General features: G+C 30.0%; 56 protein-coding genes (1 of these 56 running past the window's edge). 7 read left to right on the top strand and 49 right to left on the bottom strand.

Going from position 1 to position 57,671, the window contains the following annotated elements:
* The 3 genes in view from L8W69_RS05315 to L8W69_RS05305 are tightly spaced (at most 17 nt apart) and all read left to right on the top strand, a layout consistent with a single transcriptional unit that may run on beyond the window.
* Positions 1-976, top strand: partial view of a prohibitin family protein gene (locus L8W69_RS05315; RefSeq protein WP_133319506.1) — the 3' portion only. The gene continues 95 nt to the left of window position 1, outside the view; the window shows 976 of its 1,071 coding nt (coding positions 96-1,071); the start codon falls outside the window, past its left edge; the stop codon is at positions 974-976.
* 17 nt (positions 977-993) lie between these two features.
* A complete protein-coding gene (locus L8W69_RS05310; RefSeq protein WP_263666598.1) occupies positions 994-1,530 on the top strand; it encodes a DUF2393 domain-containing protein in 537 nt (178 codons plus the stop codon).
* Complete coding sequence (locus tag L8W69_RS05305) at positions 1,530-2,060, top strand: DUF2393 family protein (RefSeq protein ID WP_318529602.1); 531 nt, start codon at positions 1,530-1,532, stop codon at positions 2,058-2,060. Before L8W69_RS05310 ends, L8W69_RS05305 begins: the two co-directional genes overlap by 1 nt.
* Before the next feature lie 3 nt (positions 2,061-2,063).
* Here L8W69_RS05305 and purF read toward each other — a convergent pair whose 3' ends face one another.
* Both purF and dapB read right to left on the bottom strand, forming a co-directional pair.
* Positions 2,064-3,404 (bottom strand): amidophosphoribosyltransferase, encoded by a 1,341-nt coding sequence (gene purF, locus L8W69_RS05300; protein WP_133319503.1) that lies wholly within the window; start codon positions 3,402-3,404, stop codon positions 2,064-2,066.
* Positions 3,405-4,133: a 4-hydroxy-tetrahydrodipicolinate reductase gene (gene dapB / locus L8W69_RS05295; RefSeq protein WP_133319502.1), complete on the bottom strand. Its 729-nt coding sequence runs from the start codon at positions 4,131-4,133 to the stop codon at positions 3,405-3,407.
* 135 nt (positions 4,134-4,268) lie between these two features.
* On the opposite strand from dapB, the gene L8W69_RS05290 reads away from it, so the two are divergent.
* A complete protein-coding gene (locus tag L8W69_RS05290; RefSeq protein WP_263666597.1) occupies positions 4,269-6,050 on the top strand; it encodes a PhoX family protein in 1,782 nt (593 codons plus the stop codon).
* Between the two features lie 19 nt (positions 6,051-6,069).
* On the opposite strand, the gene trxB is transcribed toward L8W69_RS05290, so the two are convergent.
* From trxB to mqnP, 19 genes are all read right to left on the bottom strand, one after another.
* Complete coding sequence (trxB, locus tag L8W69_RS05285) at positions 6,070-7,008, bottom strand: thioredoxin-disulfide reductase (RefSeq protein ID WP_258107683.1); 939 nt, start codon at positions 7,006-7,008, stop codon at positions 6,070-6,072.
* Between the two features lie 117 nt (positions 7,009-7,125).
* Positions 7,126-7,440 (bottom strand): thioredoxin, encoded by a 315-nt coding sequence (trxA, locus tag L8W69_RS05280; RefSeq protein WP_039619298.1) that lies wholly within the window; start codon positions 7,438-7,440, stop codon positions 7,126-7,128.
* A 50-nt stretch (positions 7,441-7,490) separates the two neighbouring features.
* The gene (locus tag L8W69_RS05275; protein ID WP_133319499.1) at positions 7,491-7,829 is read right to left on the bottom strand and encodes a YraN family protein; all 339 of its coding nucleotides are present in this window, start codon (positions 7,827-7,829) and stop codon (positions 7,491-7,493) included.
* Complete coding sequence (locus tag L8W69_RS05270) at positions 7,829-9,082, bottom strand: homoserine dehydrogenase (protein ID WP_220566551.1); 1,254 nt, start codon at positions 9,080-9,082, stop codon at positions 7,829-7,831. The genes L8W69_RS05275 and L8W69_RS05270 overlap by 1 nt, the downstream gene beginning before the upstream one ends.
* A gap of 1 nt (position 9,083) precedes the next feature.
* Positions 9,084-10,286: an LL-diaminopimelate aminotransferase gene (locus L8W69_RS05265; protein WP_220566550.1), complete on the bottom strand. Its 1,203-nt coding sequence runs from the start codon at positions 10,284-10,286 to the stop codon at positions 9,084-9,086.
* 12 nt (positions 10,287-10,298) lie between these two features.
* Complete coding sequence (locus L8W69_RS05260; RefSeq protein ID WP_263659525.1) at positions 10,299-11,105, bottom strand: hypothetical protein; 807 nt, start codon at positions 11,103-11,105, stop codon at positions 10,299-10,301.
* The gene (locus L8W69_RS05255; RefSeq protein WP_133319495.1) at positions 11,099-11,971 is read right to left on the bottom strand and encodes a hypothetical protein; all 873 of its coding nucleotides are present in this window, start codon (positions 11,969-11,971) and stop codon (positions 11,099-11,101) included. The genes L8W69_RS05260 and L8W69_RS05255 overlap by 7 nt, the downstream gene beginning before the upstream one ends.
* Positions 11,964-12,644, bottom strand: coding sequence for a 23S rRNA (guanosine(2251)-2'-O)-methyltransferase RlmB (gene rlmB, locus L8W69_RS05250; RefSeq protein WP_263666596.1), 681 nt, complete (start codon positions 12,642-12,644; stop codon positions 11,964-11,966). The genes L8W69_RS05255 and rlmB overlap by 8 nt, the downstream gene beginning before the upstream one ends.
* Before the next feature lie 19 nt (positions 12,645-12,663).
* Positions 12,664-13,482: a 16S rRNA (cytidine(1402)-2'-O)-methyltransferase gene (gene rsmI, locus L8W69_RS05245; RefSeq protein WP_133319493.1), complete on the bottom strand. Its 819-nt coding sequence runs from the start codon at positions 13,480-13,482 to the stop codon at positions 12,664-12,666.
* Complete coding sequence (gene rpmE, locus L8W69_RS05240; protein ID WP_039664588.1) at positions 13,482-13,682, bottom strand: 50S ribosomal protein L31; 201 nt, start codon at positions 13,680-13,682, stop codon at positions 13,482-13,484. The genes rsmI and rpmE overlap by 1 nt, the downstream gene beginning before the upstream one ends.
* Positions 13,683-13,759: 77 nt before the next feature.
* A complete protein-coding gene (locus L8W69_RS05235) occupies positions 13,760-14,422 on the bottom strand; it encodes a 16S rRNA (uracil(1498)-N(3))-methyltransferase (RefSeq protein WP_263666595.1) in 663 nt (220 codons plus the stop codon).
* The gene (locus L8W69_RS05230; protein WP_220566545.1) at positions 14,422-14,832 is read right to left on the bottom strand and encodes a hypothetical protein; all 411 of its coding nucleotides are present in this window, start codon (positions 14,830-14,832) and stop codon (positions 14,422-14,424) included. Before L8W69_RS05230 ends, L8W69_RS05235 begins: the two co-directional genes overlap by 1 nt.
* A complete protein-coding gene (locus L8W69_RS05225; protein ID WP_133319490.1) occupies positions 14,832-15,032 on the bottom strand; it encodes a cytochrome C in 201 nt (66 codons plus the stop codon). The genes L8W69_RS05230 and L8W69_RS05225 overlap by 1 nt, the downstream gene beginning before the upstream one ends.
* A complete protein-coding gene (locus tag L8W69_RS05220) occupies positions 15,032-15,616 on the bottom strand; it encodes a 6-pyruvoyl trahydropterin synthase family protein (RefSeq protein ID WP_263664558.1) in 585 nt (194 codons plus the stop codon). Before L8W69_RS05220 ends, L8W69_RS05225 begins: the two co-directional genes overlap by 1 nt.
* On the bottom strand, positions 15,613-16,362 hold the full coding sequence (locus L8W69_RS05215; RefSeq protein ID WP_263665503.1) for a 7-carboxy-7-deazaguanine synthase QueE: 750 nt from the start codon (positions 16,360-16,362) through the stop codon (positions 15,613-15,615). Before L8W69_RS05215 ends, L8W69_RS05220 begins: the two co-directional genes overlap by 4 nt.
* Entirely contained in the window at positions 16,362-17,330 is a 969-nt protein-coding gene (gene moaA / locus L8W69_RS05210) for a GTP 3',8-cyclase MoaA (protein ID WP_263661507.1), read from the bottom strand. Before moaA ends, L8W69_RS05215 begins: the two co-directional genes overlap by 1 nt.
* Positions 17,331-17,339: 9 nt before the next feature.
* Positions 17,340-17,861 (bottom strand): DUF6115 domain-containing protein, encoded by a 522-nt coding sequence (locus L8W69_RS05205; protein WP_263666594.1) that lies wholly within the window; start codon positions 17,859-17,861, stop codon positions 17,340-17,342.
* Positions 17,854-18,351, bottom strand: coding sequence for a hypothetical protein (locus L8W69_RS05200; RefSeq protein WP_220566541.1), 498 nt, complete (start codon positions 18,349-18,351; stop codon positions 17,854-17,856). The genes L8W69_RS05205 and L8W69_RS05200 overlap by 8 nt, the downstream gene beginning before the upstream one ends.
* The gene (gene mqnP, locus L8W69_RS05195; protein ID WP_263660452.1) at positions 18,348-19,223 is read right to left on the bottom strand and encodes a menaquinone biosynthesis prenyltransferase MqnP; all 876 of its coding nucleotides are present in this window, start codon (positions 19,221-19,223) and stop codon (positions 18,348-18,350) included. Before mqnP ends, L8W69_RS05200 begins: the two co-directional genes overlap by 4 nt.
* A gap of 69 nt (positions 19,224-19,292) precedes the next feature.
* Between mqnP and miaA the strand changes: the two genes are divergently transcribed.
* Positions 19,293-20,168, top strand: a complete 876-nt coding sequence (gene miaA / locus L8W69_RS05190; RefSeq protein WP_263666593.1) for a tRNA (adenosine(37)-N6)-dimethylallyltransferase MiaA — start codon at positions 19,293-19,295, stop codon at positions 20,166-20,168.
* Here miaA and L8W69_RS05185 read toward each other — a convergent pair.
* From L8W69_RS05185 to L8W69_RS05050, 28 genes are all read right to left on the bottom strand, one after another.
* The gene (locus tag L8W69_RS05185; protein WP_220566538.1) at positions 20,159-22,522 is read right to left on the bottom strand and encodes a tetratricopeptide repeat protein; all 2,364 of its coding nucleotides are present in this window, start codon (positions 22,520-22,522) and stop codon (positions 20,159-20,161) included. The two genes, miaA and L8W69_RS05185, sit on opposite strands and share 10 nt — an antisense overlap.
* Before the next feature lie 24 nt (positions 22,523-22,546).
* On the bottom strand, positions 22,547-23,944 hold the full coding sequence (locus tag L8W69_RS05180) for an NADH-quinone oxidoreductase subunit N (RefSeq protein ID WP_263666592.1): 1,398 nt from the start codon (positions 23,942-23,944) through the stop codon (positions 22,547-22,549).
* Complete coding sequence (locus L8W69_RS05175) at positions 23,944-25,416, bottom strand: complex I subunit 4 family protein (RefSeq protein WP_263666591.1); 1,473 nt, start codon at positions 25,414-25,416, stop codon at positions 23,944-23,946. The genes L8W69_RS05180 and L8W69_RS05175 overlap by 1 nt, the downstream gene beginning before the upstream one ends.
* A gap of 1 nt (position 25,417) precedes the next feature.
* The gene (gene nuoL / locus L8W69_RS05170; RefSeq protein WP_263660449.1) at positions 25,418-27,220 is read right to left on the bottom strand and encodes an NADH-quinone oxidoreductase subunit L; all 1,803 of its coding nucleotides are present in this window, start codon (positions 27,218-27,220) and stop codon (positions 25,418-25,420) included.
* Positions 27,208-27,519 carry an NADH-quinone oxidoreductase subunit NuoK gene (nuoK, locus tag L8W69_RS05165; RefSeq protein WP_087699810.1) on the bottom strand — a complete coding sequence of 104 codons (312 nt, stop codon included), beginning with the start codon at positions 27,517-27,519 and terminating at the stop codon, positions 27,208-27,210. The genes nuoL and nuoK overlap by 13 nt, the downstream gene beginning before the upstream one ends.
* Positions 27,519-28,025, bottom strand: coding sequence for an NADH-quinone oxidoreductase subunit J (locus L8W69_RS05160; RefSeq protein ID WP_263666590.1), 507 nt, complete (start codon positions 28,023-28,025; stop codon positions 27,519-27,521). Before L8W69_RS05160 ends, nuoK begins: the two co-directional genes overlap by 1 nt.
* On the bottom strand, positions 28,018-28,650 hold the full coding sequence (gene nuoI, locus L8W69_RS05155) for an NADH-quinone oxidoreductase subunit NuoI (RefSeq protein WP_257928396.1): 633 nt from the start codon (positions 28,648-28,650) through the stop codon (positions 28,018-28,020). Before nuoI ends, L8W69_RS05160 begins: the two co-directional genes overlap by 8 nt.
* Before the next feature lie 9 nt (positions 28,651-28,659).
* On the bottom strand, positions 28,660-29,658 hold the full coding sequence (nuoH, locus tag L8W69_RS05150) for an NADH-quinone oxidoreductase subunit NuoH (RefSeq protein WP_133319476.1): 999 nt from the start codon (positions 29,656-29,658) through the stop codon (positions 28,660-28,662).
* Complete coding sequence (locus tag L8W69_RS05145; RefSeq protein WP_263666589.1) at positions 29,655-32,108, bottom strand: NADH-quinone oxidoreductase subunit G; 2,454 nt, start codon at positions 32,106-32,108, stop codon at positions 29,655-29,657. Before L8W69_RS05145 ends, nuoH begins: the two co-directional genes overlap by 4 nt.
* Positions 32,105-32,821, bottom strand: a complete 717-nt coding sequence (locus L8W69_RS05140; RefSeq protein ID WP_263666588.1) for a hypothetical protein — start codon at positions 32,819-32,821, stop codon at positions 32,105-32,107. The genes L8W69_RS05145 and L8W69_RS05140 overlap by 4 nt, the downstream gene beginning before the upstream one ends.
* Positions 32,818-33,045: an NADH-ubiquinone oxidoreductase subunit E family protein gene (locus tag L8W69_RS05135; RefSeq protein ID WP_263662748.1), complete on the bottom strand. Its 228-nt coding sequence runs from the start codon at positions 33,043-33,045 to the stop codon at positions 32,818-32,820. The genes L8W69_RS05140 and L8W69_RS05135 overlap by 4 nt, the downstream gene beginning before the upstream one ends.
* A complete protein-coding gene (gene nuoD, locus L8W69_RS05130) occupies positions 33,042-34,268 on the bottom strand; it encodes an NADH dehydrogenase (quinone) subunit D (RefSeq protein ID WP_263666587.1) in 1,227 nt (408 codons plus the stop codon). The genes L8W69_RS05135 and nuoD overlap by 4 nt, the downstream gene beginning before the upstream one ends.
* Position 34,269: 1 nt before the next feature.
* The gene (locus L8W69_RS05125; protein ID WP_257928400.1) at positions 34,270-35,061 is read right to left on the bottom strand and encodes an NADH-quinone oxidoreductase subunit C; all 792 of its coding nucleotides are present in this window, start codon (positions 35,059-35,061) and stop codon (positions 34,270-34,272) included.
* Positions 35,061-35,558 (bottom strand): NuoB/complex I 20 kDa subunit family protein, encoded by a 498-nt coding sequence (locus tag L8W69_RS05120; protein ID WP_039619352.1) that lies wholly within the window; start codon positions 35,556-35,558, stop codon positions 35,061-35,063. Before L8W69_RS05120 ends, L8W69_RS05125 begins: the two co-directional genes overlap by 1 nt.
* A complete protein-coding gene (locus L8W69_RS05115) occupies positions 35,537-35,956 on the bottom strand; it encodes an NAD(P)H-quinone oxidoreductase subunit 3 (protein ID WP_220566531.1) in 420 nt (139 codons plus the stop codon). The genes L8W69_RS05120 and L8W69_RS05115 overlap by 22 nt, the downstream gene beginning before the upstream one ends.
* Positions 35,957-36,074: 118 nt before the next feature.
* On the bottom strand, positions 36,075-36,743 hold the full coding sequence (locus tag L8W69_RS05110) for an ATP-binding cassette domain-containing protein (RefSeq protein ID WP_263666586.1): 669 nt from the start codon (positions 36,741-36,743) through the stop codon (positions 36,075-36,077).
* Complete coding sequence (locus L8W69_RS05105) at positions 36,727-37,500, bottom strand: ATP-binding cassette domain-containing protein (RefSeq protein WP_263666585.1); 774 nt, start codon at positions 37,498-37,500, stop codon at positions 36,727-36,729. The genes L8W69_RS05110 and L8W69_RS05105 overlap by 17 nt, the downstream gene beginning before the upstream one ends.
* Complete coding sequence (locus tag L8W69_RS05100; protein ID WP_263666584.1) at positions 37,497-38,273, bottom strand: ABC transporter permease; 777 nt, start codon at positions 38,271-38,273, stop codon at positions 37,497-37,499. The genes L8W69_RS05105 and L8W69_RS05100 overlap by 4 nt, the downstream gene beginning before the upstream one ends.
* The gene (locus L8W69_RS05095) at positions 38,266-39,204 is read right to left on the bottom strand and encodes an ABC transporter permease (RefSeq protein ID WP_318529604.1); all 939 of its coding nucleotides are present in this window, start codon (positions 39,202-39,204) and stop codon (positions 38,266-38,268) included. Before L8W69_RS05095 ends, L8W69_RS05100 begins: the two co-directional genes overlap by 8 nt.
* Before the next feature lie 11 nt (positions 39,205-39,215).
* Positions 39,216-40,751, bottom strand: coding sequence for an ABC transporter substrate-binding protein (locus L8W69_RS05090; protein ID WP_263666582.1), 1,536 nt, complete (start codon positions 40,749-40,751; stop codon positions 39,216-39,218).
* A gap of 43 nt (positions 40,752-40,794) precedes the next feature.
* Positions 40,795-42,738 (bottom strand): BCCT family transporter, encoded by a 1,944-nt coding sequence (locus L8W69_RS05085; protein WP_070255432.1) that lies wholly within the window; start codon positions 42,736-42,738, stop codon positions 40,795-40,797.
* Between the two features lie 198 nt (positions 42,739-42,936).
* On the bottom strand, positions 42,937-43,587 hold the full coding sequence (locus L8W69_RS05080) for a LutC/YkgG family protein (protein ID WP_133319465.1): 651 nt from the start codon (positions 43,585-43,587) through the stop codon (positions 42,937-42,939).
* A complete protein-coding gene (locus L8W69_RS05075) occupies positions 43,580-44,995 on the bottom strand; it encodes a LutB/LldF family L-lactate oxidation iron-sulfur protein (protein ID WP_173786794.1) in 1,416 nt (471 codons plus the stop codon). The genes L8W69_RS05080 and L8W69_RS05075 overlap by 8 nt, the downstream gene beginning before the upstream one ends.
* The gene (locus L8W69_RS05070) at positions 44,992-45,732 is read right to left on the bottom strand and encodes a (Fe-S)-binding protein (protein ID WP_115614003.1); all 741 of its coding nucleotides are present in this window, start codon (positions 45,730-45,732) and stop codon (positions 44,992-44,994) included. Before L8W69_RS05070 ends, L8W69_RS05075 begins: the two co-directional genes overlap by 4 nt.
* Before the next feature lie 6 nt (positions 45,733-45,738).
* A complete protein-coding gene (locus L8W69_RS05065) occupies positions 45,739-47,394 on the bottom strand; it encodes an L-lactate permease (protein WP_412175473.1) in 1,656 nt (551 codons plus the stop codon).
* Positions 47,395-47,670: 276 nt separating this feature from the next.
* Positions 47,671-49,965, bottom strand: coding sequence for a 7TM-DISM domain-containing protein (locus L8W69_RS05060; RefSeq protein WP_263666581.1), 2,295 nt, complete (start codon positions 49,963-49,965; stop codon positions 47,671-47,673).
* Positions 49,962-50,567 carry a hypothetical protein gene (locus tag L8W69_RS05055; RefSeq protein WP_263666580.1) on the bottom strand — a complete coding sequence of 202 codons (606 nt, stop codon included), beginning with the start codon at positions 50,565-50,567 and terminating at the stop codon, positions 49,962-49,964. The genes L8W69_RS05060 and L8W69_RS05055 overlap by 4 nt, the downstream gene beginning before the upstream one ends.
* Positions 50,568-50,569: 2 nt before the next feature.
* Positions 50,570-54,325, bottom strand: coding sequence for an Eco57I restriction-modification methylase domain-containing protein (locus tag L8W69_RS05050; protein ID WP_263666579.1), 3,756 nt, complete (start codon positions 54,323-54,325; stop codon positions 50,570-50,572).
* Between the two features lie 212 nt (positions 54,326-54,537).
* Here L8W69_RS05050 and L8W69_RS05045 point away from each other — a divergent pair, with 212 nt between their 5' ends.
* Together L8W69_RS05045 and L8W69_RS05040 are read left to right on the top strand one after the other, a co-directional pair.
* On the top strand, positions 54,538-55,116 hold the full coding sequence (locus L8W69_RS05045; RefSeq protein WP_133319461.1) for a cytochrome c3 family protein: 579 nt from the start codon (positions 54,538-54,540) through the stop codon (positions 55,114-55,116).
* Position 55,117: 1 nt separating this feature from the next.
* Positions 55,118-57,637, top strand: a complete 2,520-nt coding sequence (locus tag L8W69_RS05040) for a molybdopterin guanine dinucleotide-containing S/N-oxide reductase (RefSeq protein ID WP_263666578.1) — start codon at positions 55,118-55,120, stop codon at positions 57,635-57,637.
* Positions 57,638-57,671 lie beyond the last annotated feature (34 nt).

Below are 57,671 nucleotides of genomic sequence, written 5' to 3'. Positions count from 1 at the left end.
AGGTTTTGGGAAATTTTCTCCATTAATTTATAGTGCAATTGCGATTATTTTAGTTTTTGCACTTTTTAAACCTTTTGCAATAGTAAATTCAGGGGAAATGGGGATCAAATCCACTACAGGTAAATACAGCCCTACCCCACTTGAACCAGGACTTCATTTTTTTATGCCTATACTGCAAAAAATCACTATCGTAGATACTAGAGTAAGACAAATCAACTATGCTTCAATCGAAGGAATAAATGAAAATTTACAAATAGGATCAGGCGTTGTTAATAAAAATAGCATTTCGGTACTTGATTCAAGAGGCTTGCCTGTATCTATTGATGTAACCGTTCAATACAGATTAAATCCTTTACAAGTTCCTCAAACTATCGCGACATGGGGGCTTAATTGGGAAAATAAAATCATAGATCCAGTAGTAAGAGATGTTGTAAGAAATGTTGTAGGTCAATACACTGCAGAAGAGCTTCCAACAAATCGTAATACTATAGCGGTGCAAATTGATCAGGGTATTAGAAAAACTATTGAAAGCCAACCAAATGAGCCAGCAGAGCTTCAAGCAGTTCAGCTTAGAGAAATTATCTTACCTATAAAAGTAAAAGAACAAATCGAAAGAGTACAAATTGCTAAACAAGAAGCTGAAAGAACTAAATATGAAGTTGAAAGAGCTAACCAAGAAGCACTTAAAAAAGCGGCTTTAGCTGAAGGGGAGGCAAATGCAACTATTATTAGTGCTAAAGGTAGAGCAAGTGCCGTAAAAATTGAAGCTGATGCACAAGCATATTCAAATAGAGAAATAGCAAAAAGTTTAAATAATCCTTTACTTGATTTAAAACAAATTGAAACCCAAAAGCAATTTAATGAAGCACTTAAAGTCAATAAAGATGCTAAAATTTTCTTAACACCAGGCGGAGCCGTGCCAAATATTTGGGTTGATAGCAAAGATAATAAAAGAACAAGTTCAGTAGCAAATTAAAAAATAAAGAAGTGATAATGAATGTTCAACATATCCGAGAGCAAATGATCTTTTATACAGCTCATTTGCACTTGATCGATTTTTTGTTAATGGCTTTAGTTGTATTCTTTTTCATTATCACTTTATTTATTGCTTTGATTGTTAGAAACAAACCTACTTTTGCTTTTATTATAATTTTTTTAGGAATTTTATGTTCACTTAGTATTGCGTATTTGGGATATTTTTTAATTGATACTAAAGTTAGATCCAGAATAGCTAGCTTAGATAATGCTCAATTTTTTGTATATGATAATTCTTTAAGTGTTGATTATAGCTTGACAAATACTTCTAAAAAAAGTTTTAAATTTTGCAAAATAAAAGTAGAAGTATTTAGAAAAAGCGATGGAAATAATACTTTTAAAAATTTAATACATTTATTAAAACCATTAAGAAGTAAATCTACCACTATCGAAAAAACAATAAGTCCCAACCAAACTATTAATCTAAAAACCAAATTTTCCGATTTTAATGAAGGTCAAGATTTTGACATTAAAATTAATTCAAAGTGTTTTTAATGGGATATTTTACTTTTTTTCATATTCTCATCATTTTTATTATGCTAGCTTCAACATTCCTTACTTGGATTTTATTCTATTTAAAAATACAAAACAAAAAATATATGATAATTTTTTGCATAATAAGTTTTATATTAGCCTCAATCTTAACTATTTCTTTATTATTAACTATAGATCAATACACAAAAAAAGCTAGTTTGAGTAATTTTTCAACCTACAGACGCTTAGCTACAGAAAGTATTATTATAAAAGGTAGAGTAACCAACGATACTAATTTTAAAATTTCAGAATGCTTTTTAGAACTTAGAATTATTGATAATAATAAAAAGCATGAAATCAGTGGAGAAATTTTTAATCAACAAAATTTTAATAGCATAAAAAAAGCAAATCAACAACAAAGAGATGTTTCGTATAATATTAACATTGCAAATCAATTATCAGGTCATACCTACAAAGACTTTTCTTTTGAAGTGGGATTGCCACCTCATTTTCAAAGTTATAAAATTTTTAAACAATTAAAATGCAGATAAGGATTATTTAATAAAATAATCCCCATCAAAACTAATCAAAGAATATTTTCTTTCATTGCCTATGCTTGAAACTAGCTCATTAATATCTAAAAAAGTCAAACTATCTGCACCTGTATATTCTCTAACCTCTTCAATACTCTTATTAGCTGAAATTAACTCTTCAAAAGTTGGAGTGTCTATACCATAAATATCAGGAAATTTGATTTCTGGACAAGCTATAGCCAAATGAATTTTTCTAGCACCTGCTTGTCTTAAAAGTGTGATGATTTTTTTAGAAGTTGTTCCTCTTACTACACTATCATCAATCACCACTATATCTTTGCCTTCTAAAACTTTCTTCATAGGATTTAATTTCAGTTTTACTTTTAAATTTCTCATTTCTTGAGTTGGCTCTATGAAAGTTCTTCCAACATAGTGATTTCTAACTATGGCCATTTCAAGTGGAATTTTTAAATATTGCGCAAAACCTATAGCAGCACTTACTCCACTATCAGGAACAGGCACTACAAAATCTACTTTTTCTTTAAATTTTTTAGCCAAGGCTTCACCCATTTTTTTACGCACTTCATATACACTTTTACCTTCTATAATACTATCAGGTCTAGCAAAATAAATATATTCAAATGCACAAATTCTTGGATCTGTTTTATCAAAAACTTGAATGCTTTCAAACTCATCACTACCTTGAGTAAAAACTAGCATTTCACCGGGCTTTATATCGCGGATAAATTCAGCTTCTATCAAATCAAAAGCACAAGTTTCACTCGCTACAATATATCCACCATCTTTTAATTTTCCCAAAGATAAAGGTCTAACCCCATAAGGATCTCTTACCACAAAAAGTTGATTTTTACTGGCCAACATAAAGCAATATGCACCCTTACTTTGCATTAGACTTTCTATAAACCTATCTTTTAAAGTTTCTTTTTTGCTTTTTGCTATTAAATGTACAACATTTTCTGTGTCCATATTAGAATGAAAAATAGCCCCATTATCAATTAACTCTTTTCTAACTTCTTCTTTATTAATCAAATTTCCATTATGCACTAAAGAAATATCACCCAAAGAACAAGTAGCTGCAACAGGCTGTGCATCATGCAAAGAAGAATTTCCGGCGGTAGAATAACGATTATGGCCTACAGCTATACTACCTTTTAAATCTGCTAAAATTTGAGTATTAAAAATTTGTCCTACTTCACCTTTAGCTTTATGAGTTTTGATATTTAAACCATCACTCACGCTAATTCCACTTGCTTCTTGGCCACGATGTTGCATAGCAAATAAAGCATAATAAGCCACCGTGCTTGCATTTTTTGAATTAATTACTCCAACTACCGCACACATTTAAATTCCTAAACAATCGTCTATATCATATAAGCCATTTTCTTGAGAAACCAGCCATTTAGCACATCTAATAGCCCCCATAGCAAAAGTAGCTCTTGAAGTAGCACTATGATTTAATTCTATAAATTCACCATCATTATAAAATCCAACTCTATGAGAACCCACTATATCACCACCTCTTAAGCTCATCACTGCGATTTCATCTTTACTTCTTTGACCAATAATCCCATCTCTACCACTTACTCTAACCTTTTCCAAATCTAAATTCCTAGCCTTAGCGACATTTTGTGCTAAAGTCATAGCTGTACCACTTGGAGCGTCTTTTTTCTTATTATGGTGCATTTCAAGTATTTCTATATCAAAATCCCTTAAAGCTTCACTTGCTAAACATGAAAGTTTTTTTAAAATAGCTACACCCAAAGACATATTGGTAGCATAAAGAATTGGCATAGTAATGCTTGCACTTTGCATTAACTCATTTTGCTTAGCATCTAATCCTGTAGTACCTATCACTAAAGGTTTAGGATTGCTTCTTGCGTATAACAACAAATCCTCACAACCTTTCGGGGAAGAAAAATCAATTATTACATCGCATTTGTTAAAAAATTCTTCATAGCTTGATCCTTGATAAAAAAATGCACTTGCTTTAGCATCTTTTTGATCTTGTAAACAATTTTCAATTTGTTTACCCATGCGACCATTGCTCCCATGAATTCCTATACATATCATAAATTTATCCTTTATATTTGCAGTGAGAAATTGTATCACTAAGTTAATTAATACAATATTACATACCATGAGCAAAAGTTTCCAAAAAGTTTCCAAAAAACTTTAAATTTATAACACATTTTTAAAAGGAGTTTTATGAAAAGAAGAACATTTTTGAAAGGTTCAGCTTTGGGTTCTATGGTAGCATTTTTTGCTAGCTCAAATTTAAATGCGAGTTTATTAAAAGATAAAGATTTGCTAAATTTTAAAGAAATACCTGCTAGCACAGAAGATAAAGTTATCGTACCAGATGGCTACAAAGCAGATATTTTAATCTCATGGGGCGATCCTCTTTTTAGTAAAGCATCTATTTATGATGAAGAAAAAAATATCGATAAAAAAGCTGTGGAAAATGCTAAATTAACTTTTGGAGACAATAACGATGGTATGAGTTTTTTTCCTCTTTCAAAAGATAGGGCTATACTAGCTATTAATAATGAATATATAAATCCTGAAATTATGTTTAAACATCAAGGTAAAAATCTTAGCTTAGATGATATTTTATATGAACAAGCAAATTTAGGGGTGAGTATTTTTGAAATAAAAAAAGAAAAAGATCAATGGTCTGTGGTGCTTGATTCTAAATACAATCGCAGAATCGATGCAAATACAAAAATGAGCATTAGTGGTCCAGCAAAACAACAAGTACTTCAAAATGAAAATTTTATATATGGAACTTTAAATAATTGTGCCAATGGAAAAACACCTTGGGGGACTTATCTTACTTGCGAAGAAAATATAAATGATTTTTTTGGAAGTTTAGATGAAAAAATTAAATTTTCAAAAGAGCAACTTAGATTTGGATTTAAAGCTCAAAGTCAATATGGGTGGGAAAAATTTGATGAAAGATTTGATTTAAGTAAAAATCCAAACGAGGCAAATAAATTTGGATGGGTTGTAGAAATTGATCCATTTGATCCAAACAGCATACCTATAAAAAGAACAGCTCTTGGAAGATTTAAACACGAAAATGCAGAATTAATTGTAGAAGATGATGGAACCGTTGTAATTTATATGGGAGATGATGAAGCCAATGAATTTATTTATAAATTTATAAGCAAACATAAATATAAAAAAGATCTAGATACTAGCAAAATTTTAGATGAAGGAACCTTATATGTAGCACAATTTAATGGAAAAATAGGAGATTTTAGAGGGAGTGGAAAATGGATTGAGTTAGAATATGGTAAAAATAACCTTAATAAAGAAAATGGTTTTAACTCTCAAGCAGATGTGTTAATCAATGCTAGAATTGCTGGATCTATTGTAAATGCAACTCCTATGGATAGATGCGAATGGATAGCAAGCCATAAAGAAAGTGGCTCAAAAGAAGTATTTGCTACCTTAACAAACAATAAAAAAAATAATAACCCAAATCCAGCAAACCCGAGAACAAAAAATATTTATGGACAAATAATTAAATGGGAGCATAAAAATTCTCATAAAGATGATGAATTTACTTGGGAAATTTTTGCACTTGCAGGAAACCCTGACAATCAAACAAGTTTAAATAAAGGCTCAAACAACATTACAAGTAATAATAAATTTAATTCCCCTGATGGATTAAGTTTTGATAGAGATGGTCGCCTTTGGATACAAACTGATGGAAACTATTCTAATCAAGAAGAATTTGAAGGCATGGGAAATAATTGTATGTTAGCAGCTAATCCAAAAACAGGGGAAATAAAAAGATTTTTAACAGGACCAATAGCTTGCGAAATAACAGGAATTGCTTTTAGTCAAGATTATAAAACTATGTTTGTTGGAATTCAACATCCAGGAGAGAAATTAAAAGGCAGTCAATTTCCTTATGGCAAAACACCAAGATCAAGTATAATAGCAATAAGTAAAATTGATGGCGGAGTTATTGGAAGTTAATCAATTTACACTAGAAATTCTAGTGTAAATTTTCAATATAAGCTAAAGCGCTAAGTGCTGCAACCGCTCCATCACCTGCTGCACATATTACTTGTTTTGGAGCATCTTTTCTTAAATCACCTGCTGCAAATAACCCTGCTATATTAGTTTGCATTTTAAGATCAACGCTAACTTGACCACCTTCTTCCATAGCACATAAAAATTCACCATTGTCTTGTTTTAAGATTTCATTTCTTACATTTAATCCAACAAAGGTAAAGATTCCAGGCACATCAAGCTCTCTTTTAGAACCATCATTAAATGCTATTTTAATTTTATTAACACCCATATTATCACCGCAAACCTCATCAACAACCGCATTTGTGATTAATTCTATTTTGTCATTATTTTTTACTTTTTCAACTGTTGAAGGTGCTGCTCTAAACTCATCTCTTCTGTGGATTAAATACACTTTTGAACAAATATTAGCTAGATACAAAGCTTCTTCTAAAGCAGTATCTCCCCCACCTAAAACAGCCACTTCTTTATTTTTATAAAAAAAGCCATCGCAAGTTGCACAAGTACTCACACCTTTACCAAAAAATTCATCCTCGCCTTTAAAACCAGCACGACGCGGAGTAGAGCCTGTGCAAACAATAACTGCTTTTGCTTGTTCGTTTTTACCGCCTTCCAATTTTATATTAAAACTTCCATCAGAATTTTTACTAATTTGCTCAACACCTACCATCTCATGTTTTAAACCAAAACGCATACATTGTTCATTCCAAGGAGCCATAAAAGAAATTCCATCTAAAACTTGAGCAACTCCAGGATAATTTTCTATCTCTGAACTCGAAGTAATCTGCCCACCAGGCATACCTTTTTCAAACATTACAACATTTTTTAATCCACCTCTTGTAGCATATAAACCTGCGCTCAAACCTGCAGGTCCACCACCTATAATAGCTAAATCTAACATGATATTTTCCTTATAGTTTTATTTATAAGTATTATACAAATTTTTCTTTAATTATAAATAATAAAAATTATTAAATAGTAAAAAATATGAAGAAAAGCCACAAAAAGTGGCTTAAGATTATAAAAGTGAGTTTAGTTTATCTGCTAAAGCTTGTTTTGATTGAGCACCAACTAGTTGATCAACCACTTCACCATCTTTAAAGAAAATGATAGTTGGGATAGATCTTACACCAAATTGTGCAGCCAAATCACCTTGCTCATCTGTATTTACTTTACAAATTTTAGCTTTACCATCAAAATCATTTGCAAGCTCATCAATTACCGGTGCAAGCATTCTGCAAGGTCCGCACCATGGAGCCCAAAAATCTACTAAAGCTACACCTTCTTTTGCTTGTGCAAAATTTTCTGTAGTTAAATCAATATATTTTCCCATTTTTTCTCCTTTGTTTTTTCAAATTCTATTAAAATAGAATAAACATTCCCTTAATAACTAATGTTCTCTAAAAGTTTTATATCATCTTTATATACGCAAAGTAAATCTAGTTGATAATTTTCATCATTTTTATGTTTCATAAAGTAATATTCTATAGTCTTAATAATTTTATTATATTTTTTATTATCCAATCTATATTCTACCTCATAATCACCTTGCGTGCTTTTAACTTCAATAAAATGTAAAATTTTATCTTTTTTAGCAATAATATCAATTTCTCCAAATTTAGAATAAAAATTCCTTTTTAAAATTTCAAATCCTTGTGTTTTTAAAAATTCACACGCTAACTCTTCTCCTTTTTTACCAAAAAGATATTCAAATAATGCCATTACTCTTCTATTCTCATCATAAAAACATCATCTTTTACAAATTCTTGTTCTCTAAGCTTTTGAGTTAAAATTTGTATATTTTTTTCATAAGTTTGATGAGTGATGAAAAATAAAGTGCTATAATCTTGCTTTTCTTTTTTAGGCTTTTGCAAGAAAGTATCGATTGAAATTTGATGTTCACTCATTAATTGTGTGATTTTTGATAAAACTCCTATTTTATCTAATACCTTTAATCTTAAATAATATCTTGTATAAATTTCATCTTTACTTAAAAGTTTATAAGAAGTATCATTTAAATACCCAAAAATAGCACTATTTTTTTCTTTTCTTGCTATATCGATTAAATCAGCTATAACAGCACTTGCAGTTGCCCTGCCACCTGCTCCTGGGCCATAATATAAACTTTCACCCAATACATCTCCATCAATACTAATAGCATTCATTACCCCATCAACTTTTGCTAGTATTTTATCTTTGCTAAGCATGGTAGGATGAACTCTTAATTCTATTTTTTCATCTTTAATCTTAGCAATACCCAAGTGTTTTATGGTATATTCAAATTCTTTTGCAAAATAAATATCCTCATTACTTACTTTGCTAATACCCTCAATCAAAATATCTTCAGGTTTCACTCTTAATCCATAGGCAATATTTGCTAAAATCAAAAGTTTATGCGCTGCATCAAAACCCTCTATATCAAAAGTGGGATTAGCTTCAGCATATCCTAAATCTTGTGCTTTTTTTAACACCTCTTGGAATTTGGTATTATCTTCGGTCATTTTACTTAAAATATAATTGCTTGTGCCATTTAAAATGCCTTTAATAGAAACAATATTATTAGCACTCAAGCCCTCTTTTAAAATTTTAATAATAGGAATTCCACCCGCCACACTCGCCTCATAACCAAAAGCTGTATCTTGTGCTAATTTTTCAAGCTCATAACGATGATAAGCAAGCAAAGCTTTATTAGCAGTTACCACTGCTTTTTTTCTTTTTAAAATTTTTGAAATTATCTCAAAGGGTAAATCAATACCACCCATTAACTCCACAAATACATCAATATCTTCACGCTCTAAAACCTCATCAATATCATTTACCACAGGAATTAACGCATTTGTTTTTGGATTTCTTGCCAAAGCAATTACTGGAATAATTTCTTCATCACATCTTGCTTTGATTAAATCTTGATTTTTTAACAAAGTTTCTACAACAGCACTTCCTACCGTACCATATCCCAAAATTGCGATTTTCATTTTATTCTCTTAAATATTTTTTTATATTTCTTGCTGCTTGACGAATGCGGTTTTCATTTTCTATTAAAGCTATTCTAACATACTCATTACCCGCTTCACCAAAACCAACTCCAGGGCTTACCGCTACATTTGCTTTTTGCAAAAGCTGTTTAGAAAATTCCATACTTCCAAGGTGAGCTTTACTTTGAGGGAGTTTTGCCCAAACAAACATACTTGCATTTGGTTTTTTCAGCTCCCATCCTGCCTGAAAAAATGAATCAAGCAAGACTTCTAATCTTTTTGCATAAGTTGCCTTAATCTCTTCAACACAAGTTTGATCTCCATCTAAAGCTATAGTAGCAGCAACTTGTATAGGAGTATACATACCATAATCAAACCAAGACTTGATTTTTTTCAAAGCCGCAATTAAGCGTTTATTACCCACTACAAAACCTACACGCCAACCTGCCATATTGTAAGACTTTGAAAGTGTATAAGTTTCTACCGCTACATCTTTAGCACCTTCAACTTCAAAAATAGAAGGGGTTTTATAAGAACCAAAAGTCAAATCTGCATAAGCAATATCAGAAATAATATAAAATCTTTCTTTTTTTGCCATTGCAACTAATCTCTCATAAAAACTTCTTTCCACAGTGACTGTTGTAGGATTGTGCGGAAAATTTACCACTACATATTTTGGACGCGGAATACTTTCATGTAGTGTTTTTTGTAAATTTTCAAAAAAAGTATTTTCATTTAATTCATAATTTTCATTAAAATCAAAATTCATAGTTGCTACATTACCACCTGCTATGATAAAAGCTTGAGTGTGTATAGGATAAGCGGGTGTAGGTACAATAGCTACATCTCCTGGGTTAATAACAGCTCTTGCTAAATTTACAAAGCCTTCTTTAGAGCCCATCGTTGCAACTACTTCACTTTCAGGATCTAAATCAACATCGTATTTTCTTTTATACCAATTACAAATTGCAAGTCTTAGTTTATAAATTCCACTCGAAGCAGAATAACCAGAAGTTTTTTCTTTATTTGCACTTTCGCAAAGTTTATCTATAATGTGTTGAGGAGTTTTACCATCAGGATTTCCCATAGAAAAATCTATTATATCCTCCCCTGCTCTTCTTGCTGCCATTTTAATCGCGTTAACTTCAGCAAAAACATAATTTGGAAGTCTTTCTATGGTATTAAAATGAATTTCTTCAAACATTTTCCATCCTTTTTAGCGTCTTAAGTAAATTTTTAAACCCCTTTTTATGTTATCAAGGCTAAACATATCGCCAATGATAGCATATTTTGCACCCAATGGGATATTTATATTAATTTCATTTTGTTTGTGTGTGTTTTCTATACCTTGAATAAAATTTAAATTTTTATCTAAAAATTGAATTTTACAAAACCAAGAATCAAGATTGTGCGCACTAAGCTCTATGCTTTTTGCTCCTTGTAAATCAACAATATATTCCCTTAAAGGCTTATTTAATTGAGTGATGGTATTTAGTGGAATTTGAGTATTGACTTTAGGTTTTGCTTTTGAAAAATCTAGCTCATACTCATAATTTAATTCTGAAATTTTAGAAATATCTTTAATAAAAACAGAGCTTGATAACAAGGCTTTATAGAAAACTCCTGGATCAAGCATATATTGAGAATCTACAGCTAACTTATAGGTGATATAATTTTCCCTTAAAGTTAATTCAGTTGGTATAAAATACACATAGCCTAATTCGTTTAAAGTATCATTAATAGTTTTAAAAAATAAAACAGAATCAGCTTGAGCTTTAAAACTAAAAGTTAGAGTTTTTGGCTCATTTAATATAAAATTTGCCAAAGAATTAGTTTTTAAAATTTGAGAAATAGTGTAAATATCTACATTTCCGCGTTCATCTTTATAATCATTCCTTGCAAACAAGAGCTCTAATTTTGCATCTTTAGAATTATCATTAACAATATGTTTTGCAACTTCTAAAGCACTTAGTGCAAAAGCGTTAAGAGTAAAAAAAATGGAAAATATTAAAATTCTTACCATAATTTTCCTCTATTTTCTTTGATAAATTCAGCTTTTGTAATTTGTTTGATTTTACCATCTTTAATCATTAAAAATTTAGACACACCGTTTTTAAACTCTAAAGTATTATTATTTTCATCGTTTAAGCTAAAAGCAGCGTGGCCTGTGGTAATTAACATATCTTTATCCAAAGGTAAAACATAATCATTTTTAATAGTTAAAGAGCTCTTTCTAAAAGTTTTTAAATCCACCATACCAAGCCAAAGCTCTGCACTTGGTTTTATAATGCTTTCATTGAGTAAAATGATATTTTCTTCAGGCATATTTGAGCTAGCATTATCTTCTAATGTTTTTTCTGTATTATTGTTCTCGCTTATTGGTTCTAAAATAGTCGCGTTTGTTTCATTATTTTCCATAGCATCATCAGCAAAAAAATTAAGAACTGGTGTTTCATTTTCATCAACTTTTTCTTCTAAAACAACCTGCTCTTGATTTAATACATTGGTGGTATTTTCATCTAAAGTAGAACTTTGAAAAAATCTTGAAACACCCCAGGCCAAAGCTACTATCAAAAGTACTACTACTATAATCACAATATACCATACACTTGAGCTTTCTTTGGTATATGAGTTCATTCTAGGTGAAATATGCACATGATTTTTTTTCTCAATACCATTTTCTTCTAAATAGACATGATATTCTTCTAAAAAATTAGAAAAGTCAAGCTCATACTCTCTTTGTAAAATTTTAATAAAGCCATTTACATTAAAGCGAGATAAAGACTTAAAATCTTTCTTAATGATATATTCAAGACAAGCTATTTCTATTTGTGTTCTTTTTTGAACTTCTAACAAATTTAAATCTTCTAATTTTTTCCAACTATCCATTTTTCATCCTATCGCAAAGTATTGCAAATGCTGCACTAACATTTAAACTATCAAAATCATTGTGCATTTTTATACCTACGCACTCATCGCATTTTTTAAGCACCTTTGGCGCTATACCAAAACCTTCACTTCCCATAATCAAAACTTTTTTATCTTTGGCCTTGATAGTATGTATATCACTACCTCCGCTTGCACTAGCATAGATATAAAAACCTTTTTGTTTTAACTCATTTATCATGCTTAAAATATCATCATTTAAGACTATTTTCATATCTAAAGCTGCTCCACTACTTGCACGAATAACTCCATCCATAGCCACGCTTTTAGCTACCAAAATAACCCCATCAGCACCTAAAGCATAAGCACTACGCACGATAGCACCTATATTTCCAACATCGCTAACATTATATAAAATAACTATAAAATCTTTTTCTTTTAAACTCTCAAAAGAGCTAAATTCAAATTCATCAATTTCCATTAAAAAACCTTGATGATTTCCACCTCTTGCCAAGCTTTGTGCGGCTTTAAAATCGAGTTTTTTAATTTTTTTTGATGCCCTTGTTATTTTTGAAAAATCAGCTTTTTCACATTCTTTTGCCAAATAAATTTCTTTAATTTTTTCTTCATGCTTTTCTAAGATATAAAAAAACACTTGCTTACCATAAACTATCATTTTTAAATAATAACCAAATTCAACTTAAAAGCAGTTTTTGATAATTTTCTTTTGGAGATTTTGCATTGATTTTCGAAAGAAGTTTTGCCTTTGTCTTTAAAGATAAATCAAGCTCATAAATATCTTGCTCACACAAGGTATTTTGATGAAATTGCTTTTCTTTGGCATTTACCACTGCACACCATTCACCGCGTAAATCCATTGTTTTTAATTTTTCCAAAACCTCTAAAGCTTCTGCCCTAAATTTAGTTTCAAATTTCTTTGTTGCTTCTTTTATGATAAAAATTTCTCTTAAAGGATCAATTTTACTAATTTCTTCTACTAAATTAAGTATTCTAGTAGGTGCTTCATAAACTATACTAGGATAAGGATTAAGCATTAAATTTTCAATATCTTTTTGTCTTTGAGGATTTTTATTAGCCAAAAAACCCATAAAAATAAATTCTTTTTTACAAAATGCGCTTGAAACCAATGCAAGCAAAGCAGCATTTGATCCTGTTAAGACTTCATAGTCAATATTGTTTTTAATAGCATATTCGATTAAAAATTGCCCCGGATCGCTAATACCTGGCATACCTGCATCACTTAAATATGCAATATCTTGTTTAAAAAAATCCTCATCTATTTTTGCTAAAAAATCTTTTTCATTATGAGTATGTAAAGCTATATATTTATCAGGCTTTATTTCTAAATTAAATTTTTCATTAAGAAGATGAATTAAAGATTTGCAAACTCTTGTATCTTCACATAAAAAGAGCTTGCATTTTTGTAAAATTTCTAAAGAATGAAAAGAAATATCGTTTAAATTTCCTATGGGCGTAGGAATAAAATATAACATTATTGCATTGCGTATTTTTTCTTAAATTTCTCTACACGACCCGCAGCATCTACGATTTTTTCACTACCTGTAAAGAATGGGTGGCAGCTTGAACAAATATCAACTTTAATTTCTGATTTATTTGACTTAGTAGTAAAAGAATTTCCACAAGCACAACTAACTTTACACTCTACATATTCTGGGTGAATTTCTTTCTTCATTGTTTATCCTTTTTCAAAACATTAAGGCGTAATTATATAGATTTTTATATAAAAAATAGCTAAATTTAAGCATGCTTTTAAATTATAAATTTTGAAGCAACCCCTATAAGTGCTGTTTGTGCTTTAAGTATATAGTTGGCTTGTAATTTTGCTCTTTTTATATTTATTTCTCTTTCTTTTTGCGAAAATCCGCCTTCAGCCCCAACCAAAAATACATACCTACCGGGATCAAAATTCATCAAATCTTCACCTTCAAAATCTATCAAAACAATATTTTCATAAGCTTGCTGAAATTTTTTAAAGTCATCAAAACTTTCAAGTTCCATTAAAGAAGCACGACCGCATTGCTGGGATGATTCTATAAGAATTTTTTCCATTCTTTTAAAATCTAATTTAAAATTTTTTTGCGAGTATTCCATATGCACAAAAGAAAGTTTTGCTACTCCAAGTTCATTTAAAAAAGGTAAAGTTTTTTCTATAACCTTTGGATCAATCACCGCCAAAGCTAAATGTATATATGTTTTTAATTCTTGTTTTTCTTCTTTTTTATCAAGTAAATTTAATACGCAAGAGCGTCTAGAAAGCTCTATGCATTCATAAGTGTAAGTATAAAAATCTTTCAAATTCTTTAATATAATTTTATCACTCACTTTAATTCTTCGAGCCTTTAAGTGCAAAAAGGCTTCATTTTCTAGCTCTAAACTTGCAGTACCACTTTGTGGGTGATATAAAAATTGCATTAAAAATAAAACCTCTTAAGTAAATAAGGTACAAAAAGTAAGAATATACCCAAACACAAAATAAAAAAACTTAAAAATCTAAATTTAGCATAGCGTTTAAACAATCTTGCTTTTTTAAATAAAACAAATTGATAAATAGCCAAAGCAAAAATCAAAATCCAACAAAACCACATAGAAAGCACATAGAAATTAAATTCAAAATGCTTTAAAGCCCATAACAAACTTCCAGTAAAAAGTGTAATTGCTAAAAACAAATAATAAATTGGTAAAAATAGACGAATTCTTTTTATAAAGATAAATTCTTGTGAGAAGTTACTTTGAGTCAAATACAAATAAAACAACATTAAAAAACCATTTGTATATAAACTATACACATGCAATGCTAAAAAAAATTCATAACTTTGATCCATTATTGTCCTTGTGTATTATTTTCATCTTGTATATCATCATCAACAGGTATAGGAAGTGTTTCATCATCTATAATGACATTAGAATCACTTTGTTCAATCTGAACTTGCTCGGTTTGTATTTCTTTTTTTATATTTTTATTCTCTTGATTTGAACAAGCCATAAAAAGCAATATTGGCACAATCAATAAAATCTTTTTCATTACACCTCCTTTTGATTGATAAAAACAAAATTTACATCTTGAAGTTTTTCAAAAAAATCTTTGTCTTTCCATTCATCTCTTATAGCTTGTGAAAAGTCAATATCTGCCAAATCAATCTTTGGTAAAAATTCACTATAAGCATCTTCTCTAAAACCTTGTGCATAACCTGTTCTTGTTTCATGTACAATAATGCTTTTTAAACTAACACCTTGCTCACCATTGACCATCTTAGTCTTTAAAAGCAAAGTATCAATCAGTACAAAAAATATGCGTACAAAATTTTCCGCACTTACATTCACAGGTAAACTCACCCATCTTTGCGAGTGCTTTTTCATATCTTCTAAATAAGCTTTATCATCATCTTTAAAAAGCGTAATAGCATGATCAAAACTATCAATAATTTGTTTTATCTCATCTTTTAACAAACCAAAATCATACACCATTCCAGCATTATCAAGGTATTTACTCTCAAGTAAAATTTCTACCTTATAAGAGTGGCCATGTATGCTTGTTTTACATCGCTTGGAGCTACAAAATCTAACAATATGAGCATTTTCAAATTCAAATATTTTTCTAATAATCATACGCCTTCTTTATCTCCCCAAATTCTAATATGCAATCTATCGGAGTAATTATATCCATTTTTTATACAAAATTCAGCAACACTTAAGGCGTTTTTGGAAATTTCTTCTTCATTTGACCCCATAGGCATACAAAAAACATCATTTTTACAAACTTGTAAAATTTCATTGATTTCTTTTAAGGCTTTATTTTCTTGTAAAAAATCCTTATCCAAAACAAATTTATAAAAACTTTCCTTAGCATAATTTTTAAAAGCTTTCAAAGCTTTTTCATTAATTCTTTTTTCTTTTTTTACACCACTATTGCTAAGCTTTACTCCTAAAGCAAAATAACATTTTTTATACAAAGGATATTTTTCAAAATCAATTTCAATACTTGCATTTGTTTCAAAATGCACCATAAAATCATTTTCTAAAAGTAAATTAATAAAACACAAAAAATCTTTATTTTGATAATTTAACAAAGGCTCACCACCCGTAATTACAACTATAACTTTGCGTGAATTTGCTAGCTTCAAAACCTCATCAAAAAGCTTTGTTGAAGTATATGTTTTATAACAAGTTTTAAATTCTTTAGTAAAAACAGCTCTTATAGTATCACAGCCCAAAAGTATTTTAGAATCTTTTTCTTTTTTTACTCCAAAGCCTGCGCAGTTAAAATTACACCCGGCAAATCTTACAAATATAGCCAAATTTCCACTATATTTTCCCTCACCTTGCAAGCTTAAAAAAGTTTCAACAACTTCCATTATCCACCTGTTTGATAAAAGGCTCTTGTGGAACTTTGATTGGCTTCATTTTCTGCCCATCTATTTTTTTCTGATTTATTTTTTATCACGGTTTTTAAAACTTCACAAGCACTTGCTATGTCTTTATTGCGTATAGCTTTTTTAATGCTTAAAGCCTCATCATAATATAAACAAGGTATCAAAAGCCCTTCGGCTGAAAGCCTTATACGGTTACAACTATCACAAAAATCATGGCTGTGTGGATCAATAATGCCAAACTCATACCCATCTTCAAGTTCATAAATAGTCGCAGGTGCATTTGGACTTTTTTGTCCTTGTTTAAAAGAATACTTTTGAGCAATGATATTTAAAATTTCTGTTGATTTTAAGCCTTTTAAATCTCCATAAGCATGATAATTTTCCATAAATTCTATAAAACGAATTTGACTTTTGCGTGCTTTGGCAAATTCTAAAAGATCGATAAACTCACTATCATTAATCCCTTTAAGAGCTACGGTGTTAAATTTAATATTAAAACCTAATTCTAAAGCCTCATTAATACCATTTAACACATCTTTGAGTATGTTTTTTTGAGCTAATTTAAAGGCCACTTCTTCTTTTAAGGTATCTAAAGAGATGTTAATTCTTTTTAAGCCCGCTTGTTTTAAATCCTTTGCTTGTTGTTTTAATAAAGAAGCATTAGTAGTAAGCGCTAGATCTATATCTTGCTTATACTCACTAATCATAGCAATAAATTTATGCAAATCTTTTCTTACTAAAGGCTCACCACCTGTAATACGAATTTTCTTAACTCCTTCATCAATGCAAACTTTAACAAACATAAAAAGTTCTTCAAATGATAAAAGATTTTCCTTAGCACTCCATTCAAATGGAGTTTTTGGCATACAATAAAGGCAACGAAAATTACATCTTTGTGTTACTGAAATTCTTAAATAATCAATCACTCTTCCATAGCTATCTACTAACATCAAAGGCCTTTATAATAATTTATTAAATTTTAAAATAAGCTCAACCCTACCCATACCTATACGTAAATCTTTAGCAATTTGCTCAATAGATTTTTTTTGATTAAAAAGTTCTATGACTTTTTGTTCTTCATTATCATAACTTGGGCTTAATTTTGTAATACTTTGGGTTTTTTGTTCTAAATTCAACAAGCGATTTTTTTGCTCACTTTGAAATTCTTCAATAACTTCTTCTACTTCTTTTAAAGCGCTTAAAATAGGAATAATATTTTGATTGATTTTTTGTTCTAGCACCTGCAAAAGCTCTTCTTTTAATTCTTCTCTTATGGCTTCAGTGTCTATTTCTTCTTTTTCTTGTTCTTGTTCCTCTAAACTTTCTTTTTTTAAATAATGATATTGCTTGTTTAAATCTTCTATCATCTTACCAAGCTCATTAATTTTAGCAATACTTTCTTTTTCTTTTATCATCATATAAGCAAACATAGCAAAAATTAATAAAGCTACCACAAGCCACAATAATAAATCACTACCCATTTTCTTGCTCCTTTAAAATCTTAATCATCGCTCTTTGCATATTTGCTACAAAATTATCATACACGAGCTCATCTTCTGCTTTTATTTGCGTGATTTTTGCTTCATTCTCATTTAATGCTTTAAAAAAAATACTAATTTTTTGACCATTTAAATTAAATCTAGCATAATAATCTTCATCTTGCATTAAACACCTATCTTTAAATTGAATATGTGTAAAATTTACCCCAATCACAAAAGATTTATATTTTAAATTAACAAATAATTTTGTTTTATTAATATCATTTTTTATCAAATACAATTCTTGCTTTAAATCCATAAGCAAATCAAAAATCAACTGCTCACCCTCGCTAAATTCTACCCTTGAAGCAAGCTTTTTCCATTTGCTTAAATTGACATAATTATTACTTGAAACATATTCTTGCAAAAACTCTTCATATCTTTCTGTGCTCTCTTCAAATTCTAATTCCAAAGAACTTTTAAAAAATTTCATCTCCATAAAAGATCAACCCATATAAAAATAAAAAACACTATACTTAAATACCCATTTAAAGTAAAAAATGCTTTGTCAATTTTTGCAAAATTCTTTCTAACAATGCGGTGCTCAAAAAATAAAATAACAGCACTAACAATCACACCTAAAAATGCAATATTTCCTGTTGGAGCTACCCAAACAAATAAAAACCAAAAAAGCACTGCTAAAACATGACAAAATGCTGAAATAAACAAGGTCGCTTCAAGCCCAAATTTAGCAGGTATAGAGTGCAAGCCTGTCTTTTTATCATACTCCATATCTTGCAAAGCATAAAGTAAATCAAAACCAGCTGTCCAAAAAGTAACACCCAAACACAAAATAACACTATAAATTTCAATACTTCCCAAAACCACAATACTGCCTGCAATAGGAGCAAGTCCTAAGCAAAATCCTAATACTAAATGCGCTAGGGATGAAAATCTTTTAAAGGCTGAATAAATAGCTAAAATAAACAATACCGGCAAAGAAAGAGCAAAGGCTAGTTTGTTGATAAAATAACTTGCCAAAACAAAAATAATAGCATTTAAAATAATAAAAAGTAAAATGCTAGTTTTACCTATACGACCATCGATATTAGGTCTATTTGCACATCTTGGATTGTTTTTATCAATGTCTTCATCCATCAAACGATTGATTGCCATTGCAAAATTTCTTGCACTTACCGCGCAAATAACACCCAAAAACAAAGCTTTAAAACCAAACCAAGTGCTATCATTTAAAATAACAGAAGCTACAATCATAGAAACAAACAAAAATGGTAAAGCAAAAATAGAATGCTTAAAAACAATCAAGTCCAAAATATCTTTTAATTTTTCTTTTAATAAAGGCATTTTTTCTCTTTATAATATATTTTTGTTATGATTTTACTAAAATAATTTTAAATTTAGGATATTTTTACGATGTTTTTTGAATTTGCACTCATTGGAACTACTGCAAGTGGCAAAACAGAACTTGCTAACAAACTAGCTTATGAATTTAATGCAAGTATTTTAAGCCTTGATAGTCTTTGCGTGTATAAACAAATCAACATCGCTTCAGCCAAAACAGAGCAAAAAACCTTAGATGAGCTTGATTATTTTGGCATAAATTTATTAAATGTCAATGAGCATTTTAACATCGCTTTGTTTTTTGAAGAATACAAAAAAGCAAAAGCCTTTGCTCAAAAAAACAATCAAATGTTAATTATTACAGGTGGAACTAGTTTTTATTTAAAAGCTTTAATGGATGGCTTGAGTGAAAATTTCAAAGAAAGTCAAAGCACGCTAGGTAATGATGAAATTTATCATTTAATGATAAAAATTGATCCACATGCCAAAATAGAAAAAAACGACACCTATCGCTTAAAAAAATGGCTTGGAATTTATGAGCAAACTAATAAAATCCCAAGCGAAGTTTTAAAAGAAACAAAACAAGAAGCTTTAATTAAAAAACTTGATATTTTTGAAATTTCTTGGCAAAAAGATCTTTTGGAAAAACGCATTATTAAACGCACTAAAAATATGCTTGATGAGGGTTTAATAGATGAAGCTAAAATGCTATATAGTAACTACGATCATCATTTAAAAGCACTAAATTCCATAGGCTTAAAAGAATGTAAAGATTTTTTAGATAAAAAAATAAATTTAAACGAGCTTGAAGAACTCATCATCATTCACACAAGACAACTTGCCAAAAGACAAAGAACTTTTAATAAAAAATTCAACAAAGAAATTTTAGATTTTCAAAATGCTTATGAAAATTTAAAAGCTTATATTTTAAAAAAACATCAAGGCTGAGTGTTTAAGACATTTAATTTATCTTTACATAAATTTTGCCAATTGCTTGTTGTGTTAATATCTATACAATTTTGCAAACTTTGCTTTTGATTTTGTACATCTTTTAAATCTTCATAAATATTACTTTGCATATAAAAAGCTCTTGCGCGCTCATCATCTTTTAAAGGATTAGCAAGCAAATCTTTAAACAAAGTTAAGGCTTGTTGAGCTTGATTGTTTTGTTTTAAAGCTTTGATATAGATAAATTCTAAATCCGGACTAAAAAGATTTACTCCTTTTAAATTTTGATAATCAATAGCCTTTGGAGCATAAGTTAAAATACTTGTTAGAAAATTATTTTTTTCACAATAACGCAAAAACTCATAATATAATTCCACCATACGATAATTCATAGGAAATTGCTCTAGTTTTTGCAAAGTTCTTATCATAGCATTATAATCTTGCAATTTAAGTTCAGCAAAAAATTTAATATAATTTGCTTCAAATTTTTCATCATCGCTAATAATAGTTCTTGTATTTAAAATATCATTAATTGTTTTTACAACAAAACGATAACGCTTATCTTTAAGCGCTAAATCTGCACTTTGGAGTTTATAAAAAATAATATCATCATTTTCATTTTCCACTATATATTTTTTAGCTTCTTCTATACGAGTAGTACGCTTAAAGCATTCAAGCATTTGTTTTTTATTTTGTATTTTATTTCCCACATCATAGACCTTAAAATCATCATATATTTTAACAGCAGCTAAGCACTCATCATTTTTTAAATTTTGTTCTAAAACTAAAATAGCAGCTTGTTCTAAAAGATTTTTGATTTCTTTGTTGGAATATTTTTCTATGTCTTTTTGATAACTTACAACTTTTTCATAATTTTTTTCTTGAAAATATAATCTCACATTATCAAATAAAGCCATACTAGAAATTTCTCCAGCATACTTTTGCATGATCTCTTCATATCTTTGATGTAAAAAACTTGCATTATTATCTTTTAAATATAAGAAATTTTTATCTTGAGCTTCTTTTATTAAACTCACATATTCACCCAAAGGAAAATCTTCTGTGTAAAGATCTAAATACTTTTGAGCTTTAGTATGTTCATTTGCATTCAACAAAGCCAAAGAAAGATCTTTTAATACTCTTTCATATTCTTTATCGACTTTAGTCAAATGCGTAAAAATATACTCATAAATTTTAGAACTTAAATCATAAATTCTATGATTACTAAAAGCCTTAGCTAAAGATAAAGAATTTTCTAAATCACTCATAAAAAATTCAGGATTTGATTCTAAAATTTTACTTGCTAATTCCTTGGCTTCTTTTGTATTTTGCGCTTCTAAATAATTTTTAGACAAAAATAAAGCAGCTCTACTAGCTAAATCTGCATTTGGAGTAGAATAATATACATCTTGATAAATATTATTTGCTATATTTTTTTTACCCAAATGATATAAATAATCTGCATAATCAAGTAAAGCTATTATGGTATATTTATCGTCTTTATGCTCAGTACTTAAAGTATCAATAATATAATCGACATTAGATCTTTGAGATAAGCCCATATAAACTCTCATCATGATATACATTACTTCCGTATAATCTTTATCATTAATATAAGTTCTCACCCATCTTTTAGCATCATCTAGCATTTGCTCTAAAATTTGCTGATCTTTATCAAGCTCATAAGTATAAAGCTTATTTTGCGCTCTTAATTTATAAAGCTCAAATTCATTCATAAATACACTACCTTGATAACGCTTAATAGCATTAACAGCATCTCGTAAAACTTGATCGTATTTTTTGGCTTCATATTCTTGTTTGATATTAAAATATGCATTAAAATCTGCACTTTTTGAAGTTTCCATAGGATTAGAATTTAAATCCAATGCTCCAATATAAGGCATTAATGCATCATCAAAATAAATATCAAAATCAAGTCCATCGCTAGGTTTATAATACCTTAAATCCTTAGTAAAAATAAACACAAAATGTTTAGAAGTATCTCCATTTTGACTTTGAATTTCTTTAGCATTAAAAATATCTTGAGAATAATTAAACATTTTAGCTAAAATTTTAGGATATATTTTAATTGTCAAAAAAGTTTGGTGTTTTTCAAAATAAATTGTAAAATCATCAAATTCTTTATTTTGAAATTGCATATTACTAACGCCCAAAACATTACACTCAAAATGAGTTTTTTCAAATTCAAAAATACTCTTGCAAGTAAAATCTTTATTATCTTTTAAATGCAAAAGTGTAAAGGGACGATTTTGTTCTTCCCCTTTATTAACAATAACTTCAAAAGAAAATATATAATTTATGCTTAATAATAATAAAAATAAAATCCTTATCATGAGCGTGATTATAGCAATATTATTTCACAAAAGCAAAAACGCACATGATAAGCTTCCGATAAAACATAAACTTAAAATAATCTTTTGCCTAATATCTAAATTTATACTCTTTATAGATTGACTTTTTTTAAAAAAGATATAAATTAAAATTTTCAAATAAGCATAAAGCATAATCATGGAACTTAAAGCTATAGCAAATACAAGCACATAATAGCCTGAATTTAAAATAGAAGCTAAAATTAAAATTTTACCCCAAAAAATCCCAAAAGGTGGAATTCCTGCTATACATAAAATAAACATAGCTAATATTATAGATAATACGGGTCTTTGATCAAATAAGCCAGAAAAACTTTCAAATGAGCTTTTTTGAAATAAACTTAAGATTAAAAAAATTCCATAGTTTGCAAAAGCAAAAGAAACCCAATAAACGAACAAAGCAAAAATTGAAAGCAGGTAAGAAGTTTCATCTCCTTGAGAACTCACACTCATACTAGAAACAATAACAGCCAATATAAAAGAAGAATGAGTAATAGAGCTATATGCAAGCATTTTTTTTGCATCTTTTTGAATTAAAACTACTATGCTTACAGCAAGCATAGAAAAAATTGCTAACGATGCGACTATGTATTCAAATTTTACTCCACCGCCTAAAGCAGAAAAAATTCTTAAAACTACTATTATCATAGCAATTTTTGGAACAATAGATATGAAAGCTATAAAATTTGTATGAACTCCACAATATACATCTTTTAGCCAAAAATGAAAAGGAGCGATAGAAAGTTTTACTCCAACAATAACCAAAAACATCACTCCAGCACATAATAATATAGGATCTGAAATATATTCAGAATGCAATAAATTATCCAAATCCAAAGACTTTGTTTTTAAATACACAAAAGCACAAGCAAAAACAAAAAATCCAGCCCCTACTGCAGCTAAGGCAAAATATTTTATGCTAGAACTAATAGCATTATGAGTTCCTCTTAATGCTATTAATGTATAAAGAGCTAAAGAAGATCCTTCTAAAGCTAGGAAAATCACAATCAAATTAGTACTTGAAACCATTAATATTAAAGAAGCAACCATAAACAAAAATAAAGAAAAAAATTCTGCTCTTTGTTCATCTTTGTCTATAAGCAAATAAAGCATAGAAAAAAACAAAATAATTATTTGTGCAAAAATTGCATAATTATCGCTTACAAATAAACCAAAAAAAGCATGAGAATTATCTAAAACAAAACCATTATAAAGCAATAAAAAACACAAAGTACTAAGCAAAGCTATAACACTTGCTCCTATATAAAAATTTCTAGAAAGTTTTTTAAATGCACTCAATAAAAGTAATACAATAGCCCAAAAAAGCAATGACAACACAGGAAATAATAATACAAAATTTAATTTTTCTAAACTAAAACCACTCATTAAAAACCTCTTATACTATCTATGATTTTTTGATTTTCTATGGCGATATTTCTTGTTTGCATAACTTCAAGAATACTATTTACATTAGAAGCAATTTGATCTAGCATAGCACTTGGAGCTACCCCTAAATAAATCACTAATGCACTTAAAATACTTAAAACAAAAATTTCACCTTTTTTAAGCGTAAATTTACTGCACACTTCTTCTTCGCAAGTAGTAAAAAACATATTTCTATAAATATTTAGCATATAAATAGCTCCTAAAACGATTACACCGCCTGCAAATAATGCATACCATAAATTTACACTTGCCACACCTTGCAAGATCAAAAACTCACCTACAAAGGAAATAGTCAAAGGCAATGAAATAGATGAAAACAACAATACTGCAAAGAAAAAGCTAAATAATGGGGCTGTTTTAGCTAAATTTTTATAAAAGTCTAAATCAAAAGTATGATATCTTTTGTAAAGCATATAAGCGGCTAAAAATAAGCCACCTGTTACTATACCATGTGCAAACATATAAAATACAGAACCACTAACCCCATTATAAGTAAAAGTTACGATACCTAAAATTACCACACCCAAATGCGAAATTGAGCTATAAGCAATTAATTCTTTTAAATCCTTGGCTTTAAAAGCAATTAAGGCTGCATATAAAATTCCAACTATACATAAAATAGCAAGTAAAGAATAATAATGATTCAAAGTATCAGGCGCTAAAGGCAAAATAAATCTTAAAAACCCAAAAGGTGCCATTTTAAAGCTTACAAGCATTACAGATACTAAAGTCGGACTTTTGGTATAAACCTTTGGAGCCCAAGTATGAAAAGGAAATAAAGGACTTTTAATCGCAAAAGCAATAAAAAATCCTACAAATATTAGATTTTGTGCATTCTCAGGTATAAAAAATTCACTCTTATACCAAGCTAACAAATCAAAACTCCAATATCCAAAACTTTGATAATACAAAAATCCCACATAAATAATAGCTAAAAGCATAAGCATAGAACCGCAAAATGCATAAATGAAAAATTTAATCCCTGCCTTATAATTATCTGAATATCTACCTATTAAATAAATAAGCGGTATAAGAGAAAACTCCCAAAATACATAAAACAATAAAGCATCCAATGAAGCAAAAAGTCCTACAATGCAAAATTGTAATAAAAATATACTTATTACAACACTTTTATCTTGAATATCCAAACATATAAAAGATAAAAAAATCATAATAGAACAAAGTAATATTAAATAAAGCGCTATAGCATCTACACCTATGTGAAAATTAACCATCAAAGAATTTAAACTAAATTCATAAGCCATGCTACCATCGTAGTTAAATAACAAAAAAACATTAAAAACTAAAATCAAAAAACTAACTAAAACAGCAAAGGACTTGCTATCTTCTTTTTGTAAAAATAAAGCTATAAAAGCCGCAAAAAATGGAAATAACATTAATAAACCAAGCATATTACACCGCCAAAGCTAAACAAAATAAACACACAAAAGCCAAAACTACAATTCTTAAAGCCAAAGAATAATCCTTACCCATACTAAGAACCCTAGCAAATGTTTTAAGGAAAAATGCAATACTATCTACCAAAGCATCTAAAATTTCTTTATCAGCTTTTCTTAAAAATTCACAAAATAAAGCATACTTACTAACAATAAATTGATGATAAAATTTTGGTATGTAGTATTCATTAAACAAAAGTTTGTAAATACTTGTTTTAGAAAGTGATGGTTTAAACCAATTTTTCCAATAAGCTATGATAGCTAAAAGCACTCCAAGTACCGCAGAAACACTTGCAAGTATCATAACTAAAGAATTTTGACCATCAATAAAAGCTAAATTTTTACTTACAAAATCCATAAAGCTATGCTCAAAAAATCCTGCTATAATAGCAAGCAAAGCCAAAGGACTCATCGCAAGCAAAGCTATTTTACTAGCTTCATGGGGATGTTCTTCATGTCTTTTTGGAGTAAAAAATACAAGCATTAAAAGTCTAAAGCTATAAAAAGCTGTCATAAAAGCTGCTATTAAAAGTACTAAAAAAATTCCATGATGATGGCTTATAAAAGAAAATCCTAAAATTAAATCTTTAGAGAAAAATCCTGCAAAAGGATAAATTCCTGCTAAAGCTAAAGAACCTATAAGCATTAAAATAGCACTAAAACGCATACTTTTATAAAGTCCACCCATTTTACTAATATCAAGCTTATCATTCATAGCATGCATAACATTACCCGCACCTAAGAATAATAAAGATTTAAAAAATGCATGAGTTGCAAGATGAAATAAAGCTATTGCATAAGCTCCAAGACCTGCTGCTACAAACATATACCCAAGTTGAGAAAGCGTCGAATATGCAATAATTCTTTTTAAATCTTTAGCTACCATAGCCATAGAAGCAGCAAAAAGCGCTACAAAGGCTCCAAGTATAGCGATAAAATACCCTACTTCAGGAACTTGTAAATAAAGCTCCCCTGCGCGAATTACCAAATAAACTCCCGCAGTAACCATAGTAGCAGCATGGATTAGAGCTGAAACTGGCGTAGGTCCTGCCATAGCATCAGCAAGCCAAGTATGGAAAGGAAATTGTGCTGATTTACCCATAGCACCTACAAAAAGTAAAAGTGCTATTAAAATCAAAATCACATCATTTTCATGCCCTAAAGATAAAAGGGTAAAAAATTCATCATATTTTAAAGAGTTAAATTCTATATAAATTAAGAAAATTCCTAAAAGCAAAGCCAAATCTGCAATTCTATTCATGATAAATGCTTCATTAGCAGCAAAAGTGTATTTTTTATTATGATACCAAAAACCTATCAAAAGCCATGAGCAAAGTCCAACACCTTCCCAACCTATGAAAAGTCCTAAGAAATTATCACTCATAATCAAAAACATCATAGAAAAAACAAAAAGTCCCAAATAGCTAAAATAGCGATTAAACCCTTCATCATGCTCCATATAAAATATACTATATAAATGCACAAAAGTCGCTACTATACTTACCACATTCATCATAATCAAAGTAATAGAGTCTATTTTAAAACCAAAACTAACATCTACTAAAGATATCCAAGTACCAAGTTCAAAATTAAAATGTACTCCATTATTTAATAAAACAATTGAAGCAAAAGCTGAAAAAGCTATAAATAAAGAAGCTAAATAACCTAAAATAATTTTCTTAGCACTAAAAGCAAAAATACCTAAAATAACAGCTGAAGCCAAAGGAGAAAAAAGTGCAATTAAAGCTAAATTTTGCATTTTATCTCTCCTTTTTCAGCTAAAGAGCTAAGCTCTAATGTTCCTGTTTTTCTATACCATAAAACACAAAGCGCTATCCCAACAGCTACTTCACAAGCTGCAACTCCCATTACAAATAAAGCAAAAATTTGACCTTCTATGTCTTTATGAGAAGCTCCTGCTGTAACTAAAGCCAAATTAGCAGCATTTAATAAAATTTCACTTGAAATAAAAAGCATAATTAAATTTTGGCGTTTTATGATACCTATTAGACCAATGATAAACATCAAAATAGCCACAATGTAGTATTTTTCTAACATCATTGTTCGTCCTTTTTTATATTTTTTTGAGTAAGTGCTATAGCACAAATTAAAGCTATTAAAAGTAAAATTGCCATAAATTCAAAAGCAAGCATATATTTTGTAAATAGAGCAAAGCCTATTTGCTGAGTAGAATCAAGACTATAAACTTCACTAGTTTCATTTAAACCAAAGTTATAACCCATAATAATACTAATCAACAAAATCGCACTAAAAATCACGGCAAAAATGAAGATTCTTTTACCTTTTAAACTTTCTTTTACTTTTATAGAAGCATCAAAAAACATCATAGCAAAACTATAAAGACCTAAAATAGCTCCACTGTAAACAATTATTTGAATTGCTCCAATAAATTCAGCATTAAGTAAAAAATAAAATCCACTTAAAAAAACCATAGCCGCAGCCAAAGAACTGATAGCATAAAGCACGCTAGTGCTTAAAACACTAATTAAAAAAAATCCCAACACCAAAACACTTAATAAACAAAAAGCTATCGTTTCAAACATTTTCTTCCTTTGGAGCATCTTGCTGTCTTTGCAAATCTATCTCATAATAATTTGGAGTTTTCTTTACTAAATCATCAGCATCTTTTCTTAAACTACCACTTCCTTCAAACACCACTTGATTTTTAAGCTCATCGATAGGAGTTAAAAAATCTTTCTTTTGACCAAAGTAAGATCTTTGCTCTGCGGCATTTTCATATTCTTTACCATGCACAATGGCAAGTTCAGGACAAACATCAGCACAAAATCCACAATAAATACAACGTCCTAAATTAATACTATAATTTTCGACCTTTTTGTGTCCATCTTCACTTAAACTCGTTTCCATTCTTATACAATTACTAATGCAAATTTTTTCACACAAGCCACAACCAATACAACATTCATTTTCACTTTCAATAAAACGCATCAAACGATGAACTGCACGATATCTATCATCTAAAGCAACTTTTTCCATAGGATATTTAATCGTTGCACTATTGTTTTTTTTAAACATTTCTCTTAATACGACAAATAAACCTACAAAAAGCTCCGTATTTAAAGAACGCTTGATTACTTGTATGAATTTTTCATAAGTATTTTGAGGATTTTTACGCTCAAAATCTACTTTAAAATAACCTTTTTTCATTGTTTTTTCCTATATCACAAGCACTAAAGCACTAATTAATAAATTTAAAACCGCTAAAGGTATTAAAATCAAATAACACATTCTCATTACTTGATCAGGACGCAGTTGCGGAAAAGCACCTCTAGCCCAAAAATACCAAAAGAACACAAAAGACACTTTCAAAAGCATCATAATAGCCCCTGGTATAATCCAAAAATCATTAAATCCACCCAAAAATAAAAGCGATATCATAATCGCTCCGGTAATCATGGCTGTATATTCTCCGATAAAAAACATACCCCATCTAAGTCCGCTATATTCAGTGCCATAACCTGAAACAAGTTCGGTTTCGTTTTCACTTAAACAAAGTGGAGTTCTATTAGTTTCTATAAAAATAGCTATCACAAATAAAATAAAAGCTAAAGGTTGTTTAAAAATAAGCCAAGAAAGTATGCCATCACTTTGATAGTTATTAATATCTACTAAAGACAAAGATCCAACAAGCATTACAACACACACCAAAGAAAGTCCTGCAACGCTCTCATAAGAGATAATAGAAACAAGTCCTCTTGCCCCGCCTAGCAGCGACCATTTATTATTACTTGCTAAACCTCCTAAAAAAATCGCATAAAAACTAACTCCACCCATACCTACAACAAAAAGCAAGGCCACATTAATATCAGCGATAATAGGACGAATCACTCTACCAAATAAAGTAAATTCAGGAAAAATAGGTATAGCTGCAATTGCTACAAAAGCACAAATTGCTGCAATCAATGGAGCAATTAAAAATACCACTTTTTGAGCATAAGTTGGCACTATATCCTCTTTAGTAAAAAGTTTAATCATATCAGCAACTACCTGAAGCAATCCAAAAGGACCTACCATATCAGGCCCTAAACGACGATGAAATAAAGCCAAAGCCTTTCTTTCAAGATAAGTTGCCAAGCCTGCTAAAGTAGCAAAAATAGCTATAACAAGCACACATTTTATAATTGTTTCTACAATAAAAAAAGTAATATCACTCATATTTTAGCTCCTGCTTTTTCAAGCCAAACTTTTACATATCGAGTATTATCAAATAAAGATTTATAATCAATCTTACTATCATAATCCCCTAAATACGCACCATTTTCTAAAGATTCATCACATTTTACACTTATAGCAATTTGAGTTTTTTCATTTTTTAAAATAACACTATCATCTTGGTTTAAATCAAATTTTTGCATTAAATCAGACGATAAAAATAAAGCTCCAACCTCATTAAAAGCTCTATTACTAAGTTTTGAAAACTGATGAATGCTATTTGCATGATATAAAGTTAAATTTCCTTCATTTTGCTCTTTAACTTCTTGAATGCTTAATGTTTTTTCAAACTCAAAATGGGAAAAATCAAGCTCATAACCTCTATGATTTACCCCACCATTATCATAATGATTTTCTAACTCATCAAAGTCAATTACCCTAAAGCCTTTATTTTGTGGTAAAAATTTAGTATAGTTGATCGTAAATTCTTCATCAAAACCTAAGGCATTTGCCAAATCATTTAAAAAATAACCTTTAAATTCTAAAGCCGCATTTGTAGGAACTAATCTTTTATCATAATTTACAAAGCTACCTTCTTGTTGATTTAAACTAGAACTTGCAAGATCAAAATGCCCATCATAAGAAAAAGTAAAATCGCCTTTTTCGTTATAACCTAATGTTTTTCCTGCTTGAAAATCTTGACTTAAATCACAAATTAAACTCACACCTAAGGTATTAGTACAAGTTGGATTTAAAAAGACTTTAAATTCAGTATATTTTTGCACCAAAGCACAAAGTTTTGCTAGCTTGGCACTTTGCTCATCATAGTAAAAATCACTTCCTATAATAAGTGTAAATTTTTGCTTTTTTACGAGTAAAGTTTCTAAAATATCCTCATCTATGCCAAGATTTTTCGCATAATTTGATCTTTGCACCTCTATGCTTTTTTTAATTTTTTTAGACACAAGTTTTTTAACTTCTTCTATAATAGTTTCGCCGTTTTCATTTTGCTTTTCTATCTTTTCAGTAACTTCTTCATTGATAGTTTCTTCTATTTCTTTTGTATCTTGATAATACGCATTTTCTAATGTGTTTTTAAAATCCTGCGGAAGCTCTTTGGCAAATTTTTGCAAGATAAATAATAAAATACTTTCATTATCTTTAATATCATGATTAATCTGCAAGAAATTTTTAGAATATTTATCCACACCTTTATCTTTTATAGGGTGAAAATATAGCCCTGCACCTTTATTCATTACCAAAGCGTTATTAACTTTATATCCTAGCGTTGGTGCATCATAGCGTAAAAACGAACCTACGATGATTAAAAAATCACTTTGAGTGATATCGTCTGTATTTGCATTATACATTGCATTTGCATTTTGATAAAAACAAGCTAGGAAATCTTGGAATTTTTTAGCTTCATGATTTATAAGATTAAGATTAAATTTTTTACTTAAATTTTGCAAGATTAAAGCTTCTTCGTTAATAATAAAACTATTAAATAAAATATTTTTTATTTCATTATTTTTTATCATATTTACTAGTTTTTCAAAAGCTTTTTCGTCTTTACCTTGAACTTCATTTTGGGTATTAAAACCATATCTTGCGGCTTTATTTAGCGTAGCAAAAGCAAAATCATTGCTCACTCTATAAATTTTTTCTTTTTGATTATTAATACTAGTTTGTTTAATATCATAATACATCAACTCACAATCACTTGAATGGGGATTACTAGCTGGAATTTTCTTTAACTCCCAAGCATTAGATGTATATTGAAAAGCCGAACCCACCAAAGCTCCCGTTGGACATACACTTGTACATTCTCCACAAAAAGAACAATCAAGTATATCGCCACTACTTGGCGCAATTAAACTCTTTTGAAATTTAGTCCAAATAGCTAACGCATCTTTACTCATACTTTCTTTAAAGCTTGTATCGGGCGCGCTTGCCCCTCTTGGAGTAGTTTTTAAAGCACTTTCTCCTATTTTATCTTTACAAACTGTAATACATCTTTCACACACTATACATAAAGCTGGATCATAATTAATCTCGCCCCATTTTTTATGCTCTTTATGGGTATCTTTAATCCAATAATTTTGCACATTTACTCTTGCTTTGTGTGTAAAGTTTTGAAGCTCGCACTCACCGGATTTATCACATACCCCACATTGCAAAGGATGATTAATGCAATATGCTTGCATGATAGCATTACGCTCATCCCATAAATTTGATAAATCACTCTCTACTACCATACCTTCTTTAACTTTAGTATTACAAGAATAAACCTTTTTACCATCAGCTTCTACCATACACATACGACAAGCAAGTGTTGGAGAACAACCATTTAAATAACAAATTGCAGGAATGAAAATATCATTTTTTCTTGCGACATTTAAGATATACTCACCCTCATTTGCCTCACATTCTATACCATTAATGATAACTTTCATTTTATAACCTTAACTTGAGCTTTTGAAAAAGCAAAATCAGCGCTTTCATAATCAAACAAAGCCACCGTGCCTTTCAAATCATGATTGATTTTTACTATAGTTGTAAATTCTTGAGTGTTTATTTTTAAATTAATTTTATCCCCATCCTTAACCTTAGCAATTAAAGCAAAAGAAGAAGAGCAATGCAAATTTTTGTCCTCTAAAGGTGCTTGCATGATAATAGTTCCATCAAAATTATCAAGTTCTAAAAGCTCACTAAAAGAATTTTGTATTGATAAATTTTCTTCATTTTCATTAGAGCAAATTAGCAAAAGATTAAATTTATGACAAAGTTTTTCTAAAAAATACTTAATATTTTCAAAATCTTTATGTTGATATAAATTTTCATCAAAAATAATACATTTTGCTTCTTTTAAAAACTCTAAAATCTCTAAAGCTTCTTCTTCACCAAAGCAAGATTCAGCACTTAAATACCCCTCATCAAATTCGTTAAATTCAGTCTCCAAGCTCATCTTACAAAGCAAAGCAAGCACGAAAGGCGCACTTGCAATCTCACATTTATAAAAGTTTGCTTTTAAATTTTTATCCTCTAAACAAGAAATATTATAATTTTTACTTTTGTTAAGCTTAGCGCAAAGTGAAGGATTTTTTAAAGAAAGCAAATCCACAAAACACAAAGCATTTAAGCCTTCTTGATATTTTGCTAATTTCATTGTCCTACCTTTTTAAAAACTATAGTCCAATCTACTTGATTAAATTTTAAAGAATTTAAAAGTTCACAATTTCGCTCTTTTATGAAAGCAAAACTTTTTTCTACATTAGAAAAATCTCCTATTTCAAATAAAACTACTAAAACTTCACCCATATAAGCTTTTTGAATGATTTGTTCTAAATCCTTAAATAAATCTTGACTTTTTCTTAAATCCACGCGTCTCATCGGTCTATCTCACCTAAAACTATATTAATACTTCCTAAAATTGCCACTGCATCAGCCAAATATGATCCTACAAGCATTTCTTCTAAAAATGCACAATGAAAAAAGCTTGGGGTTCTAGCTCTTAATCTATATGGCCTACCGCTACCATCTGAGTGGATAAAAAATCCAAGTTCGCCTTTTGGACTTTCAGTTGGCACATACACCTCTCCTTTTGGTGGTTTTAGACCTTGGGTTACTAGGACAAAATGTTGCATAAGAGAATAATTTTGCGTCATGATTTGCTCTTTTGAAGCACTTACATATTCAGGATGATTGCATAAAATTTCAGGCGGAGTATCTTGATAAAGCTTAACACATTGAACTAAAATTTTCAAACTTTCTCTAAATTCTTGCATATAAACCTTATATCTTGCATAAGAATCACCCATTTTGGCCACAGGCACGCCAAAATCTACCTCATCATAAAGCAAATAAGGCTCTTCTTTTCTAACATCATAAGCAATACCACTTCCTCTTAGCATAACCCCACTACAACCCCAACTTAGTGCTTGTTCTTTGCTTACAACTCCTACATTTTCAGTTCTTGCACGCCAAATTCTATTATCATCAAGCAAAGCTTCATAATCTTTTATATCATTTGGAAATTTATTACAAAATACCAAAAGTTCATCTAAAAAACCTTCAGGTAAATCAAGCATTACCCCACCTATTCTCATAGATGAATGCGTAAGTCTTGCCCCGCAATATTTTTCTATTAGATCAAGCACATACTCACGCTCTCTAAAGCAGTATAAAAATACTGTCATCGCACCAATATCAAGTGCATGTGTAGCAAGCCATAACAAATGCGAAGCAATACGGTTTAACTCAAGTAAAATCATCCTTATCACACTTGCTCTGCGTGGAATTTCCAAACCACAAAGTTTTTCCACAGCAGCTACATAGGCATAATTATTTGCACTAGCTGCGATATAATCCATTCTATCAGTAGTTGGGATAAACTCTTGATAGATCATATTTTCAGCCATTTTTTCCATACCACGATGCATATAGCCTATACAAGGAGCAGCCTTGGTAATTTCTTCTCCATCAAGCTCTAAAATAAGGCGTAAATTTCCATGAGCACTTGGATGTTGAGGGCCAAGATTTACTATCATGGTGCCATCTTCACGCTCAAAGCTTATATTTTCATAATAAGGTTTTAATTTAGTAGAAATTTGCATTTTATCTTCTCTTATCTAAAATTTTTACTTGCGTTCTTTTGGCTTTTTTCACAAAAGGCACGCCACCTTCTTCTTGATATTCTTGTAGGTATTTATCCTCTCTTGGAGCTTCGCCTTTACCAACCTCATGATAAATTCTACTAAAGTTTAGCGTGTCTTTTTCGTCTACAAAACCTGGATCTCTATTTTCTTCACCTACAACCTCGCGGTATTCTTTTCCAAAAATTTTATCTATCTCATACCACTTAGCAAATTCATCACCATGCAAAGGATAGCTTTTTAAAAAAGGATGTCCATACCAATCATCAGGCATTAAAAGTCTTTTTAAATTTGGATGATTGATGATGAAAATTCCAAACATATCATATATTTCTCTCTCACACCAATTAGCACCCTTAAAAACGCTCATAACACTTTGAAGCCTTTCTTTTAAACCAACGAAAGTTTTTATTCTCACTCTTAAATTTTTCTCCATATTTAAAAGCTGATAATATACTTCAAAACCCTGTTTTTGAGCGACAAAATCAATCGCACTTGCGTCAGTAAAACAGCTATAACCTAAATTCTTAAGCTTATCAAGAATAGCAACATTATCATCTTTGTTTATCTCAATCACCCAAAAATCAAGCTCTATAAAAGAATTTTTTAACTCAAATTCTTGGCTTAAAATTTGATGATCACTCTCAAAAATACTGCTTTCTATGCTTAGTTTTTTAGTTGCAGGTGCATGGTAAAATCTATCCTCATAATAATTTTTTAACTGAGCATTTTTCTTATCGCTATATTTTCTCATCATATAAGCCTTTTTGGAGCTATTTTTCTGCTTGCTTTTTCTTTACGAATTCTTTTTTGCAAAATCATCAAAGCAAATTGAAAAGTTTCAGGACGCGGGGCACAGCCTGGTACATAAATATCAACAGGAATAATCCTATCCACTCCTTGGACAGTAGAATAGGTATTAAACATACCGCCGGTATTTGCACAAGAACCCATAGAAATAACCCATTTAGGATCAGGCATTTGATCATAAAGTCTTCTTGTAAATTCAGCATGTTTTTTACTTAAAGTACCCGCTATAATCATTACTTCAGATTGTCTTGGACTTGCTCTAAAAATTGTTCCAAATCTATCAAAATCATATCTTGCACCACCTGCTGCCATCATTTCAATAGCACAACAAGCAAGTCCATAAGATAGTGCCCATAAAGAATTACTTCTACCCCATTGCACTAACTTATCAACCGTAGTTAAAACAACTGGCGCATTACTCATTTTTTGATACTCTGCCATGCAAATGCTCCTTTTTTATAAGCATATAAAAAGCCTACTGCAAGTAATAAAATAAAAACAAACACTTCCACTAAGGCGAATAAAGATAAGCCATATTTTGAAAGTTCCGCGGTTAAATCTTTAAAAATCACCGCCCAAGGAAATAAAAACACCACTTCAATATCAAGCAAAATAAAAATCAAAGCAAAAACAAAAAATTGAGAATTGATTTTATTTGCTTGTTTAGAAGCCATAGGCCCACACTCATAAATTCCTAGTCCAAGTTTTTTTCTATTATGAGAGGCTAGCTTAGAGCCTATTTTAGAAGAAATATACACCAAAGTAAAAAATATAACACTTGCAATAACAAGCATTGCAAAGATGCCAAAGTATTGATGCTCTATAGTTGCGTGCGTCATAATAAACCTTTTATTTAAGCATAATTAAATTTATTTTACTTCAATTTAGCTATATAAAAACTTATTATCAAAAAAATAAATTTTTATGTATTTCAAAATGAAACAGTTTTTATCTTTATTATAAATACATTTTTTTATGGCAAATATTTTGTAAGATTTTTTCCTGATGAGAAATAAAAATATAAGTAATATCGTATTTTTTTTGAAAAGCATATAAATAATTTAGAATTTTACAAGTAGTTGGTATATCAAGTGCTGCTGTGATTTCATCTAAAATAAGCAATTTTGGTTTTAAAAGCAAAGCTCTAATCAAACCTAATCTTTGGCTTTGACCGCCACTTAATTTAGAAGGTTTTAAATTTAAAATATCTTTTTCAAGCTCAAAAGCATCAAAAAGTTTAAAAAGCTCTCCAAAATCGGGCTTAAGTTTAAAATTTTCATACACATCAATCAAAAGTCTTTTGGCACTTTTGTAAGGATTTAAGGCTAGCTTTTGATCTTGGAAAATATATTGAATTTTTTGGCGTAATTTTCTTTGAGCGTTAAAATCTAAATTTAATATATTTTCATTTTCAAACAAAACTTCTCCAGTATTTGCACATTCAAGCATACAAAGAATTTTAGCTAAAGTGCTTTTGCCACTACCACTTTCCCCACAAAGCAATAAATTTTCATTTTGATTTAGAGAAAAACTCACATCTTTAAAAATAAAAATTTCCTCTTCCTTTAAATACCAATGTTTTTTAAATTTATAAGATTTGCTTAAATTTTTAACTTCTAAAAACATTCTCATTCTCAAAATAATTTAACAATTCTTTAGCAAAAACACCTTTTGGATTGCTTAAAAACTCTTTCACGGGCATTTGATAAATCAAAGTTTTATCTTCTATGATAGCCACCTCATCACAAAGCTCTTTAGCTAAATTTATATCATGAGTAATGAAAATGAGATTTTTAAATTGTGTTTTTAACTCTTTTAAAATAGCGATGATTTTTTCTTCATTAGCTCTATCAAGTGAGCTTGTAATCTCATCACACAATAAATACTTAGCCTCGCTTAGTAAAGCTAGAGCTATTTGAATGCGTCTTGCCATACCACCACTTAGCTGATATATAAAAGAATGCCATAAAAGATCATGATTTTTAAGCCCTAAACACTCAAAATAACAAAAGGCCTTCTCTTTAATCTCTTTTGTGCTTAAATTAGTATGAGTTTTTAAAACTATATTAAAATAACTCCCTATATCAACAAGAGGGTAAAAGCTCCCATAAACATCTTGAAAAAGTAAATTTACCTTAGTTCTTAAAATATTTAGCTCTTTTTCTTTTAAAATTAAAATATCTTTTTGATCTATCCTAAATTTTTGTGCATTAAGCTTATAGTGTTTATCAAAAAGCTTAATCATGCTTTTTAAAAGCAAGCTTTTTCCCGCTCCACTTTTACCCATGATAGCCAAAGCTTTACCATCTTCTAAATTAAGATTTATATCTTTTAATAAGATCTTATCTTTAAAGCTAAGATTTAAATTTGCAATTTCTATCATGCTTTAATCTCTTCTTGTAAGTCATTACCCAAAGCAAGCAAAGGTAGGATAAGCATAAGTATAAAGGCTACTGGAAAAACTATCATCCACCAAAATCCTAAAAACACAGCCTTACTTGCTTCATTTAACATATTTCCTAAACTTGGAGTCCAAAGCTCTACACCCAAGCCAAAAAAGCTTAAAGTAGCTTCACTTGTAATAGCATGGGCGATATTTAAAACAAAAAGCACAAAAAGCAAATTCCAACAAGCAGGTAAAAGCTCACTAAATAAAGCTTTCATCTTACTAGAGCCTAGAATGATAGCATTTTGATAAAACTCAAGTTTTTGAAATTTATTAAGCTGAGTATCAAGTACTTTTGCCACAAAAGCAAAATGCCCCAAAGCGATGATAAAAATCATACTCCACAAAGATCCCGCCAAAAAGCTTTGAAAAAACATAATCACAAGCAAAGAAGGTAAAGCCAAAAGCATATCAAGCACTCTAGCAAAAAAGGCATAAGCAAAAAATCTTGTTAAAAACACATAAACACAAGCAAAAAGCACGCTAAAAAATGCCGCCATTACCCCTACAAATAAAGAAATACGCAAGGCATATAAAATACGCGTAAAAATATCTCTACCAAGTAAATCTGTGCCAAAAATATGACTTAAATTTGGGGCTATTTTAGCCTTGCTTAAATCCACTAAATTAGGATCATAAGAGCTTATTAAAGGTACAAAAAGCGCTAAAATAAAACTTAGCAAAATCATCATCACATAAAACTTACGCATTGGCAAACCTTGGATTAATCATCTTGCAAATTATCTCTACGATCAAATTTACAAGCACTACCACTAAAATGCTAAAAATTACCACAGCTAGCACCACAGGATAATCTTTAAACAATATACTTTTAATCACTAAATTTCCAACACCCTCATAAGAAAACACACTTTCTACTATATAAGTTCCCATTAAAAAACTCACAAAGGAAGCGCCAAAATACGCGAGTATAGAAGCAAAAGCATCTTTTAACACAAAATGCAAATAAATTCTTGTTTTGCTAAGCCCTCTTGCAAAAGCACTTTCTATAAAGCCCTGATTTAAACTATCAATCAAACTTGTCCTTATAAAACGCACAAAAACAGCTAAATGTGAAAGCACTAAAGCACATACTGGTAAAAACAAATGCCACAAACGATTAAATACATCATCTTCAAAGCCAATATCAGCAATAGCCGAACTTGGAAAAAGCTTAAAAAATACAGCAAAAACTAAAATAAGCATTAGCGATAAAGAAAAAGTAGGCAATGCAAAAAAACTCATCGTTGAAAAGGTAATAATTTTATCCAAAAAACTATCTTTATAAAGAACGCAAAAAAGTGCTAAAACCAAAGATAACACAAAAAGCACCAAAAAAGCCAAACTTCCTAGTATGATGGTATAGGGAAGTTTTTCTTTTAAAATTTCACTAACCTTTTCTCCGCTGATTAAAGAGTAGGAAAAGTCGCCTTTCATGGCATTAAAAAGCCAATTTTCATACTGCTCTAATAAAGGCTTGTCTAAATTTAAATTATGCTCAATTTCTTCTTTTATTTTAAGGCTAGTTCCTTGAGGCACACTAGCAAAAACCACACTTCCTTTAGCATGATAAATCATCACAAAACATAAAAAACTTGCAAAAATCATCAAAAAAAACGCCCATAAAAGGCGTTTAAAAATGAGTTTTAGCACTAATTTTTGCTCCACTCATAAGCATTCCAAGTAAAACCTACCCCATGATGACCTAAAATATGAGGTTTTATACCTTGGATATTTTTAGCAAAAACTAAAGGATAATCGATATAAGCTATAAATAAAAATGCAGGATCTTTATATAAAGCGTCAATAAATTCTTTATAGTATTTTTTTCTTTCATTTACATCAAGTGAATTTCTAGCTTTTATCAAAGCTTCATCAACTTTAGCATTTTGATAATGACCAAAATTCCATCCACTAGAGTTTAAAGCACTATCTTGAGAGCTTTCAAAAACTCTAAAAGTATGAAAATCAGGATCATAAGGACTACCCCAACCTACCAAAAAGCTGTCAATCTTAGTATAGTCAAAACTTCCACTCGGCTTAGCAACTGCCTTTGCCTTAATGCCAAGCTTTAAAAACTCACTTTGTAAGATATTTACCAAAGCTATTCTTAGTGGATCTTCGCTCATAGCATACATTTCAAAGCTAAATTCTTTGCCATTTTTTTCTAAAATTCCATTTTTGTTTTTCACAAAGCCTGCTTTTGCTAAAAGCTCATTTGCTTTTTTTACATCATAAGTATAAGTTGCAAATTCTTTAGGATTTGCCCATGATTTTTCCAAAGGATGATTTGCTACTTTTCCAAAAGAATGCAAAAGAGAATTCACAATAGCTTTTTTATCGATAGCATAATTTAGCGCTAAACGCACATTTTGATCTTTTAAAAACTCATGATTAAAATTAAACATCAAAGCACGATAATCAGCCGAAGGCTCTATAAGCATTTTAAAGTTTTTATCATTTGCAAAATTTGAAGCTAGAGCAAAATCGACTAAAGCTACATCAATAGAACCATTTTTAAGCTCAATAGCGCTAATACTTGGATCTTTAATATGTTTTAGTATGAGTTTTGGTGTTTTTACCTTAGCTAAATGATAATTTTCATTTGCTTCTAAGATCATATATTGACCTTTTTTCCATTGTTTTAGCTTATATGGTCCTGTTCCTATAGGCATTTGATTAAATTTAGTAGTATTTAAATTTTCTTTTTCAAGTAAATGTTTTGGTAAAATTCCCACACTCAAAGCATCTAAAAATGCAGGAAAAGGCTTTGAAAGTGTGATAATCAAATGATAATCATCAATAATTTTTACTTCTTTAACTGCGTCAAAATTTACCTTTGAGGGTGAATTTAACTTCTCATCTTTTAAAGCATTTATACTAAATTCCACATCTTTGGCGCTAAATTTAGTCCCATCATGCCACAATATATCATCTCTTAAAGTAAATTCATAAACAAGTCCATCTTTACTAACTTTCCAAGAACTAGCAAGATCAGGCGCTAAGCTCATATTTTCATCAAAGCGTGTAAGTCCTGAAAACACAAGAGCAATTGCCACATCATGATCTTCACTAAAAAGCGGATTTATACGCTCTGGCTCATTTTCCACTGCTATAACGATCGTATCTTTTGGCGTAATAGCAAAAAGATTTAAAGCACAAAAAAACATTAAAAAAAATCTCAACATAAAAGGCCTTTCTTATAAGAATAAAGTGTAATTATAACGCTTTTTAATCATAAGCTTTGGTAAAAATTTCATTTTTATCATCAAATAAAAGTTGCAAATACCTCTCATACTGCTTTAGTATATCTACGATGATTTCTTGCTCGTTTAAATACTCTATATTATAACCATTACGCGAATCAGCAAAGAAAGTTTGTGGCTCAAAGATAAATTCTTTAGAATAAGTTGGCATAAATTTATCATCGATTATGCTTTGGCTTGCTTGTTTTTTTACTACTTGCACTCCATAGATAAAATCTTTTGCAAATTCTTTTTTTATAATCAAACTTATACTTGATTTTTCTTGAACGATCTGTGTTTTCAAGCCGTAGTTTTTTAGACTTTGGCTGAGTGATTCCATAGCATTTTTAACTTTGGTATTTAAGAAATTTTGTATGTCTTGTTCTTTGCTTTGTTTTAAAATTCTAGCAAGTCTTTCTTGCCAAAATTCTCCTGTAAAATACACACTACTTTGACTAAGCTTAGTTAAAGAGTAATTCACATCTACAATTAAGCCTTTAAGCAATGAAAAACACATCAAACAAAGCAAAAATGCAAAAGGTAAAGCCACTATCATAGTGATACTTAAAATCGCCCCCAAGCCACCTGAATACAGCAAAGAAGTAGCTAAAAGCGCAAGCACAAAACCCCAAAGGATATTTTGCCATTTGTATGGCTCATGAGCGCCACCACTACTTAAAGAATTTAACACAAATATCCCACTATCTGCTGAAGTGATGAAAAACAAAGCTAAAACCAAAAGCGCAAGCAAAGAACTAAAATAAGAAAAAGAAAAATTTTGTAAAAAATAAAAAAGCAAACTTTCAGGTGCTGAAGTAAAAGGACTTAAAATATCATTGAAATTTAAAGCACTATTGCCAAAAATGCTAAACCAAAGTATATTAAAACTAGTAGGCACTACAAGCACGCCAAAAATAAATTCCCTTATCGTTCTACCACGAGAAATCTTAGCAATGAAAAAGCCCACAAAAGGCGCCCAACTAAGCCACCAAGCCCAATAATAAATAGTCCAATTATTAAACCATTCTATATGTTCTTTTTCATAATAATAAGTCTTAAAGCTCAAAGAAATTAAATTTTGCAAATAATTTCCAATATTAGAGCTAAATTGTGAAAGAATTTGGATGGTATTTGTTGAAAAAAGCACAAAAAGCATTAAACACACTGCAAAAACTAAATTTGCTTCACTTAAAATTTTTAAACCCTTTGTTAAGCCACTAATCGATGAGAGCGTGGCCAAAGAAATAATGATGATTATAATCACGCTTTGTTCTAAAAAGCTTTGTCCGTTTAAAATACCCAAATTTGAAAAGCCCGCATTTAGTTGAGATGCACTATAACCAAGTGTGGTACTAATGCCAAAAACCGTGACAATTAAAGCAAGCATATCAACTAAATTTCCCCAAAAACCATAAATTTTATCTTTAAGTAAAGGGTAAAAAGCACTACGCAAACTAAGAGGCATTTTATATCTAAAACCAAAATACGCCATAGCCAAAGCACACACCCCATAAATAGCCCATGGGTGAATTCCCCAGTGAAAGATAGTATGTAGCATAGCTTCTTCATCGCTTGTTTGCAAGGCTTTTTTATGTATGAGAGGTTCAGCCACACCAAAATACATAAGCCCCACACCCATACCCGTAGCAAAAAGCATAGCAAGCCAAGAAGTAAATTTAAAATGAGGTTTTTCATCATCATCGCCGAGTTTAATATCGCCAAATTTTGAAAGTGCAAGCGCGAGCATAAAACACACAAAAAAACTCACACTTAATATATAAAACCATGAAAAATTTGCAAAAATTCCACTTTTTATATGATTGATAAAATCATTTGTAAGTTTAGGCAAGAAAATACAACTAAGGCTTAAAACAACTATAATACTAATACTTGGTAAAAATACTGCCTTTTTAAAACTTGTTTTTAACATGATTTTCCTTTTTATAGTTTTAAAATTTAAGTTAATACCTTTTTTACTATGTCAAAAAATATCTTAAATATAACTAAAATCAATAAAATAGCAAAGGTTGATAAAAATATAATTTAATTAATGTTTTAAAAACCAAGAAGTTAATTTTTGATTTGAAGGTGATTTTAGAATTTACACTAAGTGCAAATTCTAAATAAATCAATAAAGTATAATATGAACCTTTTGAGATCCATGAACTCCAAAAACAGTGATAAGTTCAATATCTGCAGTTCTTGATGGCCCTGCTATAAACAAAATATTGCTAGGTAAAATTTCATTTTCTTCTTTTACTAAATTCAATGCTTGGCTAATGCTTTTTACAATATTTTCTTTTTTTAATAAAACAATACAAAGCATAGGAGCCAAAGAAAGCATTCTTGGTTGAGTTTTATCAGACAAAACTAAAGCAACTCCATGTGAGCTTACTCCAACTCTTGCTTGGATGATAGAAAAATCACTATGAAAAACTTCTTTTCGTATTTTTTCAATCTCTTGATTAAAACAAGTCTTTTTTTCGGCTTCAATTTTATTTATATCTAAATTTAAATTATCAGGATAAATAAGACTTTTATAGCCATAACTTTTAACAATTTGATTGATTTTTTCTTCTAATTTTTCTAACGAGCTTTCTTCTACTATGTATTTATTTGCACTCATTTTTTCTTTTAACTCACTATACATATCATCACTTGTTTTGATATGCTCTATAGGATCCATAGTCGGGATTTTTTCAAAAGATAAATGTGTATTTTTAATCTTATCCAAAATAGCTTTTTTGCTTTGTGAAGAAATTTCATTTATTCTACTCACACTTTACTCCTTGCATATTTTCAAGTTCTTTATAAAGATCAAGTTTTATTTGTGGAAATTCCTTATAAGCACTCCATTTTTTAACTACTGGTAAAGAATTTTTTCCTTTTTGCAAAAGCCAATTAAAATTATGTAAATTTGCTAAAGTATTTTTCCAAATAATAGGACTTGTAGCTACTTTTTCAAAAATCTTAAATGCCATAGCTTCAGCAGTATTTGGAGTGATATTATCAAAACTTCCTTGACCTACTTTTGCTGCTCTTAATTTGCGTATTAAATCCGCAAGAGGAATTCTTACCGGACAAACCTCAGAACATCTTCCACAAAGCGAGCAAAAAGTAAGAATATCACCATTTTCTTGCATACCAAAAAGATTAGGACTTATGACTTCTCCAATCGGCCCTGGATATACACTTTGATAAGTATGGCCGCCTATTTTATCATACACAGGACAAAAATTCATACAAGCCCCACATCTTATACAACGCAAAGCTTCATAATAATCTTCATCATTTAGCATTTTGCTTCTATTATGATCAAAAAGAATAATATGCACTTCTTTTGGGCCATCTAAATCTCCATTTTTTCTAGGTCCTGTAATGATATTGTTATAAGTTGGTATAAATTGACCCGTAGCTGATGGAGTAAGTAAAGACACCATAGTGGCAGCATCTTCAAAGCTTTCCATAACTTTTTCTATACCACAAAGTGCTACATGTATATCACTTGCTGTGGTGCACATCCTACCATTTCCCTCATTTTCTATAAGCCAAAAAGCGCCTTCTTTAGACATAGCAAAATTTACTCCGCTAAGCCCCATTTTAAGTCCTTCAAATTCATCTCTTAAATGCTTTCTTGCAATAGAATTTAGCTTTTCTGGCTCACTTTCTAAATTAGAGCCTAATTTTTCTTGAAAAATTTTACCAATTTCATAGCGGTTCTTATGCACCGCTGGAACTACAATATGCACGGGAGTTTCATCATTTAACTGCAATATAAGTTCGCCTAAATCTGTTTCTATGGCTTTTAAGCCTTTGGATTCTAGGTAGTGGTTTAAACCTATTTCCTCACTAGCCATAGATTTACCTTTTAGAATTTTACCGATGTTTTTTTCTACCATTAATTCATATATAATCTCACAGGCATCCTCATCAGAACTCGCCCAATGGACATTTATGCCATTTTTAGTGGCATTTTGTTCAAATTCTAAAAGCCTATCGTGCAAAGTTGATAAAGCATTGTTTTTAGCTTGCTTAGCTTTAGATCTTAGTCCTTGCCAATCATTAAATTTCTCATCTATAACTTTTAAACGATTTTTTTGCAAAGTATGCATGGCAGATCTTAAATTCTCTCGCATTTGCTTATCATGAATTTTCACATCCACAATTTGTTCATGTGTCATTTTCATATCGCAACTCCTTCAAGACGCTTGTTTAAAAAATCATACAAATGAATTCCCTTTATATCAAGCCCCATTTTACTCATCGTGCCTGCAATATTCATCAAACACCCACCATCAGAACTTAATACATATTTTACGCCTGTATTTTGGATATCTTTGATTTTTTCTTGTGCCATAGAGTTTGAAATTTGAGGCTCTTTCACAGAAAAAGTTCCTCCAAAACCACAGCATTCTTCTTCAAATTCTAGAGGAATTAATTCCACATTTTTGAGTTTTTTTAGCAGATTTTTGCTCGCTTGTATGCTTTTTTGAATTCTTAATGCATGGCAGTTAGAGTGCCAAGTCACTTTTATAGGCTCACCTTTATCTTCATAATCAACCTTTAAAACCTCATCTAAATACTGGCTAAGATCAATCACTCTAGAGCTAAATTCCTTTACCAAGTTAAAATGCTCATCATCTTTGAAAAGCTCTAAATAATCATGACTCATCATCCCCGCACAAGAACCGCTTGGCACTACTATAGGATAATCTTGAGTAAAAAGTTTTATATTATGCAAAGCTATATTTTTACTTTCTTTAAAATACCCTGAATTAAATGAGGGTTGAGAGCAGCAAGTTTGCTGCTTTTTAAATATAACCTCAACTCCCTCTCTTCTTAAAAGTCTAACCGCGTTTAAAACACTTTCTTGCATTATCGCACTACCCAAACAAGTAGCAAATAAATACACTTTTTTCATCATCAATCCTTATTTTAAAAGCACTGCTTCAGGGATGATCCCGTGGAAGAAAAATGCTATAACAAAAGTCCAAATTCCTATTAGAATTATAAAACCTATTGAGTATTTTAAAGTAAATCTAAACAATTCAGATTCTTTTCCTACAAGTCCAACTGCTGCGCAAGCTACCGCTATACTTTGAGGAGATATCATTTTACCCACAACTCCACCAACAGAATTTGCTGCTAAAAATAAAGTTTCTGAAATTCCTAACTTTTGAGCACTAACTTGCTGTAATGTCCCAAAAAGCAAATTTGAACTAGTATCAGAACCTGTTAAAAACACACCTATCCATCCTATGATAGGAGAAAAAAATGCATAAGCATCGCCTGTATTTGAAAAAGCAAGTCCTAAAGTAGTGCTCATACCGCTATTTTTAGCTATAAAGGCAAAAGCAACTACTAAGCCTATAGTTAAGCATGGAGTGGCCATTTCTTTTAAAGTTTCCCAAAAACACTCGGTAGCTTCGTTGATTTTTATTTTCAATACAACAATGCTCATTAAAGCAGCCACTAAAATAGCAGTTCCTGCTTGTGCTACTAAATCTATAGTATGTGATGGAATCATTGTTTTTTTAATTTGTGGATTAACTATATCAGGACTTATGATAGCTCCTAAGGCTTCATTAAATTTCAAAGTAAATTGCATAAAATTTAATATTCCATCTTTAGCAAATAAAGCCTTAAACCAAGGTTGCGTCCATATAATAATACAAATAATCAAAAGTATAAAAGGAATCCAAGCTAAAAATACTTTTTTAAATTCTAGCTTTTGTGAGTTTTCAAAGTCTTTTACATCATCTAATCTAAAAATATTTTTTGGCTTCCAAAATTTTAAAAATATCGTAGTAACAGACAAAGAAACAACCGCTGAAATAATATCTGGAAGTTCTGCGCCTAAATGATTTGAACTCCAAAATTGTGTAGCAGTAAAAGAAACGGCTGCGACAAAAATAGCAGGAAAGGTTTCTTTAACCCCTTTTAAACCATCCATTAAAAATACTATAAAAAATGGTATAGTCAAGCTAAGAGGCACAAGCATTCTACCCACCATAGCTGAAACACCGTGCTGTTCTATACCTGCTAGATTACTCATCGCTATGATAGGAATTCCAACTGCTCCAAAAGCTACCGGAGCGGTATTGGCTATGAGGCAAAGTCCTGCGGCGTATAATGGTCTAAGCCCAAGTCCTACAAGTAATGCAGCGGTAATAGCCACTGGCCCTCCAAAACCTATAGCACCTTCTAAAAAAGAACCAAAACAAAATCCAATCAAAATCACTTGAATTCTATGATCTGGAGTGATACTCATAACACTTTGTTTTATCACTTCAAACGAGCCTGATTTGATAGAAAGTTTATATAAAAATATGGCCGCGATGATGATCCAAGCTATAGGCCAAATACCATTTGCAAAACCTTGTATAAAGCTAGCACCTAATAAAGAAAACGGCATATCATAAGCAAACAATGCCACAACACTTGATAAAATAAGAGTTAAAAAGCCTGCTTGATAGCCTTTGAGTTTGAAAACTACAAGAGAAAGCAAAAAGCACAAAATAGGCAAAAAAGCCACCAAAGCACTTAAAAGTATGTTGTCAAATGGATTATATATTTGTTGCCACATATTTTTCCTTTTGATAAAAATTTCCAATATCTAGCTTAACAAATATTTTTATTTTTGTGTATTTTTGTTAGAAAAAATTAACTATATGGGTATAAGAGTAACATTTAGTATAAAAATTCTCTTTTAATAAAAACAAAAATTTACACTTTACAAATGAAATATAAAGTATTGTTTATATTTAAAACAAAATATAAATATAATAAAAATATTTATATCAAAAGCATTTTTAAATCAAATTTTTCATCACACTTTAAAGCTAAAAGCATGATTTTGCTTTTAGCTTGGCACTATGGAGTTTTTGCGTGCGGTTTTTTGGAGCGAGAATATCACTAAAGCTACAAGTATAAAATACACCACCGATAAACTAAGCAGTAAAGGATAAGTAGTGTTGGTGTCTTTTTCTAAAAAGCTTCCAAACACAGGAAGCATTAAACTAGGTTTTGCAAGTAGTGCAAAAATGCAAACTATATAAGAAACACCAATGATGATTTTTCTTATAATTTCTTGTTTATCATCAAGTAAAATAAATTTCAATGCAAAAAATACAAAAAGACTTATAATAGCAATATGTGTATACAAAGCTACCAAATCTAAAAAATTAAAAATCACATAAAAAAAGCTACCAAAAATATATAAATTAGTAAAAATATTGAAAGAAAGTATCGATAAAACTATAAATAATAAAATCAATACATAAACAAAATTGTTTTTTACAAATTCATCTAGCTTGCCACTTTCTTTGTTTATATTTAAACCAAAGATATTATAAGTCGTTTTATTGTGTTCTTTAAAGATATAACTTTCATTAGTATCTACTTGAACGATATGGTATTTTGCATTATTTTCTATGCTAGGTTGTTTAAATTTATCAAGCACAAAAGAAAAAATACTAAAAAGCATGATGATTATAAGTAGATTATGAAACACCTTTAGCAAGTCTGTATGATGATCACAAAGTTTACGATAAAAAACAAGTTGCCATTTGTCTATCCATTCTTTAGAAAATATCTTGGGCTTTTTCTCTTCTAGTTCTATCTCTTTACAATAAAGCTCGTATTTATGAAACTTTGAAGCTTCTAAAAGATTATTATCTTTTATCAATGCATTTTTAAAAACTCTAAAAGAATCTCTAAAATCATTCGCAAATTTATCTAAAGATTTTTGATATTGTTCATTTGTATCTTTGTTAAAATTTTCATATTCTTGTTTGATTTGTTTTTTTAGATCATCAAATGTAAAATTTAAAGTTATATTTAAAGCATTAAAATTATCTTTCAAAATTATTTGAGAAAAATTTGGAACCATATTAAAAGTAGACCCATAAAAAGAAACAGGTTGGTTAAAACTACAACTATAAATTTTCACATCAAAAAAATTACAAAATACAAAATATGCACCTTTATTAAAAACACATGTTCTAAATGTTAAGTTTTTTATAGTTTTATTTTCAAAAGCAATTACTTGATTAAATTCACAACTTTTAAAAGATATATTTTTTGATTTTAAGAAATTATCTTCTATTTTTATATTATCATTAAAAATCACATTAAGAAAAGAAACTTCTTTCTTAAATATACTTACTAATAGTTTTTGCATATTATTCAATTTAATTTTTATAAATTTAACGTTTTCATAAAAGATATTTCCAATGCCAATATCTAGTGTAGTATTATCAAATTTTCCAATAAAATTAATTCTTCTATAAAAATAACATTTAGTAAAATTTATTTCTGAATTTTCTTTACATCTAAAATAAAATTCTACAGTATTATCCTTTTCAATCTTTTCAACAGTTATGCCTTTAAAAAATGCACTCTTAATAATTTCATTACTCAAAAATCGAATATCATTTTTAAAATCAACTTTTTCCATTTGAATTTCTTCATAAGAATTGTTCGCTAAAACAACCTTATCAAATGTAATTTTTTTAAATTTAATATTTTTACTGAAATTACTTCTGGATATTTTAAAAGTTTTTGAAAACGTAATATCCTCAAAAGTTATATTACTTTTTACCTGAACACCAAACAGTTGAAAACCAGAATCAAACTCACACGCATTTACATGCAAATCATAATTAAAAATTGCATCCGTAGAAAATACATATGAATTGATATATTCGCGTGAAACATTCTCATTTTTTTCGTAATCAATTTCTGCTTTTTTTATTCCAAAATATTCAAATTTACATGCCTCGAAATATAATTTTGGATAACATAAATTTTCCTTAGTTGTTTTAGACTTAAAATCTGGTTTTATATTTCTTTGTATTTCATTGTTATCTTGACTTACACTAATCAACAACACTGCATTTTGTCTTTTATCTTCAAAACTTTCAAAATAAATATCTTTAAAGCTACAATTTTTAAATTCTATACACTCTATTTTAAATATATTTTTATCTATATCATCTATATGTATTTCATAATTATCCGACTTTAAGGTTTTTACTTCTTTTAATTTACCATATTCTTTTATTTTTATTTTCAAAGATTTGTTATTAACTTCAAATATTATTTTGTTAGAACTACTGTGATCTTTAAAATATTTCGAAAAAACTATTTGAGTCATCTTCCTACTACTCCCGCAATTTGTCCTAAATAAGGCAGCAAAGATATAAAAGCATCTATACTTTTATCGCTTAAATATTTTAAAACAGAAAATATCTTTTCTTTTGCTTTTGTTTTATCTTTTTCTTTTAGTGTATCAATAGCCAAAAGTAAATTTTCTATTTCTTCTTTTTGATTTTTATCTAAAATATCTTCTGGAATTTTATTTAACTCTTCTAATGCTTGTTCTATTGTTATATTTTGAAATATAGTGGCATTTGCTGTATTTGTATTGTTGTTTTTAAAGTCATTATTTATATTAATCAACTTTTTATCTTCTTTTATTTTTTCACTTTCATCTTTTAACTCTGCTAAATAAATCTCCATTCTTTCTATCATCTTTTGTAAAGATTCTATCATACCATAATCATTTTCTGATGGCTTAGGGTAATATTCACCTTCAATAGTAGGATATACTATGTCAAAATTTTCATAATATATATTTTTATAAATTTCTTTTATATATTCTATTTGTTTCCAACACTTTGATGGATTTTCTTCTTTTAAGATTTCTTTACTTTTATAAATATGCTGTGTTAATTTCTCGATTTTATTTTGGTTCATCTTCACTCCTTGTTTTCAATGATTTTTATTTCTTCTTCGTTTAGGTTGTAAAGTTTATAAACAATAGAGTTTATTTTATCTTCTTGGGTTTTGGTGTTTGCGTTTTTGTCTTGTTCTTTTAAAACTAAAATCTCATCGACTAAGCTTATAAGCTCGTTTGCTAGTTTTTCATTTTTAGAATTTATTTTTGGTATAGGAAGTTTTTCTATTTTATCTTTAGCTCCATAAGCATAAGAACCCGTTTGTATTAAATTTGTTTTTAAGGTAATTAGCCATTTATAACAATTAGAATTCATAAAAGCTAATATATATTTTAAACTTACTTCATCTGAAGTCATCATAAATAAAGAATTATTAAAAAACATAGGATCGCTAATATATGAAAACAAATATTCTCCACTCACTGGGTTCCAAACTATTTTTTCTTTTTCAAATTCTTGATAATAAGCTATACTATCTTGGGTCTCAAACCATTTGTTACTTGTTTTCTTACGACAGCCTTTTTCTCCACTTTGTTTTATGCGTGGTAAAAATTTAGATAGATAAGATTTTAATGATGGGTATTGTTCTATATCGATGTTTAAACTTGGAAAAGTTCCTATCACCCAAAGCCCTGCCCACTCATAACTATATCTTTTTATATCTCTACCGCGTAGCATTTTGCGTATGAGTTTAGTGGTGCGTTCTTTTTCGGCTTCATCTTTGCATTTAGCTAAAATTTCATCTCTTTTTTCAGTAGTGATGATAAAGGCTTCATTATAGCCCGTTTTTATGCCATAGTTTATATTAAGCCCATGCCAGTCTTTAAGTGGAGTGCCGTGCTTTTCTATCTTTGCTTTTAGTGCGTTTGTGCCCTCATCGTTAAAAGTAAAGCTTTCTTTGCTTAAAGAATTTTGTGCGATTTTGTTAAAATTTAAAATGCTTTCTATGTTAAAGTCGTTTTCTTTTAAAAGCTCGGTGTTTGGGGCTAGGTATTTGAAGCTACTATCTTTAGCTTTTGCTTTTTCAAAGCTTAGTATGGAAGTATCTACCGTAGCACTTTCAAAGACTTTTATACCATTTAGATCGATGTATTCTAAAAGTGTGGTATTTTTGAGTAAAAACTCTCTTAAAGCTTCTCCATAACCTGCTCTTGTGTATTTGTTTGAAGTGATGAAAGACAAAACACCATTTTGCTTTAGCACATTAAACCCAAGCTCATAAAAGTAAGTATAAATGTCGCTAGTGCCTTTATAGACTTTATAGTTTTTGGCTAAATTTGGCTTTAACTCTTTGATGTCTTCTTGTCTGATGTAAGGTGGATTACCGATGATGAGATCAAACCCTTGAAAATTCCCACCCTCATCAAGTACTTCGCTAAATTCAAAACGCCATTCAAAAGGATTTGCACTTTCTAAGTCAAATATACTCTCATAAAGCTTTTTAAGCTTTTTAAATTCTTTCTTAGCAGCACTTTCATCAAAGTCAAATTCAAACATATTTTTAGAGAAAAATGCTCTAAAATTTTCATCTTTTTCATCTTGTGCTAAAAAATCGCCGTATTTTTTAGAGTATTCATTAGCACCGTTGGTAAGTTGCTTGATCTCTTTGGCAAATTTGTCTTTTAAGCAGAAATTTTTAAAAGACTCTTTGAGGTTTTTGATCTCTTTTGCGATGAGAGTTTTATCAGTGTAAAAGCCTTCTTTGTAGTCTTTGACTATGCGTTTGTATTTATCCATGCGTTCTTTGATGTTTGGGTAGTGAGAAAGGCTTTTGTGAATTTCAAAATAACTTATAAGCGAATTCCCGCATTTTATGTTGATGTCGATGTTTGGTAGGGTTTTAAGATCATGATAGTTTGTATCATCAAAGCTTTCATAAAAGCTGTGTTTTAAAAGCTCTATCCAAAGCCTTAGTTTAGTGATCTCGCATGAGTTTGGGTTGATATCTACTCCAAAAAGGTTGTTTTCTATGATGTCTTTTTTACGCTCGAAAAGTTCTTTTTGGCAAAGGTGGGTTTTGTCTTTGTCAAAATCAGGGCGTTTATACTCTAAAAACTGGCCTTTGTGATTTTGCACTAAAATTTCATCATTTTGCACGCTTAGGTAAAAGTCCTCTTCAAACAAACCAAGCTCATAATGCACCATAAGCATGGCATTTAAAGCTGAAACTAAAAAATGCCCACTTCCCACTGCAGGATCGCAAATGCGTATGGAATTTAGCAAGGCTAGTTTTTGCTCTTGAGAAATTTTTTCTTGGCGTAGCTGGGTTCTTAGCTCGCTTAGCTTGGTGGCATTTAGCTTAAAAGTATGGTTAAACTTATCTAGCACGACTTTTTCTATGCTTGCTTTACACATATATGAAGTGATAAAGCTTGGGGTATAAAAACTACCTTCTTTGTAGCCATTTAGCTTTTCAAAGACATTTCCCAAAACGCTTGAGTTGATGAGTTCTTTTTGTTTGATGAGTTCTTCGCTTTGCTCATCTGCTCCAAAGTCAAAGCTGTCTAAAAACTCAAACAAATACTCAAGCAAACCTACTTTGCCTTTTTTGCTTTTACCTTTGTCATCTTTTAACTGCGTGTGTGGGTGATACTCTAGCAAAGCATCATTTTCCAAAGTAGCGATTTCTAGCGTGGTTTTTTCGATGGCTTGTTTTTCAAAAAGTGATGAATTTAAATAAGGCAAATAGCTAAATTTACTCTGCGTCCTTGTGTGCTTTTCTTTAGCTAAGATATCAAAGAAAAGGTGTGAAAGGGTAGTAAAATTTGGAATTTTTTCATAGTTTAGAAATTTAAGGGTTTTATCATCGTTAAATCTAACTAAATTAGACTCAATAAGCTTTAAAAATAAAATGCGGTTTAGCCAAAGTATGATGAATTTTAACACCTCTTCAAAGTCATGCTTTGGAAGCTTGCTCGCTATGAGATGATAAAGTGTGCCTTGGGCTTGTTTGCTTTGCTCACTTTGTGTGATGATGAATTTAGAAAGCTGTTTGCTCTCGCTTAAACCTAGGATGTATAAAAGCTCTTTATAGAATGCGTTGTTTAGTGAGTTTGCGTCATTTGGGCTAAATTCATTTAGCAAAAAGTCTCTATGAAAGGTTTTAAAAATGCTTGCTAGATTTTTGAAATTTGACTTTTGCTTGTCTTTTAAAAAGGCTAAATCGATGAAAAAGCCTTTTAAGCTTTCTTTGGAATTTTCTATAAGTTTGCTTGCTTCTTTGTAAAATTCATCAGTGTTGCCTTTAAAAAGTGAATTTGGGCTTTGAAATTCTTCAAAAAGCTTTTTAAAGCTTGTGTTTTTATAAAAAAGCTCTTCAAATTCACTAGCTTTGAAAATGTAGAATTTATAAAAGTCTGTGATGATGATAAATTTCAAACTAAAGCTATGCTCTCTGTTTCTAAAATAATACAAAATGGCTTCATGCAAGGCTTTGGAATTTGGCTTTGCGTGGGTGATGAATTCTTTTGAGTTGGGCTTTTTAGCTTCGATGAGAACTTCTAAGTCTTTGCTAAACTCATCTTTAGCAATGGCTAAATCAATCTCGCTTTTGCCTTTTTGCTTGGTTTTGATGTGGGTTTTGAAATTTAGAGTGGTTAAAAATGGACTAAGTGTGTTAGCTACAAGATAATCTTCATTTTCACTTTGTGAGCTTTCAAGCCTTTCTAGATACTGCGTTAAAGCCTTGCTAAAAGTGTCAAATTCATTTTGTGTGATTTGCTTTTTGCGGTAGTAGGGGTTGAAAAAATCTTTTTCATTTAGCAAAGTAAAGTGCATTTTTAACCTTTATAAAGAATATTTTATATTTTACTAAAATTTACTTTAAAGGATTGAAAAGACTTTATGAAAATAAAAAAACAAATAAATTAAAAATTAATAAAAAATTATTAGATAATATTTATTATTGCATTTTTTATATTTTTATACTAAGAAAATTTTAATACTAAAGTTATACAATAAGTTTATATTAAAAATATCAAGGAGGCAAAATGGGAAAAATTTTAGTTTTCTGTTTAGCGCTTGTTTCTTTTGTTTGCGCTAAAAATGAATTTTTTACAAGTGAAGTAAGCTCACTTTACTTAAGCAAAAATGACACAAAAGCTGTTGGTAGATTGCTACCCACAAATCCTTTTGAAGTATTAAAAACTGATGGAAATAAAGTTTTGGTCAAGATCACAGGCTATGTTAATCCTGCTTCGCCTTCTGTGCTTTATTACAACGATAGTCAAAGAATCATAGTTGCTGCATTTTCTAAAAATACAAAACTTGATTTTAAAACTTATACTAAAAGCAAAAATGGAAAATGGGATAAAGCTACCATAGAAGTTTGGACTGACAAGAAAGATTTTGCAAAAAGCAACAAAGAAATGTTTATAAAAGCTAAAGAGCTTTATATGAATAATTGCGGAATTTGTCATAGCGTTCATAAAGAAAGTGAATTTAGTGCTAATGGCTGGCCTGCTACTTTTAGATCAATGGTAAATAGAACAGGAATTGATAAAAAAGATCATTGGCTAGTGATACAGTATTTGCAAAAAAATGCAAAAGATTTTAAGGAGGTAAAATAAAATGGGACTTGACAGAAGAAAATTTTTAAAAATCGGAGCAGGGTTAAGCGTGTTGCCTTTAGCTCCTAGTTTAGCCATGAGTAAAAATATAGAAGTTTCTCAAATAAATTCTGGTTTAGTAAAAAATGGAAGTGTGATAACAGCAGCACATTGGGGAATTTTAAAACTTACCATTAAAGATGGTGTGGTAATTAAAAGTGAGCCATGGGAAAAAGTAACACAAATTGACAATCCTTTACAACACTATACAGCAGATATGATCTACAAATCACGCGTGAAATATCCTTATGTTAGAAAAAGCTATCTTGAAAATCCCGACAATCCAAAACCTGAACTTAGAGGAAAAGATGAATTTGTGCGTGTAAGTTATGATGAGGCTATAAAACTTATAGCAAAAGAACTTAAAAAAACAAGAGAGCAAAAAGGAACTCAAGCTATATTTGGTGGAAGCTACGGATGGAAATCTAGTGGAAATATGCAAAATTGTAGAATATTGCTCCATAGATTTTTAAATGTCACAGGTGGTTTTGTAGGGACTACCGGAGATTACTCAACCGGAGCTTCTCAAATAATAATGCCTTATGTTGTAGGCTCTATTGAAGTATATGAACAGCAAACTTCATGGGAAAACATTTTAGAACATTCTAAAATAGTAGTTATTTGGGGTGCTAATCCTATCGCTACTTTAAGAATAGCTTGGACTTCAAACGATCAAAGAGGTCTTGCTTACTTTGAAAAATTAAAAAATAGTAAAATCAAGGTTATTTGTATAGATCCTATAAAAACCGAAACTGCTAAATTTTTAAATGCACAATGGATCTCTCCAAAACCAAATACAGATGTTGCTATGATGATAGGCATGGCTAGTCATTTGATCGAAAAAAATAAAGTCAATTATGAATTTTTAGAAAATTATACAAGTGGATTTGATAAGTTCAAAGCTTATTTAGATGGCAAGAATGATGGCATTAAAAAAGATACAAAATGGGCAAGTAAAATTTGTGGAATTGATGAAAAAATCATCAAAATACTAGCTGAAAGTTTTTATGATAACCCTACTATGATCATGAGTGGTTGGGGTATGCAAAGAGCTCATCATGGCGAGCAACCTCATTGGATGTTAATAACCCTAGCTTCAATGCTTGGTCAAATTGGCACTAAAGGTGGTGGATTTGGCTTAAGTTATCACTATAGTAATGGCGGTGTTCCATCATGCAAAGGTGGTGTTATAGGAGGTATTACAGCAGGAGCTGTGGGAATTTGGGAAAATGGTAAATTTAAAGGTATGCCAAAAAATGGAGAATCTCAAGGTGGTGCTGAATGGCTACAAAATACTGCTAGTTATTCTTTTCCTGTAGCTAGAATAGCTGATGCTTTATTAAATCCTGGGAAAGTTATAGACAATAATGGTTCTAAAATAACCTATCCTGATATTGACTTTATTTATTGGGCAGGTGGAAATCCTATAGTCCATCATCAAAATACAAACACTAACATCAAAGCATGGCAAAAACCAAGAACTATAGTTGTAAATGAAATTTATTGGACTCCAACTGCCAAAATGGCAGATATTGTAATGCCTACCACAAGTTCTTATGAACGAGATGATATTACCATGAGTGGAGATTATTCCAATATGAATATAGCTCCAATGAAACAAGCAGTATTACCAATAGGCGAGAGCAAAGATGACTATGAAATTTTTGCTGATATTTGTAAAGTGTATGGAGATGATGTATTTAATGCTTATACCGAAAATGGTAAAAAAGCAAAAAATTTTATTAAAGAATACTACAATAGTGCTTTAAAACAAACTCAAGCTTATGGGGATGTATTTGAACCAAAAATGCCAAGTTTTGAAGAATTTTGGGCCAAAAATGAGCCTATAACTTTTTCTCCAACCATAGAAAGCATGGAATGGGTGAGATTTTCTGAATTTATTGAAGATCCTATCTTAAATGCTCTAGGTACTGAATCAGGCTTGATAGAAATTTACTCAAAAACTATCGAAAAGTATAACTATAAAGACTGCAAAGCACATCCAATGTGGATGGAGCCGATAGAATGGCTAGGAAATGCTACTAAGGAAACACCTTTTCATCTACTAACTAATCATCCAACAGATAGGCTTCACTCTCAAATGTGCCATACCTCATTGCGTGAAAAATATGCAGTAAATGATAGAGAACCTATCTTAATCAATCCTATTGATGCTAAAAAACTTGGAATCAAAAATGGTGATATTGTAAGAGTTTTCAATAAAAGAGGTCAAGTTCTCGCAGGTGCTGTGGTAACTAAAGACATTATGCCAAATGTTGTAAGATTATGCGAAGGTGGCTGGCATGATCCAAATGATGAAGGAATGTGCAAATACGGAAATGTAAATGTCTTAACTATTGATATGCCAACTTCTGAATTAGCAAACGGAAACATTTCTCATACAGGCTTAGTAAATATAGAAAAATATAAAGGATTACCGCCTAAAATAACAGCATTTACAGCTCCAAAAGGCGCTGTATAACATTCTCTTTCTTAGAAGATAATTTCTTCTAAGA

The sequence above is a fragment of the Campylobacter sp. CNRCH_2016_3089 genome (assembly GCF_025772505.1).
Lineage (GTDB): Bacteria > Campylobacterota > Campylobacteria > Campylobacterales > Campylobacteraceae > Campylobacter_D > Campylobacter_D lari_D.
This window is presented reverse-complemented; position numbering and strand designations above follow the sequence as displayed.

What these genes read in the sequence shown, in the direction of transcription:
- L8W69_RS05310 (WP_263666598.1), top strand. Translation starts at nt 994, where the DNA reads ATGAATGTTCAACATATCCGAGAGCAAATGATCTTTTATACAGCTCAT.
- L8W69_RS05305 (WP_318529602.1), top strand. Translation starts at nt 1,530, where the DNA reads ATGGGATATTTTACTTTTTTTCATATTCTCATCATTTTTATTATGCTA.
- purF (WP_133319503.1), bottom strand. Translation starts at nt 3,404, where the DNA reads ATGTGTGCGGTAGTTGGAGTAATTAATTCAAAAAATGCAAGCACGGTG.
- dapB (WP_133319502.1), bottom strand. Translation starts at nt 4,133, where the DNA reads ATGATATGTATAGGAATTCATGGGAGCAATGGTCGCATGGGTAAACAA.
- L8W69_RS05290 (WP_263666597.1), top strand. Translation starts at nt 4,269, where the DNA reads ATGAAAAGAAGAACATTTTTGAAAGGTTCAGCTTTGGGTTCTATGGTA.
- trxB (WP_258107683.1), bottom strand. Translation starts at nt 7,008, where the DNA reads ATGTTAGATTTAGCTATTATAGGTGGTGGACCTGCAGGTTTGAGCGCA.
- trxA (WP_039619298.1), bottom strand. Translation starts at nt 7,440, where the DNA reads ATGGGAAAATATATTGATTTAACTACAGAAAATTTTGCACAAGCAAAA.
- L8W69_RS05275 (WP_133319499.1), bottom strand. Translation starts at nt 7,829, where the DNA reads ATGGCATTATTTGAATATCTTTTTGGTAAAAAAGGAGAAGAGTTAGCG.
- L8W69_RS05270 (WP_220566551.1), bottom strand. Translation starts at nt 9,082, where the DNA reads ATGAAAATCGCAATTTTGGGATATGGTACGGTAGGAAGTGCTGTTGTA.
- L8W69_RS05265 (WP_220566550.1), bottom strand. Translation starts at nt 10,286, where the DNA reads ATGTTTGAAGAAATTCATTTTAATACCATAGAAAGACTTCCAAATTAT.
- L8W69_RS05260 (WP_263659525.1), bottom strand. Translation starts at nt 11,105, where the DNA reads ATGGTAAGAATTTTAATATTTTCCATTTTTTTTACTCTTAACGCTTTT.
- L8W69_RS05255 (WP_133319495.1), bottom strand. Translation starts at nt 11,971, where the DNA reads ATGGATAGTTGGAAAAAATTAGAAGATTTAAATTTGTTAGAAGTTCAA.
- rlmB (WP_263666596.1), bottom strand. Translation starts at nt 12,644, where the DNA reads ATGATAGTTTATGGTAAGCAAGTGTTTTTTTATATCTTAGAAAAGCAT.
- rsmI (WP_133319493.1), bottom strand. Translation starts at nt 13,482, where the DNA reads ATGTTATATTTTATTCCTACGCCCATAGGAAATTTAAACGATATTTCT.
- rpmE (WP_039664588.1), bottom strand. Translation starts at nt 13,682, where the DNA reads ATGAAGAAAGAAATTCACCCAGAATATGTAGAGTGTAAAGTTAGTTGT.
- L8W69_RS05235 (WP_263666595.1), bottom strand. Translation starts at nt 14,422, where the DNA reads ATGCAATTTTTATATCACCCACAAAGTGGTACTGCAAGTTTAGAGCTA.
- L8W69_RS05230 (WP_220566545.1), bottom strand. Translation starts at nt 14,832, where the DNA reads ATGGATCAAAGTTATGAATTTTTTTTAGCATTGCATGTGTATAGTTTA.
- L8W69_RS05225 (WP_133319490.1), bottom strand. Translation starts at nt 15,032, where the DNA reads ATGAAAAAGATTTTATTGATTGTGCCAATATTGCTTTTTATGGCTTGT.
- L8W69_RS05220 (WP_263664558.1), bottom strand. Translation starts at nt 15,616, where the DNA reads ATGATTATTAGAAAAATATTTGAATTTGAAAATGCTCATATTGTTAGA.
- L8W69_RS05215 (WP_263665503.1), bottom strand. Translation starts at nt 16,362, where the DNA reads ATGGAAGTTGTTGAAACTTTTTTAAGCTTGCAAGGTGAGGGAAAATAT.
- moaA (WP_263661507.1), bottom strand. Translation starts at nt 17,330, where the DNA reads ATGTTAGTAGATAGCTATGGAAGAGTGATTGATTATTTAAGAATTTCA.
- L8W69_RS05205 (WP_263666594.1), bottom strand. Translation starts at nt 17,861, where the DNA reads ATGGGTAGTGATTTATTATTGTGGCTTGTGGTAGCTTTATTAATTTTT.
- L8W69_RS05200 (WP_220566541.1), bottom strand. Translation starts at nt 18,351, where the DNA reads ATGAAATTTTTTAAAAGTTCTTTGGAATTAGAATTTGAAGAGAGCACA.
- mqnP (WP_263660452.1), bottom strand. Translation starts at nt 19,223, where the DNA reads ATGCCTTTATTAAAAGAAAAATTAAAAGATATTTTGGACTTGATTGTT.
- miaA (WP_263666593.1), top strand. Translation starts at nt 19,293, where the DNA reads ATGTTTTTTGAATTTGCACTCATTGGAACTACTGCAAGTGGCAAAACA.
- L8W69_RS05185 (WP_220566538.1), bottom strand. Translation starts at nt 22,522, where the DNA reads ATGATAAGGATTTTATTTTTATTATTATTAAGCATAAATTATATATTT.
- L8W69_RS05180 (WP_263666592.1), bottom strand. Translation starts at nt 23,944, where the DNA reads ATGAGTGGTTTTAGTTTAGAAAAATTAAATTTTGTATTATTATTTCCT.
- L8W69_RS05175 (WP_263666591.1), bottom strand. Translation starts at nt 25,416, where the DNA reads ATGCTTGGTTTATTAATGTTATTTCCATTTTTTGCGGCTTTTATAGCT.
- nuoL (WP_263660449.1), bottom strand. Translation starts at nt 27,220, where the DNA reads ATGCAAAATTTAGCTTTAATTGCACTTTTTTCTCCTTTGGCTTCAGCT.
- nuoK (WP_087699810.1), bottom strand. Translation starts at nt 27,519, where the DNA reads ATGTTAGAAAAATACTACATTGTGGCTATTTTGATGTTTATCATTGGT.
- L8W69_RS05160 (WP_263666590.1), bottom strand. Translation starts at nt 28,025, where the DNA reads ATGTTTGAAACGATAGCTTTTTGTTTATTAAGTGTTTTGGTGTTGGGA.
- nuoI (WP_257928396.1), bottom strand. Translation starts at nt 28,650, where the DNA reads ATGAAAAAAGGTTATTTTAAAGTAGATTTTGAGCGTAAAAATCCTCAA.
- nuoH (WP_133319476.1), bottom strand. Translation starts at nt 29,658, where the DNA reads ATGAGTGATATTACTTTTTTTATTGTAGAAACAATTATAAAATGTGTG.
- L8W69_RS05145 (WP_263666589.1), bottom strand. Translation starts at nt 32,108, where the DNA reads ATGAAAGTTATCATTAATGGTATAGAATGTGAGGCAAATGAGGGTGAG.
- L8W69_RS05140 (WP_263666588.1), bottom strand. Translation starts at nt 32,821, where the DNA reads ATGAAATTAGCAAAATATCAAGAAGGCTTAAATGCTTTGTGTTTTGTG.
- L8W69_RS05135 (WP_263662748.1), bottom strand. Translation starts at nt 33,045, where the DNA reads ATGAGACGCGTGGATTTAAGAAAAAGTCAAGATTTATTTAAGGATTTA.
- nuoD (WP_263666587.1), bottom strand. Translation starts at nt 34,268, where the DNA reads ATGCAAATTTCTACTAAATTAAAACCTTATTATGAAAATATAAGCTTT.
- L8W69_RS05125 (WP_257928400.1), bottom strand. Translation starts at nt 35,061, where the DNA reads ATGAGAAAATATAGCGATAAGAAAAATGCTCAGTTAAAAAATTATTAT.
- L8W69_RS05120 (WP_039619352.1), bottom strand. Translation starts at nt 35,558, where the DNA reads ATGGCAGAGTATCAAAAAATGAGTAATGCGCCAGTTGTTTTAACTACG.
- L8W69_RS05115 (WP_220566531.1), bottom strand. Translation starts at nt 35,956, where the DNA reads ATGACGCACGCAACTATAGAGCATCAATACTTTGGCATCTTTGCAATG.
- L8W69_RS05110 (WP_263666586.1), bottom strand. Translation starts at nt 36,743, where the DNA reads ATGTTTTTAGAAGTTAAAAATTTAAGCAAATCTTATAAATTTAAAAAA.
- L8W69_RS05105 (WP_263666585.1), bottom strand. Translation starts at nt 37,500, where the DNA reads ATGATAGAAATTGCAAATTTAAATCTTAGCTTTAAAGATAAGATCTTA.
- L8W69_RS05100 (WP_263666584.1), bottom strand. Translation starts at nt 38,273, where the DNA reads ATGCGTAAGTTTTATGTGATGATGATTTTGCTAAGTTTTATTTTAGCG.
- L8W69_RS05090 (WP_263666582.1), bottom strand. Translation starts at nt 40,751, where the DNA reads ATGTTGAGATTTTTTTTAATGTTTTTTTGTGCTTTAAATCTTTTTGCT.
- L8W69_RS05085 (WP_070255432.1), bottom strand. Translation starts at nt 42,738, where the DNA reads ATGTTAAAAACAAGTTTTAAAAAGGCAGTATTTTTACCAAGTATTAGT.
- L8W69_RS05075 (WP_173786794.1), bottom strand. Translation starts at nt 44,995, where the DNA reads ATGAAAATGACACATGAACAAATTGTGGATGTGAAAATTCATGATAAG.
- L8W69_RS05070 (WP_115614003.1), bottom strand. Translation starts at nt 45,732, where the DNA reads ATGATGAAAAAAGTGTATTTATTTGCTACTTGTTTGGGTAGTGCGATA.
- L8W69_RS05065 (WP_412175473.1), bottom strand. Translation starts at nt 47,394, where the DNA reads ATGTGGCAACAAATATATAATCCATTTGACAACATACTTTTAAGTGCT.
- L8W69_RS05060 (WP_263666581.1), bottom strand. Translation starts at nt 49,965, where the DNA reads ATGACTCAAATAGTTTTTTCGAAATATTTTAAAGATCACAGTAGTTCT.
- L8W69_RS05055 (WP_263666580.1), bottom strand. Translation starts at nt 50,567, where the DNA reads ATGAACCAAAATAAAATCGAGAAATTAACACAGCATATTTATAAAAGT.
- L8W69_RS05050 (WP_263666579.1), bottom strand. Translation starts at nt 54,325, where the DNA reads ATGCACTTTACTTTGCTAAATGAAAAAGATTTTTTCAACCCCTACTAC.
- L8W69_RS05045 (WP_133319461.1), top strand. Translation starts at nt 54,538, where the DNA reads ATGGGAAAAATTTTAGTTTTCTGTTTAGCGCTTGTTTCTTTTGTTTGC.
- L8W69_RS05040 (WP_263666578.1), top strand. Translation starts at nt 55,118, where the DNA reads ATGGGACTTGACAGAAGAAAATTTTTAAAAATCGGAGCAGGGTTAAGC.